The following is a 57,671-nucleotide window of genomic DNA, read 5'->3' on the forward strand; positions in this document are numbered from 1 at the left end:
GAAATGCCCTAGTAGCTCCGCTACGAGGGCCTCTCGGCGCCTTGCGATCGCACGCACCACGCCCCGCTCCCTGATCCAGATCACAACCCCACACAAGCCCTAGCTGAAACCCCCCGTGGCCCGGATGTTCTGGCCCGTGACCCAGCGGCCGTCGGGGCCCGCCAGGAAGCCGACCACGTCCGCCACATCGGCGGGCTGTCCCATCCGGCGCAGCGGTGTCATGCCGACGATCAGGTCGAGCATCTCGGGGGCGTTGGTGCCCCGGAGGAGTTCGGTGTCGGTGGCTCCCGGGGACACGGTGTTGGCCGTGATCCCTCGCGGCCCCAGCTCGTGCGCCACCACCGCCGTCAGCTGCTCGACCACCCCCTTGCTGGCCACGTACGGCACGATCCCCGGCGCGGGCCTGACGGTGTTGAGGCTGGAGATGTTGATGATCCGGCCGCCGTCGCGCATCCGGCGGGCCGCGTAACGGGTGGTGAGGAAGACGGACTTGGCGTTGACGGCCATGATCGTGTCGTACAGCTCCTCGTCGGTCTCCGCGAGCGGCACCGGCGTGAAGCTCCTGGCGGCGTTGTTCACCAGGATGTCGAGCTCCCCGAGGTGTTCCTCGGCGCGCTCCATCAGCCGCTCGCCCGCCCCCGGCTCCGTCAGGTCCAGCCGTAGCCCGAGGGCGCTGCCGCCCGCCTCCTCGACCGTACGGACGACCTCGGCGGCGGCCTCCTCGCTCCGCGCGTAGTTGAACACCACCCGCGCCCCGTCCCGGGCGAGGCGCTCCACGATCCCCCGTCCGATGCCCCGGGATCCCCCGGTGACGACCGCCGTCTTCCCCTTCAGCACTCCCACTGCCCACACCCTTCCAGGACGTGTCGCGAACGGCTTTCCGGCTCGCACAGGAACCTACGTCGTACGGGGCGGGCTCAAACAGGGGGCGTGCGCGGCGCGCACGGCCGGGAACGCGCCACGGTTCCGCGCGAGGGCCGCGGGCGGTCCGTATCCGCCGCGCAACACGCTCTTCGTACCGCGGTGCCGTGCTCCCGGTCCGATTACCCTCGTCCGAGTTCGGCGCGCCACGCACCAGGACATCCAGCGAAACGTCCGCTTAACGAACACGCAATTTCGGGCAACGAACGTTTCCGGCCAACTTGTTGACGCGCTCCTGACAGGGAGGGTTCACCCCTGCCACTCTTCCCCCGTTCTCCGCAGCACCTCGCTCCGCAGCACCTTGCTCCGCTTGCTCTGCCCGGGCGGCTGGTCCCCAGTCGCCCGTACCCCCCTCGCAGAAGGAGTTCGCGTGAGACCTGATCGACCTGCCACCGGCCGCCGCGCCACCGCGACCGGCGCCCTGATCGCCGCCGCCGCCCTGCTCGCCGTCGGTGTGCAGACCGGCACGGCCGCCGCCCAGCCCGACAGCGCCCCGGCCGCCGCCCGCGCGGGCAAGGCCGACCCCGGCGCGCTGCCGCGTACGCTCTCCCCGGCCCAGCGCACCGCGCTGATACGTGAGGCCGACGCCACCAAGGCGGCGACCGCCAAGGGCCTCGGCCTGGGCGCGCAGGAGAAGCTCGTCGTACGGGACGTCGTCCAGGACGTCGACGGCACCACGCACACCCGGTACGAGCGCACGTACGAGGGCCTCCCGGTCCTCGGCGGGGACCTCGTCGTCACCACCTCGAAGGCCGGCGCGACCGAGACCGTCAGCAAGGCGTCCACCGCCACGCTGAAGAACGTCCCGACGGCCGCCGCCATCACGCCCGCCAAGGCCGAGAAGCAGGCGCTGGCCGCCGCCGCGGCCTCGGAGTCGAAGGCGAACGACGCCACGGACATCGCCACCGAGACCGCGCCGCGCAAGGTGGTCTGGCTGGCGGAGGGCTCGAAGAACACGCCCGTCCTCGCGTACGAGACGGTCATCGGCGGGTTCCAGCACGACGACACGCCCAACGAGCTGCACGTCATCACCGACGCGGCCACCGGCGCCAAGCTGTACGAGTGGCAGGCCGTCGAGAACGGCGTGGGCAACTCCCAGTACAGCGGCACGGTCGAGCTGGGCTCCACCGCGTCGGGCTCCACGTTCAACCTCACCGACGGCGGGCGCGGCAGCCACCGTACGTACAACCTCAACCGCGGTACGTCCGGCACCGGCACGCTCTTCTCGAACTCCACGGACACCTGGGGCAACGGCCTGCCGGCCAACCTGGAGACCGCGGGCGCCGACGCGGCCTACGGCGCCGGGCTCACCTGGGACTACTACAAGAACGTGTTCGGCCGCTCCGGCCTGAAGGGCGACGGCGTCGGCGCGTACTCCCGCGTCCACTACAGCAGCGGCTACGTCAACGCCTTCTGGCAGGACAGCTGCTTCTGCATGACGTACGGCGACGGCTCGGGCAACACCCGGCCGCTGACGTCCATCGACGTCGCCGCCCACGAGATGACGCACGGCCTCACATCCGTCACCGCGAAGCTCAACTACAGCGGTGAGTCGGGCGGTCTCAACGAGGCCACCTCCGACATCTTCGCGGCGGCCGTCGAGTTCTACGCCGACAACCCGAACGACCCGGGCGACTACCTCGTCGGCGAGAAGATCAACATCAACGGCAACGGCACCCCGCTGCGCTACATGGACAAGCCGAGCCGCGACGGCGTCTCGCGCGACTACTGGTCCTCGACGCTGGGCAGCGTGGACGTCCACTACTCCTCGGGCCCGGCCAACCACTGGTACTACCTGATCTCCGAGGGCAGCGGCGCCAAGACGATCAACGGCGTGGCGTACGACTCCCCGACCTACGACGGCCTTCCGGTGACGGGCATCGGCCGTGAGAAGGCCTCGGAGATCTGGTACAAGGCGCTCACCACCAAGTTCGTCTCGACGACCAACTACGCGGCGGCCCGCGTCGGCACCCTCGCCGTCACGGCCGACCTCTACGGCACGGACAGCGCCGAGTACAAGTCCGTCACGGACGCGTGGGCGGCCATCAACGTCGGTGCCCGGCCGGGCACCGGTGGCGGCGGGACGGGCCAGGTCTTCTCCAGCTCGACGGTCGTCTCCATCCCGGACAACGGCCCGGCGGTCTTCTCGCCGCTCACGGTCTCGGGTGTCACGGGCAACGCCCCGTCGTCCCTCCAGGTCGACGTGGACATCACGCACACCTGGCGCGGTGACCTGGTCATCGACCTGGTGGGCCCGAGCGGTACGGCGTACCGGCTGAAGAGCTCCGCGAGCGGCGACTCGGCGCCGAACGTGAACGAGACGTACTACGTGAACGCGTCGTCGGAGACGGCGAACGGCACGTGGCAGCTCAAGGTGCAGGACGTCCTCACCCGGGACACCGGCCAGCTCAACGGCTTCAAGCTCACCTTCTGACGCGGTGACGCGGTGACGCGGTAACGAACCGACGCAGACAGCCGCCCGGGGCATCACGCCCCGGGCGGCTCCGCGTTTCCCCCGGGATCCGGCGCCCCGGTGGCCTGTGGCAGCGTGTCTCTCTGCCATCTCCCACGTATCCCGACGCAGAAAGAGGCGCGTACCCGGTGCTCACCTATGGGGACATCAAGCAGGCCGCGGACCGTACGGCGGGCGCGGTGCGCCGTGTGCCGGTCGCGCCGGCGGACACTCCGGATCTCTGGCTGGCGCTGGAGTACCTCCAGCACACGGGCTGCTTCAAGGCGCGGGGCGCGCTGAACTTCCTGCGCGCCCACACGGAGGCCGGCTCCCTCCCGGCGGCCGGCGTCACCATCGCCTCGGGCGGCAACGCGGGCCTCGCCTGCGCGTGGGCCGCGCGCGGTCTCGGCGTACGGGCCACGGTCTTCCTCCCGGAGACGGCGCCGCCGGTCAAGGTGGCGCGGCTGCGTTCGTACGGAGCCGAGGTGCGGCTGGTGGGGGCCGTCTACGCCGAGGCGCTGGCCGCCTGCCAGGACTTCGCCGCCGGGACGGGCGCGCTCGCCTCGCACGCGTACGACCATCCGCTGATCGCGGCCGGCGCGGGCACCCTCCTGGACGAGATCCGCGAGCGGCTCCCCGCCCTGGACACGGTGGTGGTCGCGGTGGGCGGCGGCGGGCTCTTCGCGGGCGTCGCCACGGCCGCGCTGCACCACGGCGTACGGGTGGTCGCCGTCGAGCCGGAGCACTGCCGCGCGCTGAACGCGGCGCTCGAAGCGGGCCGGCCCGTGGACACCCCGGTCGACTCGGTCGCCGCGGACTCCCTGGGCGCCACCCGCGTCTCGGCGGACGCCCTGTACGCGGCCCAGCAGGACGGCGCCCGCAGCGTGCTGGTCCCCGACGCCGCGATCACCGCGGCCCGCCGGACCCTCTGGGCCGACCACCGCATCGCCGTGGAACACGGCGCCGCGACCGCTCTGGCGGCGCTCACGGCGGGCGCGTACGTACCGGCCGAGGGCGAGAAGGTCTGCGTCGTGCTCTGCGGTGCGAACACGGACGTGACGACGCTGACGGGCGAGTAGACCTCCCGCTTTTGCCGAGTCGGCAAGGTTTCTTGCCACCTCGGAACCTCCGGGCGGACGATCGGGTCGTCAACGCGAACGGAGGTACCGCGCATGAGGGACATGAGCGAGCAGAGGAACCGCCACTACGACGTCGTGATCGTCGGTGGCGGGGCCGCCGGGCTGAGCGGCGCGCTGGTGCTGGCGCGGGCCCGGCGGTCGGTACTGGTGGTGGACGCGGGCGAGCCCCGTAACGCGCCGGCCGCCGGCGTGCACGGCTATCTGGGGCTGGACGGGATCTCGCCCCCGGAGCTGCTGGCGACCGGGCGCGACGAGGTCGCGGCGTACGGCGGCACGGTCGTGGACGGCCGGGTCGTCGCGGCCGAACCGCTGGAAGGCGGCGGGTTCCGGGTCGTGCTCGACGACGGGTCGTCCGTCACGGCGGCGCGGCTGCTCGTGACCACCGGGCTGGTCGACGAGCTGCCCGAGGTGCCGGGAGTGGCCGGGCGCTGGGGCCGGGACGTACTGCACTGCCCGTACTGCCACGGCTGGGAGGTGCGCGACGAGCGGGTCGCGGTGCTGGCGACCGGGCCGTTCGCCGTCCACCAGGCGCTGCTGTGGCGGCAGTGGAGCAAGCACGTCACCCTGCTCCTGCACACCGCGGCCGAACCGACGGACGAGGAGTACGAGCAGCTCGCCGCCCGCGAGATCGCCGTGGTGGACGGCGAGGTGACGGGCCTGGAGGTGGAGACCACCGGGGCCGGCGACCGGCTCGCCGGGGTGCGGCTGGCCGGCGGCCGGGTGCTGCCCTGCCGGGCCCTGGTGGTCACGCCCCGGTTCACCGCCCGCGCCGGTTTCCTCGCCGGTCTCGGCCTCACCCGCACCGATGTGGTGTGGTCGGGGCAGGTGATCGGCTCGGCCGTCGCCGCCGATCCCACCGGCGCCACGGAGGTTCCCGGGGTGTGGGTGGCGGGCAACGTCAGCAACGTCGTCGCCCAGGTCGGCGCCGCCGCGGCGGCGGGCGCCGCTGCCGCCGCCGCGATCAACGCCGATCTCGTCGACGAGGACATCCGCCGCGCCGTCGCCGAGCGCCGTACCCCCTTCTCCGCCCAGCGCGAGCGGGAGGCCGCCGAGCGCACCATGACCCCGCACCGGCACGGTCTCCGTACCGCCGACGACGGTTCCTCCGCCGCCCACGCGCGGTTCTGGGACGACCGCTACCGCGAGCAGAACCGCATCTGGAGCGGCCGGCCCAACGCCACCCTGGTCACCGAAACCGCCGGTCTGACGCCGGGCACCGCGCTGGATCTGGGCTGCGGCGAGGGCGGCGACGCGATCTGGCTCGCCCGGCAGGGCTGGCGCGTCACCGGTACCGACATCTCCACCGTCGCCCTCGGCCGGACCGCCGAGCACGCGGCGGAGGCCGGCGTGGCCGATCAGGTCGCCCTGGAGCGGCACAACTTCGCGGAGTCCTTCCCCGCAGGAAGCTTCGACCTGGTCTCGGCGCACTTCCTGCACTCCGAGTACGACATGCCGCGCGAGGAGATCCTGCGCAGGGCGGCCGGTGCCGTCGCTCCCGGCGGGGTGCTGCTGGTCGTCGGCCACCACACCCTGCCCGCCTGGGCGGAGCACCTGCACCACATCTCGCTCCCCTCGGCGCAGGAGGTCCTCGACTCCCTCGAACTGCCCGCCGGGGCCTGGGAGGTGCTCACCCAAGCGGACCACGAGAGCGAGGCCATCAGCCCCGACGGGCGCCCCGGCACCCGTACGGACTGCGTCCTCAAGGTCCGGCGCCGCTGAGTGTGCGGGCGGGGGCGGCCGGCCTCCACACCGGCCGCCCCCGCCCCGTCCTCCGTCAGCGCATCAGGACCCCCGCGCCCTCCCCCGTCGCCTCCGTCGGCAGCGCCACCAGCCCCAGGTCCGCGCTGGTGGCCAGCAGCGGATGGGCGGGCAGGACGCGGACGGTGTAGCCGTACGGGCCCGTGCGGTCGAGGGCGAGCGGGCCCTCGTACACCCAGCGGCCGTCCAGATCCGGGCCTGCCGCGGGTTTGAGCGGGAACGTCCGGGCGTCCGCGATCGTGTCGTCGTCGCCGACCCGGCCCGCGACGGCCTGCACCTCCACGTCCTCCGGGCGGAGTTCGCCCAGGGCGACGTTCACCCGCAGGGACAGGGTGGAGCCCAGCTCCGCACCGGCCCCGGCTCCGCCCCCGCCGCCCGTTCCGCTCGCCGCGACCGCCTCCACATGGTCGACCGAGACATACGGCCACAGCGTGCGCGTACGGTACTTCCACGCCGCCAGCTCCGTCGCCGTGGCGCCGTCGAGCGCGCGGTGGGCGCCGGCCGCCGGTGCGTACAGCCGGGTCACGTAATCCCGGACCATCCGGTCCGCCAGCACCTTCGGACCCAGTTCGGTCAGGGTGCGGCGGACCATCGCGATCCAGCGGTCGGGCAGCCCGGCCGGCCCGCCCCGGTCGTAGAAGCGCGGCGCGATGCGGTCTTCGAGGAGTTCGTAGAGGGCGTTCGCCTCCAGGTCGTCGCGCCGGTCCTCGTCCGCGTGCGCGCCGTCGGCGGTCGGGATGGCCCAGCCGAAGTCCGGGTCGAACCACTCGTCCCACCAGCCGTCCAGCACCGACAGGTTGAGACAGCCGTTCAGCGCGGCCTTCATCCCGCTCGTGCCGCACGCCTCCAGCGGGCGCAGCGGGTTGTTGAGCCAGACGTCGCAGCCCGGGTAGAGGTTCTGCGCCATTCCCATCCCGTAGTCGGGCAGGAAGACGATGCGGTGCCGTACGCGCGGGTCGTCGGCGAACCGCACCAGCTCGCGCACCAGCCGCTTGCCGCCGTCGTCCGCCGGGTGGGCCTTGCCCGCGACGACGATCTGGACCGGCCGCTCGGGGTGGAGCAGCAGATTCGTCAGCCGCTCGCGGTCGCGCAGCATGAGCGTGAGGCGCTTGTACGAGGGGACGCGGCGGGCGAAGCCGATGGTGAGGACGTCGGGGTCGAGGACGCCGTCGATCCAGCCGAGTTCGGCGGCCTCGGCACCGCGCCCGAGCCAGGAGGCGTGCAGCCGGGTCCGTACCTCCCCGACGAGCCGCTCGCGCAGCGCGCGCCTGACGTCCCAGAGGGCGGCGTCGGGGATCTCCCCGGCCGGGCCGAGCCGGGTGACCTCGGGCGCGGTCCAGGTCGGCGCGTGGACGCCGTTGGTGATGGAGGTGATGGGCACCTCAGCCGGGTCGAAGTGGGGCCAGAGCCCGGCGAACATCTCGCGGCTGACGGCGCCGTGCAGGGTGGAGACGCCGTTGGCGCGCTGGGCGAGCCGCAGGCCCATGACGGCCATGTTGAACAGGTGCGGCTCGCCGCCCGGGTAGGTCTCCAGGCCGAGGCCGAGGACGCGTTCCGCGGCGACGCCGGGGAGTTCGCCGTCGTCGCCGAAGTGGCGGGCGATCAGCTCACGGTCGAAGCGGTCGATGCCGGCGGGGACGGGCGTGTGGGTGGTGAAGACCGTACCGGCGCGGACGGCCTCCAGCGCGGCTTCGAAGCCGAGTCCGGTGGATTCAGGACCGTCCTCCGTGGCGCCGTCCTCCGTGGCGCCGTCCTCGGTGTCGTCCCCGGATCCGGTACGGCTGTCGCCCGCCATCAGCTCGCGGATCCGCTCCAGGCCCAGGAAGCCGGCGTGCCCCTCGTTGGTGTGGAAGACCTCGGGCGCCGGGTGACCGGTGAGCCGGCAGTACGCCCGTACGGCCCGGACGCCGCCGATGCCGAGCAGCATCTCCTGGAGCAGCCGGTGTTCGCTGCCGCCGCCGTAGAGCCGGTCGGTGACATCGCGTTCGCCGGGGCCGTTCTCCTCGACGTCCGAGTCGAGGAGCAGCAGCGGGACGCGGCCGACGCGCGCCTGCCAGACGGCGGCGCGCAGCGAGCGGTGGCCCGGCAGGGTGAGGGCGACGCGGACGGGGGTGCCGTCGGTCTCGCGGAGCGGGGTCAGGGGCAGTTCGTCGGGGTCGAGGACGGGGTACTGCTCCTGCTGCCAGCCGTCGCGCGACAGGGACTGGCGGAAGTAGCCGTGCCGGTAGAGCAGTCCGACGCCGATGAGCGGCACGCCGAGGTCGCTGGCGGCCTTGAGGTGGTCCCCGGCGAGGATGCCGAGCCCGCCGGAGTACTGCGGCAGGGCGGCCGTCACGCCGAACTCCGGCGAGAAGTAGCCGATGGCGGCGGGCAGCGCGCCACCGCCCCCCTCGCCTCCGCCGCCGTCCTGCTCCTGGTACCAGCGGTCACCGCGCAGGTAGGTGTCGAGATCGGCGGCGGCGGCGGTGAGCCGGTCGAGGAAGGGGCGGTCCCCGGCCAGCTCGGCGAGGCGTGCGGCGGACACCTCCCCGAGCAGCCGTACGGGGTCGGCGCCGGCCCCCCGCCGGCCGGCCGGGTCGACGGCCTCGAAGAGTTCTCGGGTCTCGGTGTGCCAGGACCAGCGCAGGTTCCGGGCGAGGTCGCTGAGCGGTTGGAGTGGTTCGGGCAGGACGGGGCGGACGGTGAACCGACGGATTGCCTTCACGTGTTCCACCTTCGCAGGGGGCGTGCGAGCCGGGGGACGGGCGAGCCGGGGGACGCACGACGCTGTGCGCCCCGCCGTCGCTTTCGACGGTAGCCCCACCGTGCCCTCGGCGACCACGGCGCACTCGCGCACTCACCCGTGCGCCTCCGCGCCCCGCCCGGGGCGTCGCATTTCGTGTCCGTGTTTCGGATGAGGCGCGCCGGGGGCCCGTCCGTACGCCCCAGTAGTTAACAATCCGCCGGATTGCTCACCCGAGAGGAGTGGGAAGGCTCCTGCGGTACGCACGGCCCGCCCGCCGGCCGGCACACACGGCGCGTACTTACCGCACACGAGCGCGTCTCCACACGATTCCAGCGCTATTCGAGTGAACGCGGACAGGAGCGGCCATGCTCGCAGCCTCCCAGTCGTCCATCGAGCAGCTACAAAGAACTTTCAAACCGTCAAAATTCGGCCAAACCTCTCATTCCGACCCCGCCGCACCGGTTCCAGTCGTTTCATCGACTCCATCCGCTGCACCCGCTCCACCCGCCCTGCCTGTCACGCCCGCACAGCACTCAGGTGATCCCGTGAAACCGCTGATTGGCCGTATCCCCGTCCTGGACGTACGCCCGCTCGTCGACTGCGGCAGACGCCCCGCGAAGGCGGTGAGCGGTGAGTCCTTCCAGGTCACCGCGACCGTCTTCCGCGAGGGCCATGACGCCGTCGCGGCCAATGTCGTCCTCCTGGACCCCGGTGGCCGCCCCGGCCCCTGGACCCCGATGACCGAACTCGCCCCCGGCACCGACCGCTGGGGCGCCGAGGTCACCCCGACCGAGGAAGGCCGCTGGTCCTACACCGTCGAGGCGTGGAGCGACCCCGTCGCCACCTGGCGCCACGCCGCCACCATCAAGATCCCGGCGGGCGACGACCCGAAGGACATCGCGCTCGTCCTCGCCGAGGGCGCCGCGCTGTACGACCGGGCCGCCGCCGGGGTGCCGAAGCGTGACGGGCGGGAGACCGTCCTGGCCGCCGCCGACACGCTGCGCGACACCGCGCTGCCCGCCCGGGCGCGGCTGGACGCGGCGCTCGCCCCGGAGGTCGACGCGGTGCTCGCGCGCCATCCGCTGCGTGATCTGGTCACCGCCTCGCGCCCGGCGCCGCTGCTGGTGGAGCGCCGGCGCGCACTGTACGGCTCGTGGTACGAGCTGTTCCCGCGCTCCGAGGGCGCGGTGGTCAGGAAGGGCGAACCGCCGGTCGAAGGCACGTTCAGGACGGCCGCCGAGCGGCTGCCCGCGGTGGCCGCGATGGGCTTCGACGTGGTGTATCTGCCGCCCATCCACCCCATCGGCACCACCCACCGCAAGGGTGCCAACAACAGCCTGACCGCCGGGCCCGACGATGTCGGTGTGCCCTGGGCGATCGGCTCGGCCGACGGCGGCCACGACGCGATCCACCCCGCGCTGGGCACGATCGAGGACTTCGACCACTTCGTGGAGACGGCCCGCACCCTGCGGATGGAGATCGCGCTCGACTTCGCGCTCCAGTGCTCGCCGGACCACCCCTGGGTCACCAAGCACCCCGAGTGGTTCCACCACCGCGCGGACGGCTCGATCGCGTACGCCGAGAACCCGCCGAAGAAGTACCAGGACATCGTCCCGATCGCCTTCGACAGCGATCTGCGCGGCCTGGTCCGGGAGACCGTGCGGGTACTGCGGTACTGGATGGGTCACGGCGTACGGATCTTCCGCGTCGACAATCCGCACACGAAACCGGTGCTCTTCTGGGAGAAGGTGATCGCGAACGTCAACCGCACCGACCCGGATGTGATCTTCCTGGCCGAGGCGTTCACCCGGCCGGCGATGATGCGCACGCTCGCCGCGGTCGGCTTCCAGCAGTCGTATACGTATTTCACGTGGCGGAACGGCAAGGGGGAGCTGACGGAGTACCTGACGGAGCTGTCGGGCGAGTCCGCCGCGTCGATGCGGCCGAACTTCTTCGTCAACACGCCCGACATCCTGCACTCCTACCTCCAGAACGGCGGCCGGCCGGCGTTCGAGGTCAGAGCCGTACTCGCCGCGACTATGTCCCCGTCATGGGGCGTGTACGCGGGATATGAACTCTGCGAGAACTCCCCCGCCAAACCGGGCAGCGAGGAGTACCTTGACTCGGAGAAGTATCAGCTGAGGCCCCGGGACTGGGAAGCGGCCGAGCGTGAGGGCCGTACGATCGCCCCCCTGATCACCACGCTGAACCGGATCAGACGGCGGCACCCCGCCCTCCAGCAGCTGCGTGACATCCACTTCCACCACGCCGACAACGACGCGGTCATCGCGTACAGCAAGAGGTCGGGCACGGACATCGTTCTGGTGGTCGTCAACCTCGACCCTCACCACACCCAGGAGGCGACGGTCTCGTTGGACATGGAGCGGCTCGGCCTCTCCCGGCACGAGACCGTTCCGGTACGCGACGAGCTGACCGGCCAGACCTATCACTGGGGCAGCTCCACCTATGTGCGCCTAGAGCCGGGCGTCACGCCCGCGCACATCGTGGTGCTGCGACCGTCCCCGCCGATCGGAGGGTCACCCACATCATGATCGTCAATGAGCCCGTCCACGACACGTTCGAGGACACCCCGGCCAAGGACCGCCATCCCGACTGGTTCAAGCGAGCCGTCTTCTACGAAGTCCTGGTGCGTTCGTTCCAGGACAGCAACGGCGACGGAATCGGCGACCTCAAGGGAATCACCGCCAAACTGGACTATCTCCAGTGGCTCGGTGTCGACTGTCTCTGGCTGCCGCCCTTCTTCAAGTCGCCGCTGCGCGACGGCGGCTACGACGTCTCCGACTACACGGCCGTCCTCCCGGAATTCGGCGATCTCGCCGATTTCGTGGAATTCGTCGACGCCACGCACCAGCGCGGTATGCGTGTGGTCATCGACTTCGTCATGAACCACACGAGCGATCAGCACGAGTGGTTCCAGGAGTCCAGAAAGGACCCCGAGGGGCCGTACGGCGACTACTACGTCTGGGCCGACGACGACAAGCAGTACCAGGACGCCCGGATCATCTTCGTCGACACGGAGACGTCCAACTGGACCTTCGACCCGGTCCGCAAGCAGTACTACTGGCACCGGTTCTTCTCCCACCAGCCGGATCTCAACTACGAGAACCCGAAGGTGCAGGAGGAGATCATCTCCGCGCTGCGGTTCTGGCTCGACCTGGGCATCGACGGCTTCCGGCTGGACGCCGTGCCGTATCTGTACCAGCGGGAGAACACGAACTGCGAGAACCTGCCGGCGACCCACGCGTTCCTCAAGCGGGTCCGCAAGGAGATCGACGCGCACTACCCGGACACGGTGCTGCTCGCCGAGGCGAACCAGTGGCCGGAGGACGTCGTCGACTATTTCGGCGATTTCCAGAAGGGCGGCGACGAATGCCATATGGCGTTCCACTTCCCCGTGATGCCGCGCATCTTCATGGCGGTACGGCGCGAGTCCCGCTATCCGGTGTCGGAAATCCTGGCGAAGACCCCGGCGATCCCGACCGGCTGCCAGTGGGGAATCTTCCTGCGCAACCATGACGAGCTGACCCTCGAAATGGTCACGGACGAAGAACGCGACTACATGTACGCGGAGTACGCGAAAGACCCACGGATGCGGGCCAATATCGGCATCCGGCGGCGGCTCGCCCCGCTGCTGGACAACGACCGCAACCAGATCGAGCTGTTCACGGCGCTGCTGCTGTCGCTGCCCGGCTCCCCGATCCTCTACTACGGGGACGAGATCGGGATGGGCGACAACATCTGGCTGGGCGACCGGGACGCCGTACGGACCCCGATGCAGTGGACGCCCGACCGGAACGCGGGCTTCTCCTCCAGCGACCCCGGCCGGCTCTATCTGCCGACGATCATGGATCCGGTCTACGGGTACCAGGTCACCAATGTGGAGGCGGCGATGGCGTCGCCGTCCTCGCTGCTGCACTGGACGCGCCGGATGATCGAGATCCGGAAGCAGAACCCGGCCTTCGGGCTCGGTTCGTACACCGAGCTGCCGTCGTCGAACCCGGCGGTGCTGGCGTTCCTGCGCGAGGCGCCCTCGGAGCGCGGGGACGGCGACGACCTGGTGCTCTGCGTACACAACTTCTCGCGGTTCGCGCAGCCCACGGAGCTGGACCTGAAGACGTTCAGCGGACGGCATCCGGTGGAGCTGACCGGCGGGGTGCGGTTCCCCGCCATCGGCGAGTGGCCGTACCTGCTGACGCTCGCGGGTCACGGCTTCTACTGGTTCCGACTGCGGAAGGACGGCACACCGGCGTGACCCGGTGGTCACATACGCCTGATGCGATGGTCCCGGCGACCCGATCCGGTGGCCGCGGTGCCTGACGCGATGGCCACTGCGGCCTGATCCGGTGGTCCCGTGCGCGGCGGTTTCTTCCGCTTCGCACGGGGCACGCTCCTCTGCACATCCCGTTCGATTCCACATCCAGTTCGATCGATTCGATCAAATTCGTATCAGGTTCGTACGGAATCGATCCGTACGGATCATCCTCACCCGACACGTCCCGCACAGCCGGACAGCCATTGCCGCAATCCGGGACACTCTGCGCATCCTGTGGTGTGCCCGGGGAAAGGACGCGATGCCATGTCGAAGGCTGCATCCACCCGGATTACCCCGCGCCTTCTCAACGCTTCGCCCGCTGAGGTGCCCGCCGTGTCGCCCGCCCCGCCGTCCGCCGACGCGCGCGCGCTGGTCGGCTCGCTCGCGCCGCTGCTCCACGACTGGCTGCCGCGCAGGCGCTGGTTCGCGGGCAAGGGCCGCCCGATCACCGGCTTCGTGCCAGTGGCGGTCACGGAGCTGCTGCCGATGGCCGCGGGTGGTCCGGGGCTGCTGCATCTGCTCGTACGGGTCGAACAGCGCGGCGGACCTGGGTCCGCGCCGTCGATCCCGCCGTCCGCCGTCCCACCGGGCGCGGCCTCGTCGCCGCCCGCGCCGGCGGCCGGTGACTGCTACCAACTGCTGATCGGGGTCAGAGCGTCGCTGCCGCCCCAGCTGGCGTCCGCGCTGATCGGCCGGGTGGACCGGGGACCGCTGGCCGGCCACACCGTCTACGAGGGCCTGCACGATCCGCTGCTGGCCGAACTCCTGCTGGACCGGCTGCGGACGCCCGGCGCGCCGGGACCGCTGCGGTTCGACCGGACGGACCCGATCCCGGCCGGGCTCACCGGGCGGCTGCTCGACGCCGAGCAGTCGAACTCGTCCCTGGTGTACGGGGACGGAGCCACCGGGACCGCCGGGGACGGCGAGGGCGCCGGGGGTGACGCGTACATCCTCAAAATCCTGCGCCGGGTCTTCCCCGGCCCGCATCCGGATCTGGAACTGCCGCTCGCGCTGGCCGCCGAGGGCTGCGGGCGGGTGCCCGCGCCGGTCGGCTGGTTCGAGGCGGCCGACCCGGCGGGCGGCGGCGACACCCTCACCCTCGGTGTGCTCCAGCCGTATCTGCGCGGTTCGCGGGACGGCTGGCAGCTGGCGCTGACCGCGCTCACGCACGGCGGTGAGTTCACCGCCGAGGCCCGCGCGCTCGGGCGGGCCACCGCCGAGGTGCACACCGCGCTGGCCCGCGCGCTGCCCACCGTCACCCTCGGCCGGCGGCAGACGTCGCTGGTCGCCACCGGCATGAACGAGCGGCTGACGGCGGCGGCGCAGGCGGTGCCCGCGCTCCGGCCTTACGTTCCCGGGCTGCGCGCCGCCTTCGACGCGCTGGCCGGGCTGAACGAGGCCGGGCGCGGCCGGCCCGCGCAGCGCGTCCACGGCGATCTGCACCTGGGGCAGACGCTGCGGACCCCGGACGGCCGCTGGTCGGTGATCGACTTCGAGGGCGAGCCGGCCAGGCCGCTCGCGGAGCGGCGCCGTCCGCAGCCGCCGGTCCGCGATGTGGCGGGCATGCTGCGCTCCTTCGACTACGCGGCCCGCTCGCACGAACCGTGGCGCCCCGACTGGGCGGCGCGCTGCCGGGCCGCGTACTGCGAGGGCTACGCGGCGGCCTCCGGCACCGACCCGCGCGCGGAGCCGGAGCTGCTGCGCGCGTACGAGACCGACAAGGCGGTCTACGAGGTCCTGTACGAGGCCAGGCACCGCCCCGACTGGCTGCCCGTCCCGATGGCGGCGATCCGCAGGCTGGCCGCGGGCGCCTGACCGGGAGTGCCGGCCGCCGCTCCCCCGGACCCGATCCACCTCTCCCCCGTAACTCCCGTGACCCGTGACCCCCCGCCGAGGAGGCCCACCCCCGTGAGCGCCCGCACGCCGTCCGACCGTCCGCCCCAGCCGGAGAGCCCCGCCGCAGCCCGGTCGGTGCCGGCGCCCGCCCCCTCACCGAAGGCGAGGAAGAAAACCGCGCGCGGTGCCGCCAAACGGGGCCAGACCAAGGCACAGACACCGACGACTCCCCGCCCGCGCGCGAAGCCGGCCACCGCCGCCGCCGCCCCCGTCCCCCCGGGGACGCGGACCGCGCCGCCGCTCGACGCGGGTGACCGGGAGCGGCTGCTCGCCGGCGCGCACCACGATCCGCACGGGCTGCTGGGGGCACACCCGGTCACGGACCACTCGGGTACCGGTGCCGGTGCCGGTGCCGGGGTGCTGTTCCGCGCGCTGCGCCCGTACGCCCGTGCCGTCACGGTCGTCACCGACGGCGCGAGAACGCCGCTCGACGACGACGGGGACGGCCTCTTCTCCGGGGTGCTGCCGCTGGGCGACGTACCGGAGTACACGCTGCTCGTGCGGTACGGGGACACCGCCGAGAACCCCGACGAACTGGAGGTCCTGGACCCGTACCGTTTCCTGCCCGCGCTCGGCGATCTCGATCTGCATCTGATCGGCGAGGGCCGGCACGAGGAGCTGTGGCAGGCGCTGGGCGCCCGGGTCATGACCCACCAGGGGGTGACCGGCACCCGCTTCACCGTCTGGGCGCCCAACGCCCGAGGTGTGCGCGTCACCGGGGACTTCACCTACTGGGACGGCACGAGCCTGCCGATGCGGTCGCTCGGCTCCACCGGTGTGTGGGAGCTGTTCGTGCCGGGGATCGGCGACGGCGCGCTGTACAAGTTCGACATCGTCAGGCCGGACGGCACCCACACCGTGCGCGCCGACCCGATGGCCCGGCGCACGGAGGTGCCGCCCGCGACGGCGTCCGTCGTGACCGAGTCGCGCTACGAGTGGGGCGACGGGGAGTGGCTGGCGCACCGGGGGGACCGGCCGGTGCACGAGGCGCCGCTCTCCGTGTACGAGGTCCATCTCGCCTCGTGGCGACCGGGCCTGACGTACCGTCAACTCGCCACGCAGCTACCCGCGTACGTCAGGGACCTGGGCTTCACCCATGTGGAGCTGATGCCGGTCGCCGAGCATCCCTTCGGGGGCTCCTGGGGCTACCAGGTCACCGGCTTCTACGCGCCGACCTCGCGGATGGGCACGCCGGACGACTTCCGCTTCCTGGTGGACGCGCTGCACCGGGCGGGCATCGGGGTGATCGTCGACTGGGTGCCCGCGCACTTCCCGAAGGACGAGTGGGCGCTCGCGCGGTTCGACGGCAGACCGCTGTACGAGCCCGAGGACCCGCGGCGGGCCGAGCACCCGGACTGGGGGACGCTGGAGTTCGACTACGGCCGCACGGAGGTGCGCAACTTCCTTGTCGCCAACGCCGTTTACTGGTGCGAGGAGTTCCATGTCGACGGGCTGCGGGTCGACGCGGTCGCCTCGATGCTCTACCTCGACTACTCGCGCGAGGAGGGCCAGTGGTCGCCCAACGAGCGTGGCGGCCGGGAGAATCTGGACGCGGTGGCCTTCCTCCAGGAGATGAACGCGACCGTCTACCGCCGCTGTCCCGGTGTGGTGACGATCGCCGAGGAGTCCACCGCGTGGAACGGTGTCACCCGCGCCACCCACCATGTCGGCCCCGACGGCTTCGGCGGGCTGGGCTTCGGGCTGAAGTGGAACATGGGGTGGATGCACGACTCGCTGGAGTACATGGCCAAGGAGCCGGTGCACCGCAAGTACCACCACGGCGAGATGACGTTCTCCATGGTGTACGCGTACAGCGAGAACTACGTGCTGCCTATCTCGCACGACGAGGTGGTGCACGGCAAGCGCGCGCTGGTCTCCAAGATGCCCGGCGACTGGTGGCAGCAGCGCGCCGACGAACGCGCCTATCTGGGCTTCATGTGGGCACACCCCGGCAAGCAACTGCTCTTCATGGGGCAGGAGTTCGCCCAGGGCGCCGAGTGGTCCGAGGGCCACGGCCCCGACTGGTGGCTGCTGGACCCCTCGTACGCGGCGGAGAGCGACCACCGGGGCGTACGCGACCTGGTCCGCGACCTCAACAGGGTGTACGGCGCGACGCCCGCGCTCTGGGAGCGCGACACGGTGCCGGAGGGGTTCGCGTGGGTGGACGGGGACGCGGGCGAGGACAACGTCTTCGCGTTCCTGCGCTTCGACGCGACGGGCTCGCCCCTGCTGGCGGTCTCGCACTTCTCGCCGGTGGTCCGCGAGGGGTACCGGCTGGGCGTACCGGAGGAGTTCGGGGCGTGGACCGAGATCCTCAACACCGACGCGGCACAGTACGGCGGCGGCGGTGTGACCAACCCGGACCCGCTGAAGCCGGAACCGGTGGGCGCGCACGGCCGCCCGGTCTCGCTCCAGCTGACACTGCCGCCCCTGGCGACGCTCTGGCTCAGGCCCGCCTGATGTCCTGACGCACCGTCACTCCACGCGCCGACGGCACCAGTCGAAGCCCCGCCGGAACCACTCCGGCGGGGCTTGTCCATGCCGAGGCGCCGGCGTCGAGCCTGTGCGCCTGTTGGAGCACCGGGTGAGAGTCCCCCGGAATATGCCAGGTACTCCTTTCCGGTGCGTGGAATCAAGATCCGGGGAATGGCCGAGAGTCGCGGTTGTGAGGATCGGAAAGGCCGACGATGCTGGGACGGATTTCTTTCCGACGCGAGCCGGGCACCTCCACGGGACTTCCGCTCGTGGGCTGTTGCCGGGCGAATCACACGCGACTGTGGAGCGAATGTGAGTCGATCAACATTTCCCTCGGGAGAGCGACGCACACCCTGGAAGACGCACTACAGCACTTCGGTCTCCGATGGAATGCGGCAGCAGTGGTCGGAGTGGGTGGTCGAAGGGCTCACCCGGCATCTGCCGAGGCATCGGATAGCCGATTACTTCGCCGTCAAGGACGCTCTGCTCGGTGGAGCCGGGCACCGCCACGCGATCGCCGCCGAGAACGGCGACTGCGTGGGTCTGGCGACGGCATCACTCCGGGGTTACGACCACGGGGAGTTCCTCTACATCGAAACGCTGCTGGTCTCCGAGAAGCACCACGGGACCTTTCTCACACAGCAGTTGATCTCCGAACTCTTCGGCGGTGTCGTCAAGGATCTGGGAGATTTTCCCGATCTGGTGGCGATGAAGACCTACAACGCGCGCACCTACGTACTGATGAGCGCGTTCGCCGGCCCGGAGAGCAAGGCACTGCTCTATCCCCGGATCGACGGAACACCCTCGGACCATGCCGCTCGGACCACAGCGAGAGCGCTGGCCGAAGCGCTGGGGAGCGGCAGGGATTTCGATTCCGGGAGCGGTGTGGTCACCGGTGGCGGCGGCGAGGTTCCCGCCGATTTCTGGCCGGACTTTCCGGCGAGTCGGGACCAGCGGGTGAACACGTACTTCCAGCGGGAACTCACCCCGCACGACCGGCTCCTGTGCTTCATTGACTCCTCTCGCCCCGAGGCGAAGAAATCGATACGCACCCGCCTCGGAATCTGAGGAACGACGAGACAACACAACGGACGAGGAGTCCCGAGAATGGCAGAGTTCAAGACATCCGCCGGCGCCGGCCACGAATGGCTCCAGCGGAAGGGCTATCCGACGGGCGACCAGCTGGCGCCGGTGGCCTCCGCCCAGCAGTACGACGGGGGCGGGCAGTACGGGGTGGAGATCCCCGTCATCAACAGTTACCGCGAACTCGAACTGATGGCCGCTTCTCTGGAAGAGGCGGGCCTCGATGTGACCCGCTACAACGAGACGCGCGGCTCCATTCTGCTGTCGGACGCCGAGCTGAAGGACATGTTCGCGCTGTGCCGGGACCGCAGGCAGGGCATTCTCATCAGCCTCGGCCCGCGTCCGGAGTACGACATCAAGAGCACGTTCTACCGGACCCAGTTCGGGCTGGAGATGGGCCGGCAGATCAACAACCTCGACGCCTTCCGGGCCTGTGTGGAAGAGGCCCTCCGCCTCACCGAGCTGGGCTGCCGCGGCATAATCGTCTACGACCTCGGTGTCACCCGGGTGCTGTCCGAGATGCGGGCCGAGGGGGCCCTGCCGGCCGATCTGATCCTCAAGACGTCCAGCCACTGCATGGCCACCAACCCGTTCCTGGCGAAGATATTCGAGGAGAACGGCGCGGACAGCATCACCACCGCGCACGACCTCCTCCTGCCGGTGCTCCAGGAGACCCGTCGGCTCTGCCCCGACCTTCCGCTGGACGTTCCCATCGACGTCTACCGCACCAAGGGCGGGTTCATCCGCTTCTACGAGGCCGCCGAAATCCTGCAAGTGGCGGCGCCCATGATGCTCAAGATCGGGGCCGGCGCACAGAGCCATCCCTATGACCCGGTCGGCGAGTCCACCACACGGGAACGGGTCTCGCGCGTCGGCCGCACACTGGAAATGCTGGACCGCTATCTGCCGGACCGTACGCGCATTTCCGAGAAGAGCAAGCACAACTGCGTACCCGCCTGACCGCACCATCGAGAAGTTCGATTCCCCGCCCGGTATCCAGGATCCAGGAAGGACGAACAGCGATGACGGAAACCTCAGCGACAGAGCACGACGGCCGGCAGGAAGCCCCGACGGTCGAACCGGAGTTCAAGGCGGAGGTGGACACCCTCCTCCACTCCTTCGTGCAGCGGTTCTACAAGGAAGTGCCGGGAGCGGACCATCTGCTCCAGGACAAGCAGATCAACCTCGGGTACTACCGCCGGCACGTCATCGAGATCATCCTGCGCCTGCGGATGAAGCGCTGGATCGACGCCCTGACGATCCACTACTTCTGCAAGCACGACCCCAGGCTCGCGAAGAAGTGGTCCGCGTACACCGAGGACGAAATGCTGCACGACGGCATGTTCGCCAAGGACCTGGAGAAGGTGGGGGTGAGCCGCGAGGAAATCTACGCGAGCGAACCGCTGTTCAGCACCAAACTCCTCCAGGGCTACTTCTACTACGGCCTGGAGCACGAGGGCCGCCCGCTCGCCTCGCTGGCCAGCTCTTACTTCATCGAGAACATTTCCCTGCTGACCCAGCCGGACTGGGTGCGGAACGTGGAATCCGTTCTCGGCGACGGAATGACACGGGGGCAGCAGGCGCACATCGATCACGATCTGGAGGACGACCACAGCGACTTCGTCTGGAACGTCCTGATGACGTTCGTTGAATCGGACGACGACAAGCGGCGTATCGTCGACCACATCACCAACGTCTACCGGCTTTTCTGCGCCTGCTACGCCGAAATGTATGAACTTTACGGCAAGGACGACGGAGAGCGGGAGTCCAGCGGTCAGGGAGATGCCTCGGCCGCGATCGTACAGCAGCTCGTCACGGACTGACCTTCCTTTCCGGCACCTGCGCTACACTGCCGTCCCGCCGCCCTCAATGGCGGGCAGTTCCGCCTCGTAGGGGTTTTCGCCCCAGGTGTGAGAAAAGGTGTCAGCGCCATGCCTTCGTCCTTATCTGCCGCTCAGCGGAAGGGGACGCTGACCATCAGCGTCCAGAGCCGCGAGTGCAGCACCCTGCTGCTGGAGAACCTGCCCGGTTCGACCCTCTTTCCGGAACGCCCGGTGGGCGCGGCGATCATCAACGCACTGCGCCGGCCGGGTGATTCGGTGCTCTGTGTGACCGCGCCGAGAATGCGGGACGCCGAGGCGCAGATCGCGTACTTCAGCGATCTGGCCGTGTCCGCCGGGGCCGGTGACCCGGACGGCGGAAAGCCCCGGGACCGGGTCGAGGTCCTCTCGCTGGACGACTCCTCCTCTCGCTGGCTCAGCGAGAAGCTCCTCGACACGGAACGCCCGGAAGCGCGGGCGGCCCGGCGGCGGCTGACCGAGGCGGTGGCCGCCGCGCGGGCGGCGGGCGACGACGTCCGCCTCTCCGCCTTCGAGCCGTCGGCGAACCTGGAGTCACTCGCCGAGGACTTGGGCGTACCGGCCGACCAGGCCCCGGCTCGCTGCATTCCGCTGGGCACCAAGGCGGCGGGGCGCGCCCTCTTCCAGGATGCGGGCATCACCGTGGCCCCGGGCACGGCGGAGTACTTCGACCTCGACGGGCTGGTGGACGGCGTCCGTGCCCTGCTCGCCGGCGGCAGCCGCCGTCTGGTGCTCAAGCTCAGCAGTACGGCGTACGGCGCCGGCCTCGGCAACGCGATCGTCGATCTGACCGACCTGACGGATGCGGCGGATACGGCAGACAGGGCGGATAGGGCGGATACGGTCCGCGACCGGCTGGCCGGCAGCCAGGTGCTGGACGGCTCTCTCGGCTGGGCGGGTTTCCGCGCGGCCATCCCCGAAGCGGGCGTGCTGGCCGAGGAGCTGCTCGCCGGGGACGAACTGCGCAGCCCCAGCTACCAGGGCCGGATCCGGGACGGAGCCGTGGTGACGGTCGCCACGCATGAACAGGTCCTGGGCCCCAACAACCAGACCTACACCGGCAGTTCCTTTCCTGCGGCCGACGCGTACCGGAGCACGCTCATCGAGTACGGCAGGCGCGTCGGCGCGGCGCTGGTCCGGCACGGGGTCACGCACGGGGACTACGGGGTCGACTTCGTCACCGTACGCCGCGGCGAGGAATGGCAGGTGTACGGCATCGAGCTGAACCTGCGCGCCACTGGCACCCTGCACGCCTTCAACGCGGTGACGGGCCTGCTCGGCACGGTGCCCGACGACGACGGGGTGCTGTACGGCCCCGACGGTACGCCCCGCACGTATCTCGCGTCCGACAGCATCACCAGCCCGGCGTACCGGGGCCTCATGCCCGCCGGGCTGATCGACCTCGTCCGTGACTCGCCTCTGCACTGGAATCCCGCCGAGGGCAGGGGCGTTGTCCTCCATATGCTCAGCGCCCTTCCCGACTACGGGAAGTTCGGCGCGGTGTGCGTCGGGGCGGACCGGGCGGAGGCGGCCGAGCTGATGAGCCGGCTGCGCGCGCTGGCGGACGACTGGGCGGCGAACTCGCCGGCCCGCCCGGCCGGGGCGGACAGTGTGGCCGTACCTTCCGGGGGCTGAGCCTGGTCCGTACCGGAACTCCGGATGATCCTCGGCGCCGGCGTCATCGATGCCGTCGCCGAGGCGACGCCGGTCACACCCCTCACATCAGCGGGTTGGGGTGTGAGGTCCATGGCAGGCAGTGACCTTGAAGACCGCGATGCCCGCCTCGGCGGCCAGTGAGGCCGCCGGGTCGGGGACGGCGATGACGGGCTGGCGGCGGCGGGCCCGGGGCTGATCGCCGACCTCGACGCGGGGCACTATTTCGGCGCGGTCTGAGCCTCCCCGGCCTCTCCCCGCCCCCGCCCCCGCCCCCGCAGCGACGGCAGCCGCGACGGCACCCCCTCGTCGCGCACGACCCCCAGCCGCTGCGTGGCCCGTGTCAGCGCCACATACAGATCGTTGGTACCGCGCGGCGAGCCGGCCATGATGGCCTCGGGGGCGACGACGATCACCGTGTCGAACTCCAGCCCCTTCGCCTGCCGGGCGTCCAGCAGCACCACCGACCGGGTGAGATCGGGCGCCGTCCCCCAGGAGGCGTCCGGGAGTTCGGCGGCCAGTCCCGGCAGCAGGGCGGGCGGGGCGATCACCGCCAGCCGTCCCTCGCTCGGCAGATCGGTCGCCATCTCCGCTGCCGTACGGAGGAGTTGGCGGGTGCCGACGGACCTCACCTCCGGGCCCCGGCCCGTCGCGCGTACGGACTTCGGCGGCTCGAAGTCCGCGTCGGCCGTGCGCCGTACCTCCGCCGCGACGGCCATGATCTCGGCGGGCGTACGGTAGTTGACGCCGAGCTTCGACAGCTCCCAGCGGTCCCCGACGTACGGCCCGAGGATCTGCGCCCATGAGTCGCAGCCGGCCGCGTCGCCCGTCTGGGCCGGGTCGCCCACCAGCGTCATGGAGCGGCTGGGGCTGCGGCGCATCAGCAACCGCCAGGCCATCGCGGAGAGTTCCTGCGCCTCGTCCACGACGATATGGCCGAAGGCCCAGGTGCGGTCGGCGGCGGCGCGTTCGGCGGCGCTGCGGGTGTCGGCCTCCTCGTGGCGGTCCGCGAACCGTTCGGCGTCGATGACGTCGTGGGCACCGAGCACCTCCGAGTCCTCGTCCTCCTTGTCCTCGAACTCCTGGGTGCGGGAGCCGTACGACAGCTCCAGCACGCCCTGCGCGTAGGCGATCCGTTCCTGGCGCTCGCGCGCGGCGGCGGCGCGGGCCGCCGAATCGTCCTCGCCGAGGAGTTCGGCCGCCTCGTCGAGCAGCGGTACGTCGGCGGGGGTCCAGTCGTCGATGGCGTCGGCGCCGGTACGCGGCCCCGACCTGCGTACGGCGGCGGCGTCGCGCGCGGAGAGCCGGGCCCCGGGGTCGGCCAGGAAGCCGGCCACCAGCTCGTGCGGGGTGAGCGTCGGCCAGAGCGTGTCGATCGCGGCCTGGACCTCGGGGCTGGTGGCGATCTCCTTGCCGAGCTGGGCGATGTCGGTGGGGTCGAGGAGGTTCGGGCCGCCGAGCGGGTCGGCGCCGATCCGTTCGGCGAGCTGCCCCGTCAGCGCGTCGATGATCCGGAAGGCGAAGGCCGGCCGGGCGAGGTTGTGCGGCTCCCCGGTGTCACGGGCGCGCTGCCGGGCCTCGTACGCGGTGTCCCGGTCGAGCGTGAGGGTGCCGTACTCCTCGTGCGCGATCTCCAGTACGGGGTCGGGCAGGGTCTGCCGGGCGGCCAGCTCCTCGGCGAGCACCCGCGCCATCTCCGCGCGGCCCTTGACCTCGGCGGCCTCGGGGGTGTCCGTACCGGTGGCGACCACGCCGGGGAACAGCTCGCCGACCGTCGCCAGCAGCACCCCGGTCTCGCCGAGGGAGGGCAGCACCTCCCCGATGTAGCCGAGGAACGCCGGGTTCGGCCCGACAATCAGCACCGCGCGGCGGGCGAGCCGCTCGCGGTGGGCGTAGAGCAGATACGCGGCCCGGTGCAGCGCGACGGCGGTCTTGCCGGTGCCGGGGCCGCCCTCGACCACCCGTACACCCTGGTAGGGGGCGCGGATGATGCGGTCCTGCTCGGCCTGGATGGTCTGGACGATGTCGCTCATCCGGCCCGTACGCGCGGAGTTGAGCGCGGCGAGCAGTACGGCGTCGGCGTCCGGGCCCTCGTGGCCGGTGCGGGTGGTGTCACCGATGTCCATGATCTCGTCGTGGAGCGCGGTGACCTCGCGGCCCCGGGTGGTGAGGTGGCGCCGTCGGCGCAGCCCCATCGGGGTGTGGCCGGTGGCGAGGTAGAAGGGGCGCGCCACGGGGGCCCGCCAGTCGATCAGCAGCGGGGTGCGCTCGCGGTCGTCCGCGCGCATGCCGATCCGGCCGATGTGGTGCGTCGCGCCGCCGGCGCCCGGCGTCCCGAGGTCGATCCGGCCGAAGCAGAGGCCGGACTCCACGGCGTTCAGCGCGGCGAGCAGCCCGGAGTCCTCCGCGACCCGGATGTCCCGCTCGACGCGGCTCTGCCGAACGGTGGTGACCTGCCCGGTCGTCGTCTCGACCGCGGCCCCGGCCCGTTCCCTGAGGGCATCGAGGCGCGCATAGAGGAGGGAGACGAACCGCTGTTCGTCCTGCAAGTCCTCGGTTGACAATTCAGCCCCTGTTCGATACGCTGTTGCTTAACGCCCTGATCTTTGACCTGACTTGATCGAGGCATGGAAGCCCCATCCTACCTGGATACGCACTGACTCTCACCCCGGCCGTTTATCGGTTCCGGGGTTTTTTGTGCGCCCGCACACATGAACGAACGTGGACGAACGGCGCCCGTATACTCGTTGTATGCAATGGTCGCGACCGCGGGAGACATCATGACGTCGGGGCGGGAGAAGGCATACGCGTTCCTCAAGGAGCACGTCCTGACCGACCCGGACCGGCAGGGCGAGTTCCTCTCCGAGCAGGAGCTGGCCGACCGGATCGGCGTGTCTCGCACCCCCATCCGGGAAGCGCTGCTACTGCTCGCCGCCGAGGATCTCGTACGGCTGGTCCCGAAGCGCGGAGCGCAGATCGTCCCCCTGTCGGGCCGCGAGATCACCGAGCTGATGGAGCTGCGCGGGCTGGTCGAGCGGTACGCGGCCGGGCGGATCATCCCCGAGGGCCGGGCCCCGCTGGCCGAGCTGGCCGAACTCCTGGAGCGGCAGCGCGCGTTGAGCAGCCCCGAGCAGGCCAGGGAGTTCATCGCGGTGGACCATCTCTTCCACGCGACGATGGTGGCGGCGGTCGGCAACGAGCTGCTCAGCCGGCACTACGACGGGCTGCGCAGCCGGCAGATCCGGGCCGGGGTGGTCGCCCTCTACAACCAGCAGGGCAGGCAGGAAGCCGTTCTGGCGGAGCATCAGGCGATTCTTGAGGCGGTCGCCTCCGGTGACCGGCCGGCCGCGTGCGCGGCGATCGACGGTCACCTGGAGACGACCCTCAAGGTGCTGCTCGCGGGCTGACGCACGCGGGCTGATTCACGGAGCGGTTCAGGCCCCGGGGGCGTTCACGAGAGGGGCAGTCGGCGGTTGGCCAGGACCGGTACGCTCCGGCGGACTGCGGCGACCTCGTCGATGTCCAGGTCCGCGAGCAGCAGCCCCGGCTCCGCGTCGAGCCGCTGCCGTACGGTTCCGTCGGGGCCGATGACCGCGCTGTGGCCGATCCCGGTGGGCGCGTTGCCCGGGGGCCGGGCAGCGGCTTCCGAGGCCACCGGGTCGGCCTGGCCGACCGCGACCAGCCAGCTGGTGGCATCGAGCGCCCGCGCCCGGGTCAGCAGCTCCCACTGCTCGACCTTGCCGGGACCCGCGCCCCAGGAGGCGAGCACCAGCGAGACGACCGCTCCGGCGTCGGCGTGCGCCCTGAACAGCTCGGGGAAGCGGACGTCGTAGCAGGTGGCGAGGCCGATCCGGACGCCGTCGACATCGATGGTGACGATCTCGCCGCCCGGGGCGACACTGTCGGACTCGGCGTAGCCGAAGGCGTCGTAGAGGTGGATCTTGTCGTACGACGCCTCGACGCCGGGGCCGGTGGCGAGCAGGGTATTGGCGACCTTGCCGTCGGGGGCCGGGGTGAACATGCCGGCGACGACGACGAGCCCGGTCTCCTTGGCGATCTGGCGCACCGACGTGGCCCACGGCCCGTCGAGCGGTTCGGCCAGCGGGGCGAGCGGGGTCCCGAAGCAGGCCATCGCGGCCTCGGGGAAGACGACGGCGCGGGCGCCGCCGTCCGCCGCGCGCCGGGCGTCCTCCCGGAGGAGTCCGAGATTCCGCTCGGGGTCCGGACCGGTGGTGAGCTGGCTCAGTGCGATACGCATGGGGCCATCCTTACTCGGATGCGGAAGCGGGTGCGGACGCGGGTGTGGGGGTGGACTCGGTGGTGGGGGTGGATTCGGGAGCGGGGGGCTGCGTGGCGGACTCCTCCTCCGGGTCGCCGTCGCGGCCCAGGGCCAGCCCGGTGATCGTGACCACGGCCGTGATCACCAGATAGAGCCCCAGCGGCAGCCACGAGTCGTACGCGTCGAGCAGCGCGGTGAAGAGCAGGGGCGCGACCGCGCCGCCGATGACACCGGCCAGGGTGTACGCGAGCGAGGAGCCCGTGTAGCGCAGCCTCGGGGAGAACTGCTCGGCGATGAAGGCCGCCTGCGGCCCGTACATCAGCGAGTGGATGGCCAGGGCCACCACGACGCCGAGCGCCAGCAGCGGCCAGCTCCCGCCGCTGACCATCGGGAAGAACACGAACGGCCAGACACCGGCGGCGACGGCGGAACACCCGTACAGCAGACGGCGGTTGATCCGGTCGGAGAGCGCACCGGCGAGCGGGATCAGGAAGACCTGGAAGGAGGAGCCGAGGAGCACGGCGCCCAGGGCCGAGCCGCGCGACATGTCCAGCTCGGTGGTGGCGTAGGTCAGCACGAAGACGGTGAACAGCGCGTACAGCACGTCGGGGGCGACCCGGCTGAGGATGGCGGCCGTCAGCGCGCGCGGGTGGGTGGTGAAGACCTCGCGGATCGGGGCCGTGGGGCGTGTCTGCTCGGCCTCCATCGCCTTGAAGACGGGGGTCTCTTCGAGCTTCGCGCGGATCCACAGCCCGAAGACGACGAGGACGCCGGAGAGCAGGAACGCCACCCGCCATCCCCAGGAGACGAACTGGGCGTCCGTCAGTACGGCACCGAGGAGGGCGAGTACGCCATTGGCGAGGAGGTTGCCGGCCGGCGGGCCGATCTGGGCGGCCGAGGCGTAGAAGCCGCGCTTGCGCGGATCGCCGAACTCGCTGGAGAGCAGGACGGCGCCGCCCCACTCGCCGCCGACACCGACGCCCTGCGCGAAGCGGAGGATGACCAGCGCGATGGGCGCGGCGACGCCGATCGTCGCGTATCCGGGCAGCAGCCCGATCAGGAGGGTGGCGACGCCGATCAGGACGAGGGTCGCGATGAGGACCTTCTTGCGGCCGATCCTGTCCCCGAGGCGGCCGAAGACGAATCCGCCGAGCGGGCGGGAGACATAGCCGACGGCGTAGGTGGAGAAGGCCAGCAGGGTGCCGGTGGCGGGGTCCTCCGAGGGGAAGAAGACCTCCCCGAAGACGAGCGCGGCGGCCACGGAGTAGATGGCGAAGTCGTACCACTCCAGCGCCGTGCCGGTGAGGCTGGCGAAGAAGGCGCGGCGCACGGCGGACCCGCCGCCCGTACTCACGCCCGCGCCTCCGCCCGGGCCCGTGTCCGTGCCTGTGGCTGTTCCTGTGCTGTTCTTCACGATGTCCGTCCTTGGGGAGGCGCACTGTCGACCTTCCGGCATACTTCTTGTATACAGGTCGTATGCGCAAGCCTTCCGCGCAAAGTTAACCTCGCCGATACCGCGACCGATGTGGAGAACACCCATGGCGCTGCTGACTTTCGAACTCCCCGACGGCACCACCAGGGCCGTCGATGTCGTCCAGGTGCTCAACGCCGGTTACGCCGGGCGGAGCCAGGCCGATGTCGCCGCGCACGTGGCCGAACTCGCGGAGCTGGGGGTGCCCGCGCCGTCCGTGACGCCCGCCCTCTACCCGGTCTCGCCGTATCTCGCGCAGCACACGGACCGGATCAGCGTCCAGCACGGCCGTACGTCGGGCGAGGCCGAGTGGGCGCTGGTGGTGGACGGTGACGGGGAGCTGCTGCTGACGGCCGCCTGCGACCACACCGACCGCGAGCTGGAGGTGCACGGGGTGGCGTGGAGCAAGAACGCGGGCCCCGATGTGCTCGCCCGGCGCGCCTGGCGGCTGGCCGAGGTGCAGGACCGGCTGGACGCGCTGACGCTCCGGGCCTGGGTGACCCACGGCGGCGAGGAGACCGTCATCCAGGACGGCACGCTGGCGGAGCTGCTCACCCCGGGCTACTGGGCCGAAGTGCTGCGCGAGCGAGGTGACCTGGTGCCCGGCACGGTCCTGATCTCGGGCACGATCCCGATGACCGAGGGCGTCGACCAGTTCGCCGGCCGGTGGCGGGTCGAGCTGGGCGACCCGGCCACCGGCGACACGATCGAACTCGCCTACGACGTGGTGCGGATGCCCGCGCCCATCGGCTGAGCGGAGGCGGGGGCGGCGACGGCGGCGGGCAGGGCGGCTGAGGCGACGGCGGCCGGGGCGGCGGGCGCTGCGGCCGGGAAGGTCGCGTCCGCGCCCGCGTTCTGGGACGCGTGCAGCCGGGCGTACACCCCGCCGCGCGCCAGCAGTTCGCGGTGCGTGCCCGTCTCGGCCACCCGGCCGGCGTCGAGGACGAGGATCCGGTCCGCGTCCGGGGCCAGGCCCAGATCGTGGGTGATCATCAGGGTGGTACGGCCCGCCATCAGCCGGCGCAGCGGGTGGATCACCCGGCGGGCGGCCGACGCGTCGAGGCCGGTGGTGGGCTCGTCGAGGACGAGTACGGGCGCGTCGCGCAGCATCGCGCGGGCGACGGCCAGCCGTTGCAGCTGCCCGCCGGAGAGCCGGGCGGTGTGCGGGTCGATCATCGTGTCGTACCCGTCGGGCAGCGCGGTGATGAACTCGTGCGCGGCGGCGTCGACGGCCGCCCGTACGATCTCCGCGTCGGTGGCGCCGGGCCGGCCGCAGGCGATGTTGGCGCGGACCGTGTCGTGCAGCATGTGGGTCTCCTGCGGCAGCAGGGTGATCTGCGCGCGTACGAAGTCCAGCGGCAGCCGGTCGAGCGCGGTGCCGTCGATCCGTACGGTGCCCTCGTCGGGATCGTAGAAACGCGCCAGCAGCTTGGCTACGGTGGACTTGCCGGCGCCGCTGGCTCCGGTGATCAGCACCAGCTCGCCGGGGCGCGCGGTGAACGAGACCCCGTGCAGTGCGCCGCCCGCCGCTCCCGTGTCCGTACCGGCGTTCGTACCCGCGTCCGTACCGGCGTTCGTGCCCGCGTCGGTGCCCGGGTAGCGGAAGCCGACGGCGTCGAACGTGATCACGCCGCGCATCGGCCGGGGGGCGACGGCGTGGTCCGGGGCCGGGTCGGTGACGGCGGGGCGGGCGTCGAGGATCTCCAGCAGCCGTTCGGCGCCGGCGGTCGCGGCGGTGAGGGTGAGACCGAGCTGCCCCAGGTTACGGACGGGCGGGTAGAGGTAGCCGAGGAAGGCGGCGAAGGCCAGCAGCTGTCCGATCGTCATCCGGCCCCGGGAGATCTCCCAGGCGCCGAGCCCGATCACCGCGAGCACGCAGACCGTCTCGATGATCTCGACGAGCTGTGCGTACCGTTCGCTCATCCGCGCCCCGGTGACCGACGCGCGCAGCCACGCGTGCGCCTCCCGGTGCAGCCGCCGCTCCTCGTCCGCGCGGATGCCGTACGCCTGGGTGAGGGCGACATGGCCGAGGGAGTCGGTGACGACGGAGGTGATCGCGCCGTCGGCGACCCGCTCCGCGCGCGCGACCTTCTTGATCCGGCCCGAGAACCCGCGGGCCGCGAGCCAGAAGAGCGGTGCGAGGACGAACGCGGCCAGCGCCAGGTCCCAGCGCAGCCAGAACGCCGCCGCCGCGAAGAAGACCGCGCTGAAGACGGCCGAGACCGTGCCCACCACCCCGGAGACCACCATCTGCTCGATGGCCTCGACATCGCCGGTGAGCCGCTCGACCAGATCGCCGGTGCGGTGACGCTGGAAGAAGTCCGGCGGCAGGTCCTGGACATGCGCGAAGACCCGGGCGCGCAGCCGCAGGACGAACCGCTCGGCGGTCCGGGCGGCGACCGAGTTCCCCGTGTACGCGACGAGCGCGCCGCACACCGCCACTCCCAGCCAGAGCGCGGCCGGGCTCCAGAAGGCACTGAGCGAGCCCTTCTGGAGGGCGTTGTCGGTGAGGTCGCTGAAGAGGAGGATCGCGGCGGTCTCGGTGAGCGCGGCGATCACGACGCAGACGCAGATGAGGACCAGCCAGCGGCGGTCGCCCCGGGTCAGCGGCCAGAAGCGGGTGAAGGCGGCGCGGGCGGAGAGCGCGGGCGGGGGCGCGGCCGGCGGTACCGTCACCGGCTCGCTCTCGTACGGGGTCATGGGGTCACGTTCTTTCGGCCTTCCTCGGGCGGGTGACACGGCGGTGGGCCCGCGACGGGTGTCGCGGGCCCACCGTGGAGTGCCTGGTTCAGCCGCCGATCGGGCGGTGGTGGCCCCGACGCCCGTGCTCGTGCCGCTTCGGGGGAGCCTCCTCGTGCCGCCGGTGGCCGTGGTGGCGCTCGTCGCGCTTCTCGCCGGGCTTCAGCGGGTGAATTTTACGAATGCTCATGTCATTACTCCTTGCTTATTCATACGTGCTGCTTGCTTGTCCGGAACCGCTGAATGAGACGCTAGGCGCGAATAATGAGTAATCCCTTTAGATTCGTCACGCGGGAGGTATAGGAAGGATTGGCGATTCTTTGTCCGATCCGGGGAACCATCCCTCCCCCGCTTATCCGGAACATACGGCGGTGGGCCCGCGACGCATGACGCGTCACGGGCCCACCGAGAATTGCCGCAATCCGTGGTTCGGCCGCCGGTCGGCCGCCGGTCAGCCCCCGATCGGGCGGCGGTTGTGGCGCTGCGGCTTCGCGGGCCGCTTCTTCGCGGGGGCCCGGTCCCGGTCCTGGCCCTGGGACCTGCCCGGGTTCTTGGCGGCGGCGGGCTTCAGCGGGGTGATGTGACGCAGGCTCATGATGTTCGCTCCTTCTGATCCGGCCGGTCGCGGTCGCTCCGGCTTCGATGGACCAAAATCTAGGCGCGAATTCTGGGCGGGGAATAGCCGGGAGCTGTGTATCCACTGTCGGCACACAAAAGGGGTTGGCGGCATCAGCCACCAACCCCTTTTCATGTACTGGTCAGAGTCCGATACGGATCGGACCGCCCTTCGGATCGACATTCCGCAGCAGATTCCAGGGAATGCGGAATACCCGGCCCGGCGCGGCCGGCCAGGGAATCACCCGGCGGTTCAGCAGCCGCCCGTCCTGACGTACCGTCACCCGGGGCACTCGGACCAGCCGTTCGGTCCACAGCAGCAGCCGGTCGCGCGGCGGCGCCGGGTCTCCGACGCGCAGCAGCCCCGGTGCGACCCAGCGGAACGGCGCGTCCGCGACGATCGGCACGGCGGTCTCGTGCGGCTCGTGTCCGTCCAGCCAGAGCCGTACGTGCCGGGCCACATGCTTCCCGTCCAGCGCGGCGATGTCGGCCGTGTCCACCGCGTGCAGCAGGTTCCCGGCGGCGAAGACGCCGGGGCGGCTGGTGCGCAGCGCCGTGTCCACCAGCGGCCCCTTGGTGCCCGGGTCCAGATCGAGCCCGGCGGTGCGGGCCAGTTCGTGGTCGGGGATCCAGCTGCCGGTGAGGATCAGCGTGTCGCACGCGACGGTACGGCGCCGTCCGGTGGCGGTCTCCTCCACCTCGACGGCCTCCAGCCGCCCGTGCCCGATGATCCGGGTGATCCGGGTGCCGGTGGCCACCGGGCCCTCCAGCAGGGCGCGGCCCGGTACGTGGAAGGCCGCGTACGCGTCGGGGGTGCCGTACTCGGTGGTCATCAGGACCGTACGGCAGCCCGCCTCGCGCAGGGTGAGGACGGCGGACCAGCTGACCAGTTCGGCGCCGACGACGACGGCCCGCCGGCCGACCTCCCGGTGGTGGACGTGGACGGCGTTCTGGAGCTGGCCCGTGGTGTAGACGCCGGCCGGCCGGTCGCCGGGGATGAGCCGGGCGGACCGGGGGCGTTCCCGGGCGCCGGTGGCGAGGACGACCGCGCGGGCGTCGACGCGCAGCCGCCCCGAGGGGGTGGTGACGTCGAGGGAGCGCTCGCCGGACCAGCCGGTGACGGTGGCCTCGGTGCGGATGTCGGCGCCCGCGACGCGGGCCCGCTCCACGAGCGTACGGGCGTACGCGGGGCCGGTGACGACCCGCTTGAGGTCGCGGATTCCGTAACCGGTGTGGTCGCTGTGGCGCGGGATGCCGCCCGCCGCCGGTTCCCGGTCGAGGACCAGGACGCGTCCCGCGCCGAAGTGGGGCGCGAGTTCGGCGGCGGCGGTGAGCCCGGCGGGGCCCGCGCCGACGATCACGACATCGGGCATCAGCAGCTCGGGGGCGGACGCCTCGGCTGCCGTGACGGCCAGCTCCGCGGCGAGCGCCTCGTAGTCGGCGGCCCCGGGGGTGGGGGACGTGCTCACTTGGCTGCCTCCTGACAGGTGCCGCCCTTGGTGGCCATCAGGGCGTCGACCCGGGCTCCGCAGTAGAAGCCCTGGCAGCGCCCGTTCATCGCCCGGGTGCGGCGGCGCAGCCCGTCGAGTCCGGCGGGCGGCAGCGGGGAGAGGTACGCGTCGCGGATCTCTCCCTCGGTGACCCGCTCGCAGAAGCAGACGATCCGCCCGTAGGCGCTGTCCTCGGCGATCAACGCGGCGTCCTGGTACGGACGGAGGTACGCCTCGCCCAGGTTGGGCATGCGCGGCGGCTCCGGCAGGTCGAGGCGCGGCTCCAGTTTGAGCCCGGCCTCGGCGAGGACGCCCCGGACGTACTCGGCGATCGCGATCGACGCGGTGAGTCCGGTGGAGCGGATGCCGCCGACCAGCAGATAGCGCTGCTCGGGGCTGGGCTCGATCAGATAGTCGCCGTGGTCGATGGCGGCGCGCAGTCCGGCGTACGAGGCGGTGACCTCCTCCTCCAGGAGCGTGGGCATCAGCCGCGCGCCCTTGGCGAGGAGGAAGTCGAAGCCGGACTCCGAAGTGCCCGTGTCCGTACGGTCGGTGAGGTCCTCGGCGGTGGGGCCGAGCATCACGTTGCCGTAGATGGTGGGGCTGATCAGTACGCCCTTGCCGAGCGAGCTGGGCACGGGCAGCACGATACGGTCCGCGAGCGGCCTGGCGAGCTTGTCGTAGACGAGGAGTTCGCCGCGGCGCGGGGTGACGGTGAAGCGCCGGTGGCCGAAGAGGCCGTCCAGCACGTCGGCGCCGAGTCCGGCCGCGTTGACGACCCAGCGGGCGGTGACGGAGCCGCGCGAGGTGCGCAGCGTGGTGGTGTCCGTCTCCGTATTCGCGTCCGTCTCCGTACCCGCGTCCGCGCCCTCGACGGCGTTCACCCGGTGGCCGAGGAGCACGGTCGTGCCGCGGGCCGTGGCGTCGGTGGCCAGCGCGAGGGTGGTGGTCCAGGTGCAGATGATCGACTCGTCTGGGACGGTGAGGCCGCCGAGGGCGCCGGGCCCGAGGGCCGGGACCTGCCGGTAGACCTCCTCGGCGCTGACGGGTTCGCAGTGCTCGTAGCCGTTGGCGACGGCCTTCTCGCGCAGCCCGGGGAGGGCGTCGAGCTCCTCCTGGGTCCAGGCGACGAGGAGGGCGCCGGTGCGCTCCATGGGGATGCCGGTGTCGTCGGCGTACGCGGAGAGCAGCTCGTACCCCCGCCGGACCAGCCGGGATTCGAGGGTGCCTGGCTTGGCGTCGAATCCGGTGTGCAGGATGGCGGTGTTGGCCTTGCTGGTGCCGTCGCCGACGTCGTCGCGGGCGTCGAGGAGGACCACGGACAGGTCGTGTCCCGACAGGTCCCTGGCGATCGCCGAGCCCACGACCCCGGCGCCGATCACGGCCACGTCGTACACCTTGTCGTACGCGCTCCCGGCGGCCTGCGCGTCCGTCCGCGCGTCTGCCTTCTCGTCCGTCCGCGCGTCTGCCTTCTCGTTCACCTGCTCGTTCGCCTGCTCGTTCACCTCCTCCCGGGCGACGGGGCCGGCGGGCGGGCTGTGGTCAGTCATGCGGCTCCTCCTGCGGGAGTGTTGCGTCCACCGCCGCACGCCAGCGGGCGCGGTGGTCCTGGGCCCGGTCTTCGGACCAGAGCGGTTCGAAGGTGACGCCGGGCGTCCACGCCGGTACCGCCTCTTCGAGGCCCAGCTCCGGCTCGATCGCGAGCCGCGCGAGGGCGGCGGCGCCGAGCGCGGTGGCGTGCTGCGACGGGTAGACGTCCACCGGGATCTGCGCCAGGTCGGCCTGAGCCTGCATCAGCACCCGGCTCCGGGTGAGCCCGCCGTCGGCGCGCAGCCGGGTCAGCGGCGCGCCGAGGTCGCTCGCGACCAGCCCGGCCAGCTCCGCGACCTGCGCGGCGATGCCCTGGAGCACCGCGAGCACCAGGTGCTCGCGGCGGGTGGAGAGCGTCATTCCGGTGAGCGCCGCCGTGGCGTCGGGCCGCCACCAGGGGGCCGCGAGGCCGGCCAGCGCCGGGACGAACAGCACGCCCTCCGGGTCGCTCGCGGCCGTACGGTCCAGATCGGCGGCGGTGTCGACGAAGCCCAGGTCCTGGAGCCACCGTACGGCGGAGGCGGCCGTGTACACCTGGCCGTCGACGCAGTACGGGGTCTCGCCGCGGGCCCGCCAGGCCACCGAGGAGGTGAGTCCCGAGGTGGAGCGCAGCGCCTTGTCGCCGGTGTTGGCGAGGAGGAACGCCCCTGTGCCGTACGTGCACTTGGCGGTGCCGGGGGTGAAGCAGCCCTCGGCGAGGAGGGCCGCCTGCTGGTCGACGACGAGCCCGGCGACCGGCAGCACCCCGCCGAACGCGGTGGTCGTGCCGACGATCTCGTCGCAGGCGACGATCCGGGGCAGCTCCTCGCCGTCCAGCCCGAACAGCGCGGTCAGCTCCGGGTCCCAGTCGACGGAGTCGAGGGAGAGCAGCAGCGAGCGGCTGGCGGTGGACGCGTCGGTGACGAACGCGCCGGTGAGCTGCTGGACGAGCCAGGTGTCGGTGGTGGTGACCACCCCGCCCCGGGTGACGTTCGCGCGCAGCCAGGCCATCTTGGGCGCCGAGAAGTACGGGTCGAGGACCAGCCCCGTACGCTCCGCGACCCACGCCTTGTCGTCGGCCAGGGCCGTACAGAGCGGCTCCGACCTGCGGTCCTGCCAGACGATCGCCTGCGAGAGCGGCCTGCCGGTGCGCCGGTCCCAGGCGAGGACGGTCTCGCCCTGGTTGGCGAGGGCGACGGCCTGTACGGTCCGGCCGCCGGCCCGTTCCAGGGCCAGCCGGCCGGCCTCCAGGACGGAGGCCAGCAGCTGTTCGGGGTCCTGTTCGACCCCGCCACCCGGCAGATAGACCGGGGTGACGGGCACCTCGGCGACGGCGACCACCCCGTCCACCGGGTCGACGACGAGGGCCTTGGTCCCCGAGGTGCCCTGGTCGATGGTGAGGACGGTCACCGCTCTTCGACCTCCAGGCTGGGCTGCGACACGAGCTGCTCCCTGCGCGTGAACCAGACGACGGCGAAGAGGACACCGCCGACGACCAGGGTGGCCAGCGCGTACTGCTGGGCGCCGCGGAAGTCCGACGGGATCATGAAGATGCAGAGTTCGGTGATCAGCCAGAGCGAGGCACCGATGACCACGGGCTTCTCCCACTTGCCGAGCTGGAAGTCGTCCTCGGCGGGGGTGTACTTGCTGCGGGTGGCGATAAAGAGGACGACCGTGCCCGCGTACAGGATGGCGGGCATCAGGGTGCCGGCGCCGAGCAGCTGCGGCAGCGCGTCCTCGTTGCCCGCGAAGAGGGTGACGATGCCGATGGAGGCGAGGGCGACGGTCAGCGTGGCGAAGGTCGGGCCGCCGGTGGGACGCGGCACCTTGCTGAGGGTCTCGGCGAACGGTACGCGGCCGTCACGGGCCATCGAGTGCACGAGGCGGCTGTTGCTGACCATGATGACCAGGCCGCAGGCGAAGATGGCGATGCAGACGACGACCAGCATGGCGGTCGCGACGGCGCTGCCGACGGTCGACTCGATGATGGAGGCGACGGGCGCCGAGTCCTTGGTGAGCGCGGCGACGTTCTTGCCGGCGCCCGCGGTGATCACGATGAGGAAGAGCATCCCGATGCCGCCGCTGAGCAGGATCGCGCGGACCATGGCCTGCGGGACGACCTTCTTCGGGTTGTGGGTCTCCTCGGCGAGGTTGGCGGCCGACTCCCAGCCGACCAGGGTGAAGGCGCCGAGCAGTGCGGAGAGCATGAACGGGCCGAGGAATCCGTAGTACCCGTCGCCGGAGATCGTGCCGTACGAACCGAGGTTGCTCCAGTCGCCCTTGCCGAAGAAGAGGACGGCGCCGGCGATCAGCACGGTGAGGCCGATCATGACGATGATCTCGGCGCCCACCGCCAGGTTGTTGATCTTGGTGGTGATGGGGGTGGACCAGATGATCAGGGCCATCTGGAGCAGCAGCACGATGACGGTGCCGACGGCGCCGCCGGTCGCGGTGTACGTGATGTCGAGCAGCGGGAAGAGCGCGACCTGGGTGAGCCCGTAGTCGACGGCGACCACGACGATCGCGAGGAACGCGAACGACACCCAGCCGAACCACCAGCCGAGCACCGGCGAGGCGAGCCGGCTGGCCCACTGGTAGCTGTAGCCGGAGATCGGGATACGGCTGGCGAGCATGCCGTAGACGAGCGCCACCAGGACGGTGCCGAGGGTGACCAGCGGCCAGGTCCAGATACCGGCGGGGCCCGCGGAGCCGAGCACGGTGCCGTAGGTGGTGAAGAGGCCGGTGGTGATGGAGATGAAGGAGAACGCGACCGCGAAGGACTCGAAGCGGCTGAGCGTCCGGGCGAACTGGGGCTTGTAGCCGGCGGCGACGGTGGCGGTGCCTTCGTCGGCGCCGCCCGCGCCCGCGGTGCCGTCCACGCCCTTACTTGGGGGTATGTCCGAAACAGGTGGGTTAACCGTCGTATTTTCAGACGGTGTGGAAGACTGGGTCACGATCGACTCCTATGCGGTGAATTGCAGGGTTTTTCGATCATGGTCAGGTGACGTAGCCGCGTCGCCTGACCACTTTCTTCTTACGCGACGACGACCACGCCGCCCGAGCGCTCCACGCCCGACTCCAGCGTCGGGGACGGGCGGGCATCGGTGATCAGCCCGTCGACCTCCTCCAGGCCGCACACGCGATGCGGGGCGACCCGGCCGAATTTGGTGGCGTCCGCCAGGATGTAGGAGCGGACGGTGTTGGCGAGGATCAGCCGCCGGGTGGCCACCTCGTCCAGATGGAAATCGGTCAGTCCCGCCGAGGCGTCCACCCCACCGGAGCCGAGGAACGCCACATCGGCGCGGAGATCCGCGAAGAACGCCATGGTCTGCGCGTTCGAGAGCACCAGATCGCCGGAGCGCAGCCGTCCGCCGCTCACCAGGACCTCCACATGGGGCCGGGTGGAGAGTTCGGCTGCGACCAGCAGGGAGCAGGTCGCGACGGTGCCCCGGTAGTCGGCGGGCAGCGCGCGGGCCACCTCCACCGCCGTCGTCCCCACGTCGATCACCACGGTCTGGCCGGGCCGCACCAGCGCCGCCGCGGCCACCCCGATGGCGACCTTCGCGCCCCGGTCCATCCCGGAGCGCTCGTCGAACGGAGCCTCCTCACCGAAGCCGCCCGGCGTGTTGGTCGCCCCGCCGTGCACCCGCACGAGCAGTCCGCGGCGCTCCAGGGTCACGAGGTCGCGGCGGACGGTTTCCTGGGAGACGTCGAGCATCCGGGAGAAGTCCTCGGTAGAGACGATCCGCTGCTCGCGCAGGGCCTCACAGATACGGCGATGCCGTTCAGCGGGGAGCATCGGCGCCCGGTTCTGTGGATTCTTGACCGTTCATGAGGAGGAGTGTGGATGCTTGTAAGTACCGCGTCAAGAGTCACAGGAGCCCCGTCAAACCTCGTAACCATGAATTAATAACGCACGCACGAAGGCGGGACCCCTGAGGGATCCCGCCACCACGCAAACACGGACGTTCCGGCTTCAGTCGAGCACGTCCTCCAGCTCCCGCAGCAGCGTGCGCTTCGCCCGCGCGCCGACCATCGACTTCACGGGCTCGCCCGCCCGGAACACCATCAGCGTGGGCATCGACAGGACGCCGTAGCGCGTCGTCGTCTCCGGATTGCTGTCCACGTCGAGCTGGACGATCCTGATCCGGTCGCGCTGCTCCTCCGCGACGGCGCTCAGTACGGGCGCGATCTGCCGGCACGGCGGGCACCAGTCGGCGGTGAACTCCACCAGGACGGGCAGCTCGCCCGCCCGCAGCACCTGGTCCTCGAAATCGGCGTCCGTCACGGAGTCGACGCCCTCGATCCTGATCATTCCGCTTTCCCTTCCCCTTCGGCTTCCACTTCCCGGTTCCTCTCCACAACGGCGGTCATCTCGCACAGTGGTTCCGCCGCCGTGTCGAGCGCATCCGCGCCCGGTGCCACCGCCCTGAACGCCTCCGCCTGCGCCAGCTGTCCGGCGACCTGGGTCCGTACCGAACGGAGCTGGCCGATCAGGCCGTCCAGCTCGGTCAGCTTGCGGCGGTAGACGGCGAGCGAGGCCGGACAGGAGTCCCCGGCCGGGTGCCCGGCGCGCAGGCACTCCACGAACGGCCGCGTCTCCTCCAGCTCGAACCCGAAGTCCTGAAGGGTCCTGATCTGCCGGAGCAGCCGCAGATCGCTCTCGTCGTACGTGCGGTAGCCGTTGACCGCACGGCGTGCGGGCAGCAGCCCCCGTGACTCGTAGTACCGCAGCGTGCGGGTGGTCGTCCCGGCACGCTGCGCCAGTTCGCCGATGCGCATGTCGTCGACGGTAGGCGTTGACGTCCGCGTCAAGGCAAGCCCCACCCATTGACGGGTGGCCGTGCTACCGCTACAAGACTGGTTGAGAGCGCTCTCAAAGACTCTTGAACAGTCTTCTGCACCATCCGTACCGCACCGGAGGTGTTCCCCCCGTGAGAACGACCCGTACCGAACGCCCACGCTCCACCCCCCACCGCACGCCCTTCCTCGCCGCCGCCCTCGCGCTGACCGTCGCCCTCGCCGGGCTCGTCGGGCTCGGCGGCGCCGGGACCGCGCAGGGGGCCGTACCGACCGTGCCCGGCTGGGACCTCCAGTGGAGCGACGACTTCGACGGCGCCAACCGCTCCCTCCCGTCCGCCGCCAACTGGCAGACGGACACCGGCCACAGCTACCCCGGCGGACCCGCCAACTGGGGGACGGGGGAGATCCAGAACTACACCGCGAGCCCCGACAACCTGAGCCTCGACGGCAACGGCAACCTCCGCATCACCGCGCTCAGGGACAGCGCGGGCGCCTGGACCTCCGGCCGGATCGAGTCCAAGCGCGCCGACTTCAAGGCCCCGGCGGGCGGCACCCTGCGGATCGAGAGCCGCATCCAGATGCCGAACGTCACCGGCGCCGCGGCGGCCGGCTACTGGCCGGCCTTCTGGGCCCTGGGCGCGCCGTACCGCGGCAACTACTGGAACTGGCCCGCGATAGGCGAGTTCGACATCATGGAGAACGTCAACGGCCTCAACTCCGTCTGGGGCGTGCTGCACTGCGGCGTCAACCCGGGCGGCCCCTGCAACGAGACCACCGGCATCGGCGCCAGCCGCGCCTGCCCCGGGTCGACCTGCCAGTCGGCGTTCCACACCTACCGGTTCGAGTGGGACCGCTCGGTCACCCCGAACGAGCTGCGCTGGTACGTGGACGACCAGCAGTACCACTCCGTCCGCCAGGACCAGATGGACGCCGCGACCTGGACGAGCATGACGGACCACGCCGGGTACTTCCTCCTGCTCAACCTGGCGATCGGCGGCGCCTTCCCCGACGCGCTCGGCGGCCCGACGCCGACCGCCGCGACCGTATCCGGCCACTCCATGCTGGTCGACTACGTCGGCGTGTGGACCCGCGGCGGCGGCACCACCACCCCGCCGCCGACCGGCTCGTCCACCCTCTACGCGCTGCCCGGCGCCGCGCTCGGCAACTCCTCGGGATCGGCCTCGTCCGTGACGCTCGCCTCGGCGGGCGGTGTCAACCACGACGGCACGCCGACCAACCCGCAGGTCTTCACCTCCAGCGGCATCACCCGTACGTACAACGGCGGCGCCACCCAGTTCGACCTCTTCGTCGACGCGGGCACGACCATCGGCAACGGGCAGCAGGTCAGGGTGAGTTACGACCGTACGAGCGACGGCGTCTGGGACCGGACGGAGACCTACCAGTACTTCGCCACGGACCCGGTCGCCGGCTACGAGCACTACACCCAGGCCCAGGGCCTCAAGTCGTCCACCGGATCCCACGGCAACCTCGTCAACGGCAAGGTCCGCATCGAGGTGTGGAACGCCATCGGCGGCGGCGCCAGCACACTGGGCACCGGCAACCAGTCGGTGGTGCGCATCCCGTTCGACTGACCGCGCGGGGCTGACCCGGGCCGGGCGGTTCCCGGCCCGGGTCAGCCCCCTGTCCCGTGTCCCCTGCCCCGGGCCGGGCGGTTCCCGGCCCGGGCAGTCCCCTGTCCCCTGTCCCGGGCAGTCCCCTGTCCCGGGCCGGGCAGCCCCTGTCCCGGGCCGGGCGCGTCACTCGCGCGACCGCATCGCCTCCAGGGGCCGCGCCGCCAGCACCCCGCGCGCCGGGATACGGATCGACAGCGCGGCCGTCAGCACCGCCGCCGCCACGATCGCCGCGTACACCCACGGCGGCCCGGCCGGCAGCGGTGTGCCGGTGAGGGACAGGGCCAGCACCACCAGCGGTACGGCGGCCACCAGGGTGCCGAGCGCCACCGCGATGCCCGACAGGAGCGCCGTCTCGACGGCCAGCATGCGGGCCACCTGGCGGCGGGTGCCGCCCACCAGCCGCAGCAGCGCGAGTTCGCGGGCGCGGCCGGTGGTGACGGTGACGAGGGTGGTGGCCACCGACAGCGCCACGTACGCCAGCAGCACCCCGAGCAGGAGCCGGTTCAGCCAGGCGTTCGCCTTCGTCTCGTGGTCCTGCGCGACGAGCAGCGACGCGCGGTCACCGACGGCCAGCCCCGGGTGGTCCCGCGCCAGCGCGCCCAGCCCGGCGGCGACGGCCGCGCGGTCCGCGCCGGGTGCCAGGGCGACGAGTACGACATCGGCGAGCCGGTCGGTGGTGTGCGGCAGCACCGTGGCGGCGGGCAGCAGCACATCGCCGAAGCCCAGGTTGGGGCGGTACACGGCGACGACGCGGGGCCTGGCGCGGGTCCCGTCGCCCAGGACGAGCGCGACGCGGTCCCCGACGCGCTTGCCGAGGTAGCGCGCCTCGGTCTCGCTGAGCGCGACAGTGTCGCCGCGTAGATCGCCCAGCCGCCCCGAGGCGACGGGGAGGTCGAGTGTTCCGGTGAGTCCGGTGGCGTCGATGCCGAAGGCCGTGGACCGTGAGAGCGGTTCGTCGAGGAGGGTCCGCCCGACGGCGACGACCTCCGTGCCGACCAGCGGGGTCGTCGCCGCGACACCGGGCACCTCGCGGGCGGCCCCGGCGACCGAGGGCGCGATGCCGCCGCCCGCCCCGGCGACCACGAAGTCGGCGACCGTCGCCGCGCGTCCCTGGTGACGTACCGCCTCGGCCAGGGTGGTCTGGCTGTAGAACTGGCTGGTCGCGAAGCCGATCGTCAGGACGAGCGGGATGACGGCCGACGCCAGCCGCCGCGCGCCGGCGCGGCTGTTGGCCGCCGCGAGGTACCCCGCCGCACCGCCCGGCAGCAGCGCGCCGCCGAGCCGGGTGAGCGCGGCCATCAGCCGGGGGCCGAGCATCGCGACGCCGATCAGGGCGAGCATCGAGGAGAGCCCGGCGGGCAGCACGGCGAGATTCGGCGGCAGGAACGGTACGGCCGCCACGCCGGTCAGCGCCAGGCTCACCATCACGTACCCGCCGGCGATCCGGCCGCGCCCCAGCTCGGCCGTCTCGACGGCGGACTCGCGCAGCGCCTCCACCGGCCGCACCCGCACCTGCCGCCTGGCCGCCGCCCACACCGCGAGCCGCGCGGCACCCAGGCACAGCAGCACCGCGACCGCGCCGGGCACCGGGCCGACGGAGAGCGCGAAGCCCTCCTCGATCACACCGATCCGTGCGAAGGCGTCGCGCAGCAGCCGCGCGGCGAGATAGCCGGGCCCGACACCGAGCAGCGCCGCCACGCCCGACACCAGCAGTGTCTCGGTGGCGAGCATCCGGTGCACCTGGCGCGGGGTGGCCGCCACGGCGCGCAACAGGGCTATCTCACGCCGCCTCTGATGGACCATCAGCGACAGGGTGCCCGCCACCACCAGGACGACGATCATCAGCACGAAGCCGGAGAACGAACCCGACACGACCGACAGCACGGTGCGCGACCGCTCCGCCCCGAGGAACTCGACCTCGCCGCGCGCGTCACCGGCCCGTACCACCGCCCGCTCGCCGTACCCCTGGTCCGCGAGGGCGCGTTCGATACGGGTGACGGCCGTGTCGGACGCGGTCAGCGACCGTACGAACCCGGCCATCCCGGCCGCGCCGCCGGTCTCCACGCCGGGATCGGTGAAGACGCCGATGGCCGCGAACTCGTGCGGGTGCCCGGAGAGTTCGCGGGCCCGCGCGTCGGTGAAGAACAGGGCGGCCTGACGCGGCAGCGCCCGGCCGTCCGGCGGGGTCGCCAGACCCACGACCCGGTACGGTACGGCGCCCTCGGCCGTCGCGATCCGTATCCGCGCCCCGACGTCCGCGCCCGCCCGCGCGGCGGTCCCCGCGTCGAGCACCACCTCGCCGGGCAGGCGCGGGGCCCGGCCCGAGCGCAGCGCGAACGGTGTGAGCCGCGCCGAACCCCAGCCGTGGCCCAGCGTCTGCCCGCCGCCGGGCGCGCCCACCACCCCGCCGTCCTCCGTCACGACCGTCGCCGGAAAGCTGACCTCGCCGACGGCGCTCCGGACGCCGGGGACGGCGGCGATCTTCCCGACCAGTCCGGCGGGGAGCATCGCCCGCTCGGGCAGCGGCTCGACGCTGTCCGGCCCGTCGGCCTCCGGCACGACGACCGACTGCCGGGCGCCGACCACGACCGGGACGGCCGCGTACCGCTGCGGCGCGATCCCGGCGAAGAGGCCCGACTCCAGCAGCACCCCGCAGGCGGTCACCAGGATGGCGCCGCCGAGCACCGCGAGGAACGACGCGATGAACTCGGCGCGGCGGGCGCGGATCGACTGCGCGGCGAAGGACAGGGCGCTCATCGCTCCCCCGGCCCGGTCATCCGCGTGGCCGACCCGGTCATCCGCGTGGCCAGCCCAGTCATCCGCGCGGCCACGGACTCCGCGGTCGGGGCGTCGAGCCGGCCGACGATCCGGCCGTCGGCGAGGAACATCACGGAGTGGGCGTAGGACGCGGCGACCGGGTCGTGGGTGACCATCACGACCGTCTGGCCGAGCGAGTGGACCAGCCCGCGCAGCAGCCCCAGCACCTGGGCGCCCGTCCCGGTGTCGAGCGCGCCGGTCGGCTCGTCAGCGAAGACCACATCGGGCCTGGTCACCAGGGCGCGGGCGATCGCCACCCGCTGCTGCTGGCCGCCGGACAGCTCGCCGGGGCGCCGCCCCAGCAGTCCGTCGATCCCGACCTTGCCCGCGATCCCGGCCAGCCACTCCGGGTCGACGGGCCGCCGAGCGAAGCGCAGCGGCAGGGTGATGTTGTCGAGGACGCTGAGCGCGGGGATCAGGTTGTACGCCTGGAAGACGAAGCCGATCCGCTCGCGTCGCAGCTCGGTCAGGGCCGTCTCCGACATCCCACTCAGATCGGTGTCCCCGAGCAGCACCCGGCCGGAGGCGGGCCGGTCGAGACCGGCCGCGAGGTGCAGGAAGGTGCTCTTGCCGGACCCTGAGGGGCCCATCACGGCGGTGAACGCGCCGCGCGGGATACCGGCGCTCACCCCGTGCAGGGCGGTGACGGCGGCGGCGCCCGTTCCGTAGACCGCGGTGGCGTCCTCCAGCCGGACGGCGAAGCCGGACGCGCCGGCGTCGGTCACCGTCCGCTCCGCTGCCCGCTCCACTGCCGGTACCGGCCCTGCCGCCATGATCCGCTCCTTCGCCACCGCACCGCTGGGTTCTATGGAGCGAAGGTAGGCCGGAGGCGTTGGCCCGAACCATCCCGTACATGCCATGATCGAGGGTGGAGTCCGCTCTACCATCGGGCTCCGCCACGGCCAGGGAGCGGACCGAGTGACAGACCACGGATCGGCCCGGCCGCGACGCCGGCTGCGCTTCCGACTACGCCTCCGACTGCGCCTACGAACACCCGAGTTGAGGTTTCTCGCGGTCGGCGTGTGCACCGGTCTGACCGCGTGGTTCCTGCTGATCGGGCTGATGATGAGCATCGCGCCGATCGTCACCCTGCCACTGCTGCCGCGCACGGCACGGGGCGCCAGCCGACTGGCTGCGTACGAACGCCGCCGTACCGGCCGTTACCTGGATACGACGATCCCGGGCCCGCGAGGCCAACCGGCCGCAGGCGACGACGACATCGGGACCGTACTGACAAGTCCTGACACACGACGGGACGTGAGCTGGCTGACGCTCCATGCCACGCTCGGCCTGCTCACCGGGCTGGTGCCGGTGGCGTCGCTCACCGGTGCCGTACAGAACCTGGTGGTCGCCGCCCTCTGGCCGTACCTCCCCTCGGCCGCCACGACGCTCGACCAGCCGGTGGGGTCGTGGGGCGGCGCGGGCCTCGCGCTGGCGACCGCCGCCGGATACGCCCTGGCCGGCGTGGTCCTGACACCCCCGCTGGCCCGGTGGTACGCGCGGACCTCGGCGGCGCGGCTGGCCCCGCCGAAGCCGACCCTCGTCGAGCGCCTCGCCGAGGTCACCGCCACCAGGGCCGCCGCGCTCGAAGCGCACGGCACCGAGCTGCGCCGGATCGAGCGCAGCCTCCACGACGGCACGCAGAACCGTATCGTCGCGGTCGTCATGCACCTGGGCATGGTGGAGCGCGCGCTGCGCCGCGACCCCGAATCGGCGCTGCCGATGATCCTCACCGCGCAGGACGCGGCCACCGACGCGCTCAGCGAACTGCGCGAGGTGGTACGGCAGATCTACCCGCCCGTGCTCACCGACCGGGGCCTGCGCGGCGCGGTGGCGGCGCTGGCGGCGCACAGCGCGATCCCGTGCACCCTGACGGCGGACGAGGAACTGCCCCGCGCGCCCGCCGCCGTGGAGGCGGCGGCCTACTTCGTGGTGGCCGAGGCGCTCACCAACGCCGTCAAGCACAGCGGGGCCGCGCGGATCACCGTGTCCCTGCACACCGACGCCGACCGCCTCACCGTCGAGATCACCGACGACGGCCACGGCGGCGCGGACGCGGCACGGGGCTCCGGCGTGGTCGGGATCCAGCGCCGCGTCGCCGCTTTCGACGGCACGACCCGGCTCGACAGCCCACCCGGCGGACCCACGGTCCTGCGGGCCGACATCCCCCTAGGAGTATGAGCCGTGCGCATCGTCATCGCCGAGGACGACGCCCTGCTGCGAGCGGGCCTGACCCATCTCCTGCGCGCCGAGGGCATGGAGGTCACCTCCGCCGTCGACAACCCCGTCGACCTGCTCGCCGCCATCGAGGCCGACCGCCCGGACGTCGCGGTGGTGGACGTCCGGATGCCCCCCACCTACCGCGACGAGGGCCTGCGCGCCGCCGTCGAGGCGCGAAGGCGCCGGCCGGGTCTCGCGGTCCTCGTCCTCTCGGCACACGTCGAGGACAGCTACGCCACCGAACTGCTGGCCGACGGCGCGGGCGGGGTGGGCTACCTGCTCAAGGAACGCGTCGGCAAGGTCACCGACTTCCTCGACGCCCTGGACCGGGTGGCCGACGGCGGCACCGCGATGGACCCGGAGGTCGTCGCCCAACTACTGCTCCGCCGAAGGACCGACGACCCACTGCTCAGCCTGACACCCCGGGAGCGCGAGGTGCTCGGCCTGATGGCGGAGGGCCACTCCAACGCGACGATCGCCGGCCTGCTCACCGTGAGCAGCGGCGCGGTGCACAAACACATCGGCAACATCTTCAGCAAACTGAGCCTGCCCACAACGGACGCGGGCCACCGCCGGGTACTGGCGGTGCTGGCGTATCTGAAGGCGTGAGCTCGGTGTGAGATACGGTGCCGGCGCCCGTCGGCGTCAGCCGAAGAGGCCGAAGAGATCAATGAGGCTGATGAGGCCCGCCAGCCAGATCCCCACCATGAGGCACGTTGCCAGCAAGCACCCGGCGTTCTCCATGAACCGCAGGAGCGGGCCCTCCGCCGCTTGCCCGCCCTCGCCGTGCCTTTCGTGCCAGATACGCGGCACGGCGCCCCACTCGACGGGGCGTCCGACTGCGTCCGAACACGCGGCCCGGACCGTCGCCAGCCGCTCGGCGGCGACGGCGGATCCGGCGAGCGACTCGGGCCCGGCCCAGGCGAGAGCCCGCATACGGAGCACGGGGTCCCGGTAGCGGGCCTCGAAGGCGGCGGTCTCGGTCTCGTCCCGGTCCTCTTCGAGGTACGCCCACCGGCCGGCTTCGGCCGCGTCCCCGTACCGCCGGTAGACCTCGGCCAGCCTGCGGCGCGGCGCCAGTTCGGCGGGAAAGGAGACGACGAGCCCGCGCAGCCGCTGGCGCGCCACGGGGATCCGTCCGGCGGCCAGATCCGCGTCGGCCCGTGCCAGGGTCCGTGTCAGTGTCATGCGCCCATGGTCGTGGACGGAACCGGAGCGGACCTAGGGGTTTTCGCCGCCGGGCGCCGGGGCCCCCGCCGACGGATCCCGCCGCAGGCCCCACTCGGCGAGGGCCCGTCGCAGGCCGGCCGGGTCGGGGTGGTCGACGGCCCAGGCGATGTAGCCGTCGGGGCGGATCAGCAGCGTGCGGCGGGAGTTACGGGCGGACTCGGCGTACAGCACCGGCCCGTCGGCCCCCGTGGACGCCAGGACCGACGCCCGTACGGTGGTGTTCCCGGCGGGCCCCACCAGGACGAACCGCCCGGCGCGCAGCGCCTCGTAGAGCCGGCCGGGGGACGCGGCGGGCCCCCGCCCCGGGCGCAGCACCAGATCGGGGGCGCGCCGGCCGGTCAGCGGGTGTGTGCCGCGCGGCGCCGGGTACGCGATGCCGATGCCGGAGACCGTGGTCACCGCGCGGTCGGTCAGCGGGTGGACGTGGGCGACCAGCCGGGCCCCGGCCGTCAGCGGCCCCCGCAGCGGACCCCACCGCGTCAGGGCGAGCCGGATGATGGCCCCGCTGGCGCGGAGCGCCGCCGCGCCGACGGGGTGGCGCTCGCTCTCGTACGTGTCGAGCAGCGCGTCGCCGAGGACCCTGCCGCCGGCGCGCCCGCCGAGCACGGCCGAGAGCTTCCAGCTCAGGTTGGCGCCGTCCTGGAGGCCGGTGTTCATGCCCAGGCCGCCCGCCGGGGAGTGGACGTGCGCGGCGTCCCCGGCGAGGAAGACGCGCCCCACCCGGTAGTGCGGCGCCTGCCGTTCGTCGCTGTGGAAGCGCGAGATCCAGCGCGGACTGTGCATGCCGTAGTCGGACCCGAGCGCCCGCCGGGCGTTCTCCCGTACCTCGTCGAGGCCGGCGGGCGCACTGTCGGGCAACTGGCGGTCGCGGCTCCAGCTCATGACGCGGTACCAGCCGTCGCCGAACGTGGCGATCAGCGCGAACGTACCGCCGTCGGCACCGGCGTCGGCGAGGATCGGCGCGGGCGGCGCCTCGGCCAGCCGGACGTCGGCCAGCACCATGGAGCGGATCACGGCGGAACCGGGGAACGGCAGCCCGAGGGAGCGCCGTACGACGCTGGACGCCCCGTCGGCACCGACGACGTAGGAGGCGAGGAGCGTACGGCTACGGAGCCCGGGCCCGGCGCCCGCGCCCGCCCCGGCCTCGCCGCCCGCGTCGGCGTCCGCCACGCCGTCCGCCACGACGTCGACCTCCACCCCGTCGGCGTCCTGCCGGAGCCCGGTCACCTCCGTCCCGTACAGAAAGCCCACCCCCGCCTCCCGCGCCCGCCGTTCGAGGAGCCGCTCCACCTCGTACTGCCCGACGACCAGGATGAACGGGAACCGGCTGCGCAGCCGCGACAGATCGAGCGCCCCGCCTCCCGGCAGCCGCGCCTTCCGTACGGGATTCCCGCACGCCACCAGCTCGTCGGCCAGCCCGCGCGCGTCCAGCAGCTCCAGCGTCCGCGCGTGGACGACCAGAGCCCGCGTCAGATTGCCCACGCGCTCCGCGCGGCGCTCGACCAGCGTCACGGAGTGCCCGGCCGCCGCGAGATCCCCCGCGAGCAGCAACCCGCTGGGCCCGGCACCCACGACGATCACATCGGCCACGACAGCCACCTCCCGCACACGCGTCTCCGGTACGGGATCGCCCCCGCCCACGCCACCCTAGGGCCTCCCGGCGACCGCACCCCCGACCCGAACGCGGAGCGATAGCATGCGGGGATGACCGGTCAGGAGAGTCACCGTCCCCGCCGTCGGTCCGCCCGAGTCGTCCTGCTCGACGCGGCGGACCGTGTCCTGCTCCTCAAGTTCCTCGTCGCCGCGGACGCCCCCGAGCGGGGCCACGGCTGGTGCACCCCGGGCGGCGGCGTCGAGGACGGCGAGACCCTGGCCGGGGCGGCGGCGCGCGAGCTGCGCGAGGAGACGGGGCTGTCCGTCGCGCCCGGCGCCCTCGGCCCGGTGATCGCGGAGACCTCCGGATACGCGGACCTCGGCTGGGCCGCGGGGATCTTCCAGGACAGCTTCTTCCACTACCGGGTCACCACCCACGACGTCGACATCAGCGGACAGCTCGCGGACGAACGCGCACTCCACGCGGGGCACCACTGGTGGTCCCTGGACGAACTCGCCGCAGGCAGGAGCAGCGAGGGCCGGGGCGACGAGGGCCGGGGCAACGAGGACCGGGGCGGCGAGCCCGTCTACCCCTTCGGCCTGGCCGATTTGGTGGCCACGCTGATCGCCGGCCGCGTTCCCGTCACGCCCGTACGGCTTCCCTGGCACCACTGACCGCCGCCCCGTCCTGGGCATCGTCCTGAGCCTCGCCCTGAGGGACACTGGCCGGGTGATCGTCGAACGCGCGTATGCCCATCTCTCCCCACAGAACCCGCACGCCGAGGACGCCGCCTGGCCCTGGTCGGTGCCGTGCGTCCGGCAGTTACTCGAAGAGGGGCTGCGCTTCACCGCGCCCGTGACCTTCCTGGTCGGTGAGAACGGCTCGGGGAAGTCGACCCTGGTCGAGGCGCTGGCCGAGGGCTTCGGACTGGATTCGTACGGCGGCTCCCACGACTGGCGCTACGCCTCGCCGCGCGACAAGTCCGCGCTCGGCGAGCTGATGAAGTTCGACGCGACCCCGCGCGGGCGCCGTATGGTCACCAACTGGTCGGCGCGCAAAGGCTTCTTCCTGCGGGCGGAGACCGCGATGGACGCCCTGGACCGGGAGGGCTTCTCGCCGGACTCGGTCAGCCACGGCGAGGGCTTCCTCGCCGCGTTCCGGGGAAAGTTCCAGCACCCCGGGCTCTACGTCCTCGACGAGCCGGAGGCGGCACTCTCCTTCTCCTCCTGCCTCGAACTGATCGGCCACATCGACCGGTTGGCCAAGGACGGCAGCCAGGTCATCTGCGCCACACACTCCCCACTGCTGACCGCTCTCCCGGACGCGGACATCATCGAGGTCGGCGAACACGGCATGCGAAGGGCGGCCTGGCGGGAGCTGGGCGTCGTGGACCACTGGCGCCGCTATCTCGCCGACCCGCAGGCGTATCTGCGGCACATCGTCGAACCGTAGCCCGCGCCGCCCCCGGAGAGGCAGCGCGGGCGCCGGGATCAGGCGATCACTCCCTGCGACGTCCGGGCAGCCCCGGTTCGGATGCCGTCGACGCAGGGGGTCGCGTCCCATCATCTGTATGACTCGGATCGCCCGTGCGGCATTGCGCGACAGCTCAGGACATCTGCTGGCGGAGCGCTGCGTGAACCGGCGCTTTTCCTGATGTACGCATCCAGGTGTGCCCGGTACTGTTGGGAACACGGTCAGTGATGTTGTGGATACTGGAGGCAGTCGTGGCCCGCGCATGGGAAGCTGATCCGTCTGCGTTATTCGTCAAGCGCCTCGGTAAGTCGGCGGCGGAGCTGGGCAACTCCAAGGACGACGACGAGTGCCCGGACATCTGGCAGCTGAGCAACGGTGACGTTGCCGTGATCGGCCGCGATCTCACCGCGCACTACCGGTCGCGCCTGCCGGGCGAGGTGAACCTGAGGCCGGACGAGCGGTTGGTCGTCATCCCGGGCAACATGCTGAGCGCGGCGAAGGCGGACATTCCCGATGCTTGATCTCCTCGCTCCTGGGCTCCCGGACGAACTGGGTGAGCGGCTCACAAGCAAGGACTACAAGCGGGACTTCCGGGAGCGGCGCGCGGCGATCCGCGATGGGGAGTCCTGGAAGCTGGAGCGCTTGCAGCACTTCGAGGAGACGAACGACGACAGCCGGGAGGCGCTGCGTCAGGGGGACTGGCCGGCAGTGTTGCGGCTGTTCGAGGCCGACCGTGACGCCTTGGTCCGAAAGGCCAGGGATGAAGTGTCGCGAGGGGCGGTCTTTCATCGTATTCGTGTGGTTGAGGAGCCGCTGACGCCGTATGTGCAGTGGGAGCTGCACTGGCTGCGACTGAGCGCGGAGTGCGGGCATTCCGTTCGTGTCCTGCCCGCTTCCGCGGTCGCAGCGGCGGAGGGCGGTGTGCCGTTGCCGGAGTTGACGCTGCTGGACGATCGGGTTCTCTACCGTGTGCTGTACACCGCTGCCGGTCAGCCGGACGGGGCGATTCGCTTCACCGATACCGGCACCGTGAGGAACTGGGCGGAGTATCTGCGGGAGATGTACGCGGCTGCGGAGGACGTCCAGGCGTACTTCGGCCGTGCCGTGGCCGATCTCCCGCCGCCGCCCGCGGCCTGACGGCAGGACGCATCGACCGACGTGCCTACAGAGGGCAACAGGCGACCCGGAGACTCGCAGAACGACCTCTCCGGGTCATCTCGCGATGTCGTACAAGCCGGGAGCGTCACGGGTGACATCCACTTCCACCATGTCGCCGCCCCGGGGCCATCGGGGCCCGTCCCCCGCCAGCTCCCGGCCGACGTGAACACCTTCGTCAAACGCGGTGCTTTGGGCAAGCCGGCTGGCCGGGTTCCCGACCGGGCAGCCGACAACCTGTCGCTCCGGAACGCCGTCGCGGGTAAGCGGACTTGGGAAGAATTCCTGGCGGAGCAGCTGGGTGAGTAGTAGGGTGCATGACGTTCGTGTGTGATCAGACGGAGAAAGCAGGGAGGTGAGGTTGATGACCGCGCGGAAGGCCGCTGCCATGCGCACTGCCCGGATCTCCCTCACGCCCCGGGCCGCGGCCTGACCTTCGTCCGTGGTCGCCCGCGGCCCCTCGCTCCTCACCGGAGCGTGCGGCCCGCAGGGCAACCACCCCTCTCACACCTCACACGAACAACCACGAAACGGATCTCACGCCACGATGAGCATCAACATCAACTGGACCACCCGCGCCGAGACCGGCGCCGACATCCCCGCCATCCACGACATCGTCCTGGCGGCGTTCGAAACCTCCAACGAGGCCGACCTGGTCGACGCGCTGCGCGCCGACCCCTCGTGGATCGACGGGCTGTCCATCGTCACCGTCGCCGCTGACGCGAACGACAGGCCCGTCGGCCACGCGCTGCTGACCCGCTGCCACATCGGCGACACCCCGGCCCTCTGCCTGGCCCCCGTCGCCGTCCTGCCCGAGTACCAGGGGACCGGCGCCGGTTCGGCGGCCATCCGTACCGCGCTGCGGGCCGCCGCGGACATGGGCGAGCGTTTCGTCACCGTCCTCGGTCACCCGGCGTACTACCCGCGGTTCGGCTTCACCCGCGCGTCCGCCCACGGCATCGGGCTCACCATCGACGTCCCGGACGAGGCCATGATGGCCCTCACCCTCGACGCCACCCACCCGCTGCCCAGCGGCACCGTCCGCTACGCGGCGCCGTTCGGTATCTAGTGCCCCTCCCACACTAGCCGCAGTGCCCAACTGGGCGTGCCGGGGCCATCACAGCGCCCCGGCACACCCGGTCGGGTCGTACGACGCGGGGCCTACGGGTGCGTTCCGCCGGCGAGCGCGAGCGCGTCGATGCCGCCGACGAAGGCGGCCCACGCGGGCGCGGCGAAGACGAAGGCGGGGCCTTGGGGGTGCTTGGAGTCGCGGACGGCGATGGCGCCGCCCGCGAGGCGGGCGCCCTCGACGCACGCGTTGCCCTGGTCGTTGCTGTGGCTGGACTTGAACCAGTCCGCGTCAATCACTTCGCGTTCAGCCCTCCTTCGCCGAGAGCGTCCACGAAAGCCGCCCAAGAGGCCCCGGCCAGAACAAGGGCGGGGCCGGCAGGGACCTTGGAATCGCGGACGGCCATGGCTCCATCAGCGAGGAGACCGCCTTCAACACAGTCGCCAACGTGATCGTTGCAATAGCTGGACTTGAACCAGTCGATGCTGGTCAGTCCGGGAGTCTTCGTCATCGGAATCAGAGCTCCTTCATTACTCTCTCGATCAGCTTGAGGGACTCCTGCGGGCCTGGAGACACAGCCTGCAGTTCGTTGAACACGTCCTCATACAGCTCGACGTCTGCCTCGCGGCGCATCACCCAGTGATCTGCCAGATGCTCCAGATGGACTATGGGCTTGAGGGCTGCCCGATCCCGGAACTGAAAGGTGGTGAAAGAGCCGTTCATCCCTCGGTGGACGCCTGCCGCGAAGGGAACGATCTGCACCTTTACGTTGGACGCGGAAGCGGCCTCAATAATGCGCGCGAGCTGCGCCCTCATGACCGCCGCGCCTCCCACCCGGCGGTGGAGCACGGCTTCGCTGATGACTGCTACATACTTCAACGGTTGTTCACGGCGCAAGGCCTCCTGCCGCGTCATCCGCAACTCGACGATGCGGTCAATCTCCTCATCAGGACGATCGCCCTTGGCGTGCTGATGGATCACACGCACGTACTCCTCCGTCTGCAGCAAGCCCGGCACATACTCGGACTGATACGTGTGCACCGTCGATGCCGATGACTCCAGGCCGAGAATCGCCCTGGTACCGGCACTGATGATGGGGCGGAACGTTGTCGACTGCCACCATTCCTGCTTTGTCTTGGTGATCGCCGCGTACTCCTTCAGCTGCTCGGCCGTGTTCTCGTCCACCCCGTAGACCTGGCAGAGCGCCATGATGTCGGACGGCTCAACCGTCGCGTTGTCTCCCGTCTCCAGCCTGGTCAGCTTGGACGGGCTCCAAAGGAGCTTCCTCACCACCTGAGTTGAAGTGAGCCCGGCGCTCATCCGGATCTGGCGCAGCTCGCTGCCGAGCTGCAGCCGACACAGCGTAGGTGTGGCCGCCTGAGTGTCCGTCATCATCTGCTGCCCTCTCTAAGCACTGATCAGCGGAACGTTCTGCGTCGCAGCGGGAGCTTCCGCCGCATGGCGAACGACCCGCGAACGGGCGGGGATTCGCGACGGAACTTGCTAGCGCACTTCCATCAGAACACTTCCGAGGCCATCGCCCTGGTGCGAGGCTATACCCGCAACTCACGCAGCGCAGTCACAACAGCGCTTTGCGTGAGCACGGAGATCGACCGGTAAGGACCGCGATGCCACTCTCGACGCACACCACAACACCCGCCCCACCCGCCCCCGTCGGGATACGGGACATCGCCCTGCGCCTCACCATGTCCTTCGCCCCGCACGCCCGCCGCGTCGAGCAGACCCGTCGCGCGGCCGGGGCGCTGCTGCGGCAGGGGGACATGGGGGACGAGGCCGTCGAGACCGTACAGCTGCTGATCAGCGAGATCGTCACGAACGCCGTGGTGCACGGGGGCGGCGACCGTGTCCGGTTCTCACTGTCGTACGACCAACTCGACACCGTACGGATCGAGGTGGACGACCGGTCGCCCGCGCGCGTGGCCGTCCGGCGGGCCGGGGTGGACGAGGAGAGCGGGCGGGGGATGTTCCTGGTGGACACGCTCGCGCGGAGCTGGGGGCGTCGGGGGACGCGTACGTGGTGCACGGTCGCGGTGAACGCGGCGCGGGAGGTGCCGACCGCGTGACCGCCAACCGCCGCGTACCCGGCTCGCATTGGGCCCGCCGCCCGCTCCGCTTCGCCACGGACGCGGGGACGCTGCGCCGTCTCCTCGCCGCGCTGAGCCGCCGGCCGCCCGCCGATGCGGGTTCGCGGCCGGGCCCCAGCATCCCCAGCCCCATCCCCATCCCCAGCCCGAGCCCGCCGAGTGCGACAACCGACTCGAACGCCACAGTCGACGCCCACCCCATCGACTTCGCGACCCTCTCGCACACCGTCACGGCCGCGCTCGCGCTCCGGATCGACCTGCCCGAGCGCGCGTGGGTCGACATCACCACGTTCAAGCTGCGTGGCCATCTGGAACGTCTGCTCAGCGGCCACGACGAGTCCGTCACCCCCGAGAGCCACGCCCTCCACCGCGACGCGCATCGGCTACTCACCCTCTGCCGGGACTGGGACGGCCAGGACACCGCGCCGCCGCCCCTCCACGCGTACGAGCTGATGCGCGCGCTGGCCGTCACCACGCGCGACATCGCGGCGCTGGTGCAGCGCGGGGTGCTTCAGCGCGGGGCGGTGCTTCCCGCGCACCCGAGGACACAGGAGCCGCCCCGTTGACCCCGTTCAAGGCCCAGGCCCTCTACGTCCTGGCGATCACCTCGGTCGGCGGCTCCCTGGTCCTGGCCCTGTGGCGCCGCCACTGAGGGCTGAGCGTCGCTCTCCCCACCGGTTGCGGGCAATGCGCTCGCACACCGCCCCCGTATCGCAATCCCGCGCAATTCCCGCGCCGGACATCGCCATCCACCGCAACCTGATGGCTGACGGCTGACGACTCACCAAGTACGCCGCGTTCACCGCGTTCACCGCGTTCACCGCGTTCACCGCGTTCACCGCGTTCACCAACAAGGAGTCAGGACATGGCCCGCAGGCTGAAGCTGCTCGGCACGACCTCCGAGGACGGCAAGTGCCCCACGCTGTACGAGGACCTCGACACCGGCGACATCATCGTCCAGGGCTACACCCTCGTCGACGCCGATGACGTCGCTCAGCTCGACAACGTCCTCGACGGCGAGTCGTTCGTCGTCGTCCCCCGTGACCTGCTCACCCGCTTCGCCCCCAAGGAGTAGTCCACGTGCCGCAGTTCATTGATGACGCCACTTTCGGTGACTACTTCACCGGCTTCGAACACACCGCCTGGCGACTGGAGACACGGCGCGGCTACGCCTCCGACCGCGCCGGCGAGAAGTACGCGTGCTTTGTCGCCGGGGAACCCCTGCCCGACAACAGCGACCGTCCCTGGGCTGCCAACATCCGCGTCCAGACGAGCCTGGGCAAGCGCGTCGAGCGGGTCCGTCTCGTTGACCGGCCGCCCACGCAGGGGCAGTTGTTCCTGCTGGCCGCGGCGGCGGGCAACAACGCCGCGGGCGAGGACATCCGGAACATGTGGCGCCCTCGGGCCGAGGCCCTCGCACTGCCGGCGGATGACTTCTGGCTCTTCGACTCGCGCCGCGCGCTTCTGCTCCACTTCGACGACGAAGACGAATATCTCGGCTCCGAGCTGATCGAGGATCCGGCGCGCATCGTGCGGTACTGCCGGTTCAGGGACGCTGCCTGGCACTACGCGACCCGGCGTGAAGAGTTCCTGGCCGAGGTAGCTTCGCTTGCGTGAGCACCGATTTTCAGCAGGCTCGTGAGGCACTCGGTGCGCGGCTGCGGGAGCTGCGTACCGAGGCGGGGCTGAACGGCAAGGAGATGGCCCACCGGCTGGCCTGGCAGCGTTCCAAGGTCAGCCGGTTGGAGACCGGGAAACAGACCGCTACCGAGGCCGACGTCGAGGCGTGGGCGCGCGCGGTGGCCCCCGGTACGGCCGGTGAGCTGCGAAGTCGGCTGCGCGGGCTGGAGACGACGTACCGCAGCTGGAAGCGGCGGCTCGCGGCGGGGCATCGCGCGGTTCAGGAGGCCAACGTCCTCCAGGAATCGCAAGCCGAGACGATTCATCTCTTCGAGTCCGCCATCGTCCCCGGCATCTTCCAGACTCCCGAGTACGCCCGGAGCGTCCTCACCGACGTGTCGGACCGGCTCGGCACTCCGAGAGATATCGAGGACGGCGTACGGGCCCGTATGAAACGCCAGGAGGCCCTGTACCAACCCGGTCGCGCTTTCCACGCGATCGTCTGGGAAGCGGCCCTGCACGTCGCACGGTGCGACCCGGCGGGCATGGCCGCGCAGTTGGACCGGCTGGTCGGCCTGATCGGCCTGAAGACGGTCTCGCTGGGCGTGATCCCGTTCGGCGCCCGTACACCGTTCTCCCCGAAACACGGGTTCTGGATCATCGACGAGCGGCTGGTGGTCGCCGACACCTGGAACGCGGAGCTGTGGCTCGACTCCCCGGAGGATGTCGCGTTCTACCTGAAGCTCTGGCACCTGCTCCAGGGGTCGGCCGTCTACGGCCACCAGGCGCACCGCCTTGTCGTGCGGGCACGCGCACAGGTGGCTCTGCCGTGAGCGACCGCCCGTGAGCAACCGCCCGTGAGCAACCGCCTGTGAGCGACCGCCCGTGAGCAAACCGCGCCAACTCGCCCGCCCCTCGGCGCAATCCGACGCAATCGCCAAGCGGCTGCCCGACGGTACTCCCTAACGTCGTGGTGACAGCGGAGCGCACCTGCGATCCGCCTCCACGACAGGGAGACCGACATGGGTGGACAGCACAGCGGCGGCACCGGCGACGGCCAGGGCGGGAGCCAGCAGGACGACTCCAACAGCGGCGCCAAGCACGGTGGGGGCGGGTCGGACGAAGGCGGGAACAGCAGTGACGGTTCCGGCCCGGCGACCGGCAAGTAGCGGCGGGACACAGAGGCCGGGGCAGAGGCAGAGGCAGAGGCAGAGGCAGCGATGACATCACGCACAGAAGAGGCGAGCCCCCGGGACCCCCAGGGGCTCGCCTCCGCGCTCGTGGACGCGGGCGCGCTGACGGCCGACTGGTTGCCCGCGTTCGGGGCGGTGCCCCGGGAGCTGTTCGTACCGGACAGGATCTGGCCGGGTGTCGCGGACGGGACGCGGCAGACCGCGCTCGTCGACCGCGCCGACGACCCCGCAGCCTGGCGCGCCGCCGTGTACTCCGACGTTCCCCTGACGACGCAGTGGGACGACGGGCGGCACCGGGGCG

50 protein-coding genes (1 of these 50 running past the window's edge) are annotated in these 57,671 nt (G+C 71.5%); 28 read left to right on the plus strand and 22 right to left on the minus strand.

From position 1 onward, the window contains the following. Positions 1-99 precede the first annotated feature (99 nt). A complete protein-coding gene (locus AB0389_RS31560) occupies positions 100-837 on the minus strand; it encodes a glucose 1-dehydrogenase (protein ID WP_366398993.1) in 738 nt (245 codons plus the stop codon). 454 nt (positions 838-1,291) lie between these two features. On the opposite strand from AB0389_RS31560, the gene AB0389_RS31565 reads away from it, so the two are divergent. From AB0389_RS31565 to AB0389_RS31575, 3 genes are all read left to right on the plus strand, one after another. After that, the gene (locus AB0389_RS31565) at positions 1,292-3,355 is read left to right on the plus strand and encodes a M4 family metallopeptidase (RefSeq protein ID WP_366398947.1); all 2,064 of its coding nucleotides are present in this window, start codon (positions 1,292-1,294) and stop codon (positions 3,353-3,355) included. A gap of 167 nt (positions 3,356-3,522) precedes the next feature. Then, positions 3,523-4,452: a threonine/serine dehydratase gene (locus AB0389_RS31570; protein ID WP_366398948.1), complete on the plus strand. Its 930-nt coding sequence runs from the start codon at positions 3,523-3,525 to the stop codon at positions 4,450-4,452. A gap of 102 nt (positions 4,453-4,554) precedes the next feature. Then, positions 4,555-6,231: an FAD-dependent oxidoreductase gene (locus tag AB0389_RS31575; protein WP_366398949.1), complete on the plus strand. Its 1,677-nt coding sequence runs from the start codon at positions 4,555-4,557 to the stop codon at positions 6,229-6,231. Between the two features lie 55 nt (positions 6,232-6,286). Here AB0389_RS31575 and glgP read toward each other — a convergent pair whose 3' ends face one another. After that, complete coding sequence (gene glgP / locus AB0389_RS31580) at positions 6,287-8,974, minus strand: alpha-glucan family phosphorylase (RefSeq protein ID WP_366398950.1); 2,688 nt, start codon at positions 8,972-8,974, stop codon at positions 6,287-6,289. Positions 8,975-9,549: 575 nt separating this feature from the next. On the opposite strand from glgP, the gene AB0389_RS31585 reads away from it, so the two are divergent. The 8 genes from AB0389_RS31585 (at position 9,550) to AB0389_RS31620 (ending at position 22,276) form a co-directional block, all read left to right on the plus strand. Beyond that, positions 9,550-11,547, plus strand: coding sequence for an alpha-1,4-glucan--maltose-1-phosphate maltosyltransferase (locus AB0389_RS31585; RefSeq protein WP_366398994.1), 1,998 nt, complete (start codon positions 9,550-9,552; stop codon positions 11,545-11,547). Continuing rightward, positions 11,544-13,268, plus strand: a complete 1,725-nt coding sequence (treS, locus tag AB0389_RS31590) for a maltose alpha-D-glucosyltransferase (RefSeq protein ID WP_366398951.1) — start codon at positions 11,544-11,546, stop codon at positions 13,266-13,268. Before AB0389_RS31585 ends, treS begins: the two co-directional genes overlap by 4 nt. 324 nt (positions 13,269-13,592) lie before the next feature. Further along, positions 13,593-15,143, plus strand: a complete 1,551-nt coding sequence (locus tag AB0389_RS31595; protein ID WP_366398952.1) for a maltokinase — start codon at positions 13,593-13,595, stop codon at positions 15,141-15,143. Between the two features lie 93 nt (positions 15,144-15,236). Further along, on the plus strand, positions 15,237-17,684 hold the full coding sequence (gene glgB, locus AB0389_RS31600; protein ID WP_366398953.1) for a 1,4-alpha-glucan branching enzyme: 2,448 nt from the start codon (positions 15,237-15,239) through the stop codon (positions 17,682-17,684). Between the two features lie 405 nt (positions 17,685-18,089). Continuing rightward, entirely contained in the window at positions 18,090-18,767 is a 678-nt protein-coding gene (locus AB0389_RS31605) for a hypothetical protein (RefSeq protein WP_366398954.1), read from the plus strand. A 39-nt stretch (positions 18,768-18,806) separates the two neighbouring features. Next, positions 18,807-19,742, plus strand: coding sequence for a hypothetical protein (locus AB0389_RS31610; protein WP_366398955.1), 936 nt, complete (start codon positions 18,807-18,809; stop codon positions 19,740-19,742). Between the two features lie 62 nt (positions 19,743-19,804). Continuing rightward, positions 19,805-20,605: a hypothetical protein gene (locus AB0389_RS31615; RefSeq protein WP_366398956.1), complete on the plus strand. Its 801-nt coding sequence runs from the start codon at positions 19,805-19,807 to the stop codon at positions 20,603-20,605. A 108-nt stretch (positions 20,606-20,713) separates the two neighbouring features. Next, positions 20,714-22,276: a peptide ligase PGM1-related protein gene (locus AB0389_RS31620; RefSeq protein WP_366398957.1), complete on the plus strand. Its 1,563-nt coding sequence runs from the start codon at positions 20,714-20,716 to the stop codon at positions 22,274-22,276. A 239-nt stretch (positions 22,277-22,515) separates the two neighbouring features. Here AB0389_RS31620 and AB0389_RS31625 read toward each other — a convergent pair whose 3' ends face one another. After that, on the minus strand, positions 22,516-24,843 hold the full coding sequence (locus AB0389_RS31625) for an ATP-binding domain-containing protein (protein ID WP_366398995.1): 2,328 nt from the start codon (positions 24,841-24,843) through the stop codon (positions 22,516-22,518). Positions 24,844-25,074: 231 nt separating this feature from the next. On the opposite strand from AB0389_RS31625, the gene AB0389_RS31630 reads away from it, so the two are divergent. Continuing rightward, a complete protein-coding gene (locus AB0389_RS31630; protein ID WP_366398958.1) occupies positions 25,075-25,701 on the plus strand; it encodes a GntR family transcriptional regulator in 627 nt (208 codons plus the stop codon). Positions 25,702-25,745: 44 nt separating this feature from the next. Here the strand turns inward: AB0389_RS31630 and AB0389_RS31635 are convergent, their stop codons facing one another. Then, complete coding sequence (locus AB0389_RS31635) at positions 25,746-26,552, minus strand: carbon-nitrogen hydrolase family protein (protein WP_366398959.1); 807 nt, start codon at positions 26,550-26,552, stop codon at positions 25,746-25,748. A 10-nt stretch (positions 26,553-26,562) separates the two neighbouring features. Further along, positions 26,563-27,927 carry an MFS transporter gene (locus AB0389_RS31640; protein ID WP_366398996.1) on the minus strand — a complete coding sequence of 455 codons (1,365 nt, stop codon included), beginning with the start codon at positions 27,925-27,927 and terminating at the stop codon, positions 26,563-26,565. A 184-nt stretch (positions 27,928-28,111) separates the two neighbouring features. Here AB0389_RS31640 and AB0389_RS31645 point away from each other — a divergent pair, with 184 nt between their 5' ends. Next, positions 28,112-28,798, plus strand: coding sequence for a DUF2848 domain-containing protein (locus tag AB0389_RS31645; RefSeq protein WP_366398960.1), 687 nt, complete (start codon positions 28,112-28,114; stop codon positions 28,796-28,798). Here AB0389_RS31645 and AB0389_RS31650 read toward each other — a convergent pair. The 10 genes from AB0389_RS31650 to AB0389_RS31695 form a co-directional block, all read right to left on the minus strand. Next, positions 28,762-30,744, minus strand: a complete 1,983-nt coding sequence (locus AB0389_RS31650) for an ABC transporter ATP-binding protein (protein WP_366398961.1) — start codon at positions 30,742-30,744, stop codon at positions 28,762-28,764. The two genes, AB0389_RS31645 and AB0389_RS31650, sit on opposite strands and share 37 nt — an antisense overlap. A gap of 88 nt (positions 30,745-30,832) precedes the next feature. Next, positions 30,833-30,973 (minus strand): hypothetical protein, encoded by a 141-nt coding sequence (locus AB0389_RS31655; protein ID WP_366398962.1) that lies wholly within the window; start codon positions 30,971-30,973, stop codon positions 30,833-30,835. Positions 30,974-31,234: 261 nt separating this feature from the next. Beyond that, a complete protein-coding gene (locus tag AB0389_RS31660; RefSeq protein ID WP_366398963.1) occupies positions 31,235-31,378 on the minus strand; it encodes a hypothetical protein in 144 nt (47 codons plus the stop codon). Between the two features lie 163 nt (positions 31,379-31,541). Beyond that, complete coding sequence (locus AB0389_RS31665; protein ID WP_366398997.1) at positions 31,542-32,771, minus strand: FAD-dependent oxidoreductase; 1,230 nt, start codon at positions 32,769-32,771, stop codon at positions 31,542-31,544. Between the two features lie 92 nt (positions 32,772-32,863). Then, the gene (locus AB0389_RS31670; RefSeq protein WP_366398964.1) at positions 32,864-34,438 is read right to left on the minus strand and encodes an NAD(P)/FAD-dependent oxidoreductase; all 1,575 of its coding nucleotides are present in this window, start codon (positions 34,436-34,438) and stop codon (positions 32,864-32,866) included. Continuing rightward, positions 34,431-35,867: an FGGY family carbohydrate kinase gene (locus tag AB0389_RS31675; RefSeq protein ID WP_366398965.1), complete on the minus strand. Its 1,437-nt coding sequence runs from the start codon at positions 35,865-35,867 to the stop codon at positions 34,431-34,433. Before AB0389_RS31675 ends, AB0389_RS31670 begins: the two co-directional genes overlap by 8 nt. Continuing rightward, positions 35,864-37,336, minus strand: a complete 1,473-nt coding sequence (locus tag AB0389_RS31680; RefSeq protein WP_366398966.1) for an amino acid permease — start codon at positions 37,334-37,336, stop codon at positions 35,864-35,866. Before AB0389_RS31680 ends, AB0389_RS31675 begins: the two co-directional genes overlap by 4 nt. A 155-nt stretch (positions 37,337-37,491) precedes the next feature. Beyond that, positions 37,492-38,256, minus strand: a complete 765-nt coding sequence (locus AB0389_RS31685) for a DeoR/GlpR family DNA-binding transcription regulator (RefSeq protein ID WP_366398967.1) — start codon at positions 38,254-38,256, stop codon at positions 37,492-37,494. A 177-nt stretch (positions 38,257-38,433) separates the two neighbouring features. Beyond that, positions 38,434-38,772: a thioredoxin gene (gene trxA, locus AB0389_RS31690; RefSeq protein ID WP_366398968.1), complete on the minus strand. Its 339-nt coding sequence runs from the start codon at positions 38,770-38,772 to the stop codon at positions 38,434-38,436. After that, complete coding sequence (locus tag AB0389_RS31695; protein ID WP_366398969.1) at positions 38,769-39,239, minus strand: MerR family transcriptional regulator; 471 nt, start codon at positions 39,237-39,239, stop codon at positions 38,769-38,771. The genes trxA and AB0389_RS31695 overlap by 4 nt, the downstream gene beginning before the upstream one ends. Before the next feature lie 224 nt (positions 39,240-39,463). Here AB0389_RS31695 and AB0389_RS31700 point away from each other — a divergent pair, with 224 nt between their 5' ends. Continuing rightward, the gene (locus AB0389_RS31700) at positions 39,464-40,852 is read left to right on the plus strand and encodes a glycoside hydrolase family 16 protein (protein ID WP_366398998.1); all 1,389 of its coding nucleotides are present in this window, start codon (positions 39,464-39,466) and stop codon (positions 40,850-40,852) included. Positions 40,853-41,017: 165 nt separating this feature from the next. Here AB0389_RS31700 and AB0389_RS31705 read toward each other — a convergent pair whose 3' ends face one another. Continuing rightward, a complete protein-coding gene (locus tag AB0389_RS31705) occupies positions 41,018-43,651 on the minus strand; it encodes an ABC transporter permease (RefSeq protein ID WP_366398970.1) in 2,634 nt (877 codons plus the stop codon). Then, positions 43,648-44,484, minus strand: coding sequence for an ABC transporter ATP-binding protein (locus tag AB0389_RS31710; protein WP_366398971.1), 837 nt, complete (start codon positions 44,482-44,484; stop codon positions 43,648-43,650). The genes AB0389_RS31705 and AB0389_RS31710 overlap by 4 nt, the downstream gene beginning before the upstream one ends. Before the next feature lie 145 nt (positions 44,485-44,629). On the opposite strand from AB0389_RS31710, the gene AB0389_RS31715 reads away from it, so the two are divergent. Continuing rightward, on the plus strand, positions 44,630-45,892 hold the full coding sequence (locus tag AB0389_RS31715; RefSeq protein WP_366398972.1) for a sensor domain-containing protein: 1,263 nt from the start codon (positions 44,630-44,632) through the stop codon (positions 45,890-45,892). A 3-nt stretch (positions 45,893-45,895) separates the two neighbouring features. After that, the gene (locus AB0389_RS31720; protein ID WP_366398973.1) at positions 45,896-46,540 is read left to right on the plus strand and encodes a response regulator transcription factor; all 645 of its coding nucleotides are present in this window, start codon (positions 45,896-45,898) and stop codon (positions 46,538-46,540) included. 36 nt (positions 46,541-46,576) lie between these two features. Here AB0389_RS31720 and AB0389_RS31725 read toward each other — a convergent pair whose 3' ends face one another. Together AB0389_RS31725 and AB0389_RS31730 are read right to left on the minus strand one after the other, a co-directional pair. Further along, positions 46,577-47,119 carry a DUF6584 family protein gene (locus AB0389_RS31725; protein WP_366398974.1) on the minus strand — a complete coding sequence of 181 codons (543 nt, stop codon included), beginning with the start codon at positions 47,117-47,119 and terminating at the stop codon, positions 46,577-46,579. 33 nt (positions 47,120-47,152) lie between these two features. After that, positions 47,153-48,751 carry an FAD-dependent monooxygenase gene (locus AB0389_RS31730; protein ID WP_366398975.1) on the minus strand — a complete coding sequence of 533 codons (1,599 nt, stop codon included), beginning with the start codon at positions 48,749-48,751 and terminating at the stop codon, positions 47,153-47,155. 114 nt (positions 48,752-48,865) lie between these two features. On the opposite strand from AB0389_RS31730, the gene AB0389_RS31735 reads away from it, so the two are divergent. The 5 genes from AB0389_RS31735 to AB0389_RS31755 all read left to right on the plus strand — a co-directional run bounded on the left by AB0389_RS31735 (position 48,866) and on the right by AB0389_RS31755 (position 52,452). Further along, entirely contained in the window at positions 48,866-49,429 is a 564-nt protein-coding gene (locus AB0389_RS31735; RefSeq protein WP_366398976.1) for an NUDIX domain-containing protein, read from the plus strand. A 55-nt stretch (positions 49,430-49,484) separates the two neighbouring features. Then, positions 49,485-50,207 carry an AAA family ATPase gene (locus tag AB0389_RS31740; RefSeq protein WP_366398977.1) on the plus strand — a complete coding sequence of 241 codons (723 nt, stop codon included), beginning with the start codon at positions 49,485-49,487 and terminating at the stop codon, positions 50,205-50,207. A 272-nt stretch (positions 50,208-50,479) separates the two neighbouring features. Next, positions 50,480-50,749, plus strand: coding sequence for a hypothetical protein (locus tag AB0389_RS31745; protein ID WP_366398978.1), 270 nt, complete (start codon positions 50,480-50,482; stop codon positions 50,747-50,749). Then, positions 50,742-51,365 (plus strand): DUF6879 family protein, encoded by a 624-nt coding sequence (locus tag AB0389_RS31750; protein WP_366398979.1) that lies wholly within the window; start codon positions 50,742-50,744, stop codon positions 51,363-51,365. Before AB0389_RS31745 ends, AB0389_RS31750 begins: the two co-directional genes overlap by 8 nt. Positions 51,366-51,930: 565 nt before the next feature. Then, entirely contained in the window at positions 51,931-52,452 is a 522-nt protein-coding gene (locus tag AB0389_RS31755) for an N-acetyltransferase (protein ID WP_366398980.1), read from the plus strand. Between the two features lie 92 nt (positions 52,453-52,544). Here the strand turns inward: AB0389_RS31755 and AB0389_RS31760 are convergent, their stop codons facing one another. From AB0389_RS31760 to AB0389_RS31770, 3 genes are read right to left on the minus strand one after another with little or no spacing between them, the layout of a single operon-like run. Then, a complete protein-coding gene (locus tag AB0389_RS31760; RefSeq protein ID WP_366398981.1) occupies positions 52,545-52,751 on the minus strand; it encodes a DUF397 domain-containing protein in 207 nt (68 codons plus the stop codon). Then, positions 52,748-52,963, minus strand: coding sequence for a DUF397 domain-containing protein (locus AB0389_RS31765; RefSeq protein WP_366398982.1), 216 nt, complete (start codon positions 52,961-52,963; stop codon positions 52,748-52,750). Before AB0389_RS31765 ends, AB0389_RS31760 begins: the two co-directional genes overlap by 4 nt. A gap of 5 nt (positions 52,964-52,968) precedes the next feature. Further along, complete coding sequence (locus AB0389_RS31770; protein ID WP_366398983.1) at positions 52,969-53,847, minus strand: helix-turn-helix transcriptional regulator; 879 nt, start codon at positions 53,845-53,847, stop codon at positions 52,969-52,971. 233 nt (positions 53,848-54,080) lie between these two features. Here AB0389_RS31770 and AB0389_RS31775 point away from each other — a divergent pair, with 233 nt between their 5' ends. The 7 genes from AB0389_RS31775 to AB0389_RS31805 form a co-directional block, all read left to right on the plus strand. Continuing rightward, positions 54,081-54,536 carry an ATP-binding protein gene (locus tag AB0389_RS31775; RefSeq protein ID WP_366398984.1) on the plus strand — a complete coding sequence of 152 codons (456 nt, stop codon included), beginning with the start codon at positions 54,081-54,083 and terminating at the stop codon, positions 54,534-54,536. Further along, entirely contained in the window at positions 54,533-55,123 is a 591-nt protein-coding gene (locus AB0389_RS31780; RefSeq protein ID WP_366398985.1) for a hypothetical protein, read from the plus strand. Before AB0389_RS31775 ends, AB0389_RS31780 begins: the two co-directional genes overlap by 4 nt. A 299-nt stretch (positions 55,124-55,422) precedes the next feature. Continuing rightward, positions 55,423-55,632: a hypothetical protein gene (locus tag AB0389_RS31785; protein ID WP_366398986.1), complete on the plus strand. Its 210-nt coding sequence runs from the start codon at positions 55,423-55,425 to the stop codon at positions 55,630-55,632. A gap of 5 nt (positions 55,633-55,637) precedes the next feature. Beyond that, the gene (locus tag AB0389_RS31790; RefSeq protein WP_366398987.1) at positions 55,638-56,174 is read left to right on the plus strand and encodes a DUF6879 family protein; all 537 of its coding nucleotides are present in this window, start codon (positions 55,638-55,640) and stop codon (positions 56,172-56,174) included. Continuing rightward, the gene (locus AB0389_RS31795; RefSeq protein WP_366398988.1) at positions 56,171-57,010 is read left to right on the plus strand and encodes a helix-turn-helix transcriptional regulator; all 840 of its coding nucleotides are present in this window, start codon (positions 56,171-56,173) and stop codon (positions 57,008-57,010) included. Before AB0389_RS31790 ends, AB0389_RS31795 begins: the two co-directional genes overlap by 4 nt. Positions 57,011-57,199: 189 nt before the next feature. Continuing rightward, the gene (locus AB0389_RS31800) at positions 57,200-57,346 is read left to right on the plus strand and encodes a hypothetical protein (RefSeq protein ID WP_366398989.1); all 147 of its coding nucleotides are present in this window, start codon (positions 57,200-57,202) and stop codon (positions 57,344-57,346) included. 51 nt (positions 57,347-57,397) lie between these two features. Continuing rightward, positions 57,398-57,671 carry the start of a protein-L-isoaspartate(D-aspartate) O-methyltransferase gene (locus AB0389_RS31805; RefSeq protein WP_366398990.1) on the plus strand. 1,010 nt of this gene lie beyond the right edge of the window, so only the first 274 of its 1,284 coding nucleotides appear in the window; it begins with the start codon at positions 57,398-57,400; its stop codon lies off the right edge, out of view.

It is taken from the genome of Streptomyces sp. NPDC093109 (genome assembly GCF_040701725.1).
Lineage (GTDB): Bacteria > Actinomycetota > Actinomycetes > Streptomycetales > Streptomycetaceae > Streptomyces.

Excerpts from the sequence above, each read along its gene's own strand:
- AB0389_RS31645 (WP_366398960.1), top strand. The coding sequence starts at position 28,112 with ATGGCGCTGCTGACTTTCGAACTCCCCGACGGCACCACCAGGGCCGTC.
- AB0389_RS31775 (WP_366398984.1), top strand. The coding sequence starts at position 54,081 with ATGCCACTCTCGACGCACACCACAACACCCGCCCCACCCGCCCCCGTC.
- AB0389_RS31800 (WP_366398989.1), top strand. The coding sequence starts at position 57,200 with ATGGGTGGACAGCACAGCGGCGGCACCGGCGACGGCCAGGGCGGGAGC.
- AB0389_RS31595 (WP_366398952.1), top strand. The coding sequence starts at position 13,593 with ATGTCGAAGGCTGCATCCACCCGGATTACCCCGCGCCTTCTCAACGCT.
- AB0389_RS31685 (WP_366398967.1), bottom strand. The coding sequence starts at position 38,256 with ATGCTCCCCGCTGAACGGCATCGCCGTATCTGTGAGGCCCTGCGCGAG.
- AB0389_RS31765 (WP_366398982.1), bottom strand. The coding sequence starts at position 52,963 with ATGACGAAGACTCCCGGACTGACCAGCATCGACTGGTTCAAGTCCAGC.
- AB0389_RS31605 (WP_366398954.1), top strand. The coding sequence starts at position 18,090 with ATGCGGCAGCAGTGGTCGGAGTGGGTGGTCGAAGGGCTCACCCGGCAT.
- trxA (WP_366398968.1), bottom strand. The coding sequence starts at position 38,772 with ATGATCAGGATCGAGGGCGTCGACTCCGTGACGGACGCCGATTTCGAG.
- AB0389_RS31660 (WP_366398963.1), bottom strand. The coding sequence starts at position 31,378 with ATGAGCCTGCGTCACATCACCCCGCTGAAGCCCGCCGCCGCCAAGAAC.
- AB0389_RS31785 (WP_366398986.1), top strand. The coding sequence starts at position 55,423 with ATGGCCCGCAGGCTGAAGCTGCTCGGCACGACCTCCGAGGACGGCAAG.
- AB0389_RS31735 (WP_366398976.1), top strand. The coding sequence starts at position 48,866 with ATGACCGGTCAGGAGAGTCACCGTCCCCGCCGTCGGTCCGCCCGAGTC.
- AB0389_RS31705 (WP_366398970.1), bottom strand. The coding sequence starts at position 43,651 with ATGAGCGCCCTGTCCTTCGCCGCGCAGTCGATCCGCGCCCGCCGCGCC.
- AB0389_RS31615 (WP_366398956.1), top strand. The coding sequence starts at position 19,805 with ATGACGGAAACCTCAGCGACAGAGCACGACGGCCGGCAGGAAGCCCCG.
- AB0389_RS31670 (WP_366398964.1), bottom strand. The coding sequence starts at position 34,438 with ATGACTGACCACAGCCCGCCCGCCGGCCCCGTCGCCCGGGAGGAGGTG.
- AB0389_RS31635 (WP_366398959.1), bottom strand. The coding sequence starts at position 26,552 with ATGCGTATCGCACTGAGCCAGCTCACCACCGGTCCGGACCCCGAGCGG.
- AB0389_RS31770 (WP_366398983.1), bottom strand. The coding sequence starts at position 53,847 with ATGATGACGGACACTCAGGCGGCCACACCTACGCTGTGTCGGCTGCAG.
- AB0389_RS31610 (WP_366398955.1), top strand. The coding sequence starts at position 18,807 with ATGGCAGAGTTCAAGACATCCGCCGGCGCCGGCCACGAATGGCTCCAG.
- AB0389_RS31755 (WP_366398980.1), top strand. The coding sequence starts at position 51,931 with ATGAGCATCAACATCAACTGGACCACCCGCGCCGAGACCGGCGCCGAC.
- AB0389_RS31710 (WP_366398971.1), bottom strand. The coding sequence starts at position 44,484 with ATGGCGGCAGGGCCGGTACCGGCAGTGGAGCGGGCAGCGGAGCGGACG.
- AB0389_RS31655 (WP_366398962.1), bottom strand. The coding sequence starts at position 30,973 with ATGAGCATTCGTAAAATTCACCCGCTGAAGCCCGGCGAGAAGCGCGAC.
- AB0389_RS31750 (WP_366398979.1), top strand. The coding sequence starts at position 50,742 with ATGCTTGATCTCCTCGCTCCTGGGCTCCCGGACGAACTGGGTGAGCGG.
- AB0389_RS31620 (WP_366398957.1), top strand. The coding sequence starts at position 20,714 with ATGCCTTCGTCCTTATCTGCCGCTCAGCGGAAGGGGACGCTGACCATC.
- AB0389_RS31575 (WP_366398949.1), top strand. The coding sequence starts at position 4,555 with ATGAGCGAGCAGAGGAACCGCCACTACGACGTCGTGATCGTCGGTGGC.
- AB0389_RS31650 (WP_366398961.1), bottom strand. The coding sequence starts at position 30,744 with ATGACCCCGTACGAGAGCGAGCCGGTGACGGTACCGCCGGCCGCGCCC.
- AB0389_RS31725 (WP_366398974.1), bottom strand. The coding sequence starts at position 47,119 with ATGACACTGACACGGACCCTGGCACGGGCCGACGCGGATCTGGCCGCC.
- AB0389_RS31695 (WP_366398969.1), bottom strand. The coding sequence starts at position 39,239 with ATGCGCATCGGCGAACTGGCGCAGCGTGCCGGGACGACCACCCGCACG.
- treS (WP_366398951.1), top strand. The coding sequence starts at position 11,544 with ATGATCGTCAATGAGCCCGTCCACGACACGTTCGAGGACACCCCGGCC.
- AB0389_RS31630 (WP_366398958.1), top strand. The coding sequence starts at position 25,075 with ATGACGTCGGGGCGGGAGAAGGCATACGCGTTCCTCAAGGAGCACGTC.
- AB0389_RS31665 (WP_366398997.1), bottom strand. The coding sequence starts at position 32,771 with ATGCCCGATGTCGTGATCGTCGGCGCGGGCCCCGCCGGGCTCACCGCC.